The 57671-nt window shown below is 53.8% G+C and carries 44 protein-coding genes (2 of these 44 running past the window's edge); 10 read left to right on the forward strand and 34 right to left on the reverse strand.

Going from position 1 to position 57671, the window contains the following annotated elements:
- From sufD to FHT67_RS16890, 3 genes are all read right to left on the reverse strand, one after another.
- Window positions 1-1269, reverse strand: partial view of a Fe-S cluster assembly protein SufD gene (gene sufD / locus FHT67_RS16880; protein WP_132307559.1) — the 5' portion only. 39 nt of this gene lie to the left of the window's left edge; 1269 of the gene's 1308 nt are visible here — the first part of the coding sequence; the start codon lies at window positions 1267-1269; its stop codon lies beyond the left edge, outside the window.
- A gap of 25 nt (window positions 1270-1294) precedes the next feature.
- Window positions 1295-2074: a Fe-S cluster assembly ATPase SufC gene (gene sufC, locus FHT67_RS16885; protein WP_015846171.1), complete on the reverse strand. Its 780-nt coding sequence runs from the start codon at window positions 2072-2074 to the stop codon at window positions 1295-1297.
- Window positions 2075-2233: 159 nt separating this feature from the next.
- Window positions 2234-2836: a DUF1802 family protein gene (locus FHT67_RS16890; protein ID WP_167200041.1), complete on the reverse strand. Its 603-nt coding sequence runs from the start codon at window positions 2834-2836 to the stop codon at window positions 2234-2236.
- Window positions 2837-3032: 196 nt separating this feature from the next.
- Between FHT67_RS16890 and mtnK the strand changes: the two genes are divergently transcribed.
- Both mtnK and mtnA read left to right on the forward strand, forming a co-directional pair.
- A complete protein-coding gene (mtnK, locus tag FHT67_RS16895) occupies window positions 3033-4247 on the forward strand; it encodes an S-methyl-5-thioribose kinase (protein WP_167200043.1) in 1215 nt (404 codons plus the stop codon).
- Window positions 4248-4279: 32 nt separating this feature from the next.
- Window positions 4280-5338 (forward strand): S-methyl-5-thioribose-1-phosphate isomerase, encoded by a 1059-nt coding sequence (gene mtnA, locus FHT67_RS16900; protein WP_167200046.1) that lies wholly within the window; start codon window positions 4280-4282, stop codon window positions 5336-5338.
- Window positions 5339-5396: 58 nt separating this feature from the next.
- Here mtnA and FHT67_RS16905 read toward each other — a convergent pair whose 3' ends face one another.
- Window positions 5397-5702 carry a YunC family protein gene (locus FHT67_RS16905; RefSeq protein ID WP_132307567.1) on the reverse strand — a complete coding sequence of 102 codons (306 nt, stop codon included), beginning with the start codon at window positions 5700-5702 and terminating at the stop codon, window positions 5397-5399.
- Window positions 5703-5873: 171 nt separating this feature from the next.
- Between FHT67_RS16905 and FHT67_RS16910 the strand changes: the two genes are divergently transcribed.
- Window positions 5874-6374 carry a hypothetical protein gene (locus FHT67_RS16910; protein WP_167200048.1) on the forward strand — a complete coding sequence of 167 codons (501 nt, stop codon included), beginning with the start codon at window positions 5874-5876 and terminating at the stop codon, window positions 6372-6374.
- A 59-nt stretch (window positions 6375-6433) separates the two neighbouring features.
- Here the strand turns inward: FHT67_RS16910 and FHT67_RS16915 are convergent, their stop codons facing one another.
- Both FHT67_RS16915 and FHT67_RS16920 read right to left on the reverse strand, forming a co-directional pair.
- Complete coding sequence (locus FHT67_RS16915) at window positions 6434-8335, reverse strand: putative bifunctional diguanylate cyclase/phosphodiesterase (RefSeq protein WP_132307571.1); 1902 nt, start codon at window positions 8333-8335, stop codon at window positions 6434-6436.
- A gap of 308 nt (window positions 8336-8643) precedes the next feature.
- Entirely contained in the window at window positions 8644-9027 is a 384-nt protein-coding gene (locus tag FHT67_RS16920) for a DUF423 domain-containing protein (protein WP_132307573.1), read from the reverse strand.
- 74 nt (window positions 9028-9101) lie between these two features.
- On the opposite strand from FHT67_RS16920, the gene FHT67_RS16925 reads away from it, so the two are divergent.
- Window positions 9102-9620, forward strand: coding sequence for a hypothetical protein (locus tag FHT67_RS16925; protein WP_132307575.1), 519 nt, complete (start codon window positions 9102-9104; stop codon window positions 9618-9620).
- A 150-nt stretch (window positions 9621-9770) separates the two neighbouring features.
- Here the strand turns inward: FHT67_RS16925 and FHT67_RS16930 are convergent, their stop codons facing one another.
- The 3 genes from FHT67_RS16930 to FHT67_RS16940 all read right to left on the reverse strand — a co-directional run bounded on the left by FHT67_RS16930 (window position 9771) and on the right by FHT67_RS16940 (window position 15050).
- Window positions 9771-10586: a hypothetical protein gene (locus FHT67_RS16930; protein ID WP_132307577.1), complete on the reverse strand. Its 816-nt coding sequence runs from the start codon at window positions 10584-10586 to the stop codon at window positions 9771-9773.
- A gap of 205 nt (window positions 10587-10791) precedes the next feature.
- Window positions 10792-13884 carry an AAA family ATPase gene (locus FHT67_RS16935; RefSeq protein ID WP_167200051.1) on the reverse strand — a complete coding sequence of 1031 codons (3093 nt, stop codon included), beginning with the start codon at window positions 13882-13884 and terminating at the stop codon, window positions 10792-10794.
- On the reverse strand, window positions 13881-15050 hold the full coding sequence (locus FHT67_RS16940; protein ID WP_167200054.1) for an exonuclease SbcCD subunit D C-terminal domain-containing protein: 1170 nt from the start codon (window positions 15048-15050) through the stop codon (window positions 13881-13883). The genes FHT67_RS16935 and FHT67_RS16940 overlap by 4 nt, the downstream gene beginning before the upstream one ends.
- Window positions 15051-15245: 195 nt before the next feature.
- Between FHT67_RS16940 and FHT67_RS16945 the strand changes: the two genes are divergently transcribed.
- Window positions 15246-16511, forward strand: coding sequence for an MFS transporter (locus FHT67_RS16945; protein WP_167200057.1), 1266 nt, complete (start codon window positions 15246-15248; stop codon window positions 16509-16511).
- Between the two features lie 64 nt (window positions 16512-16575).
- Here the strand turns inward: FHT67_RS16945 and FHT67_RS16950 are convergent, their stop codons facing one another.
- Both FHT67_RS16950 and FHT67_RS16955 read right to left on the reverse strand, forming a co-directional pair.
- Window positions 16576-17211: an NAD(P)-dependent oxidoreductase gene (locus tag FHT67_RS16950; RefSeq protein WP_167200060.1), complete on the reverse strand. Its 636-nt coding sequence runs from the start codon at window positions 17209-17211 to the stop codon at window positions 16576-16578.
- A 27-nt stretch (window positions 17212-17238) separates the two neighbouring features.
- Entirely contained in the window at window positions 17239-17673 is a 435-nt protein-coding gene (locus tag FHT67_RS16955; RefSeq protein ID WP_167200063.1) for an Rrf2 family transcriptional regulator, read from the reverse strand.
- A 752-nt stretch (window positions 17674-18425) separates the two neighbouring features.
- Here FHT67_RS16955 and FHT67_RS16960 point away from each other — a divergent pair.
- Both FHT67_RS16960 and FHT67_RS16965 read left to right on the forward strand, forming a co-directional pair.
- The gene (locus tag FHT67_RS16960; RefSeq protein ID WP_167200066.1) at window positions 18426-19163 is read left to right on the forward strand and encodes an MBL fold metallo-hydrolase; all 738 of its coding nucleotides are present in this window, start codon (window positions 18426-18428) and stop codon (window positions 19161-19163) included.
- 197 nt (window positions 19164-19360) lie between these two features.
- A complete protein-coding gene (locus tag FHT67_RS16965) occupies window positions 19361-20272 on the forward strand; it encodes a sugar phosphate isomerase/epimerase (protein ID WP_167200070.1) in 912 nt (303 codons plus the stop codon).
- Between the two features lie 36 nt (window positions 20273-20308).
- Here FHT67_RS16965 and FHT67_RS16970 read toward each other — a convergent pair whose 3' ends face one another.
- Entirely contained in the window at window positions 20309-21952 is a 1644-nt protein-coding gene (locus tag FHT67_RS16970; RefSeq protein WP_167200072.1) for a hypothetical protein, read from the reverse strand.
- Window positions 21953-22128: 176 nt separating this feature from the next.
- Here FHT67_RS16970 and FHT67_RS16975 point away from each other — a divergent pair, with 176 nt between their 5' ends.
- Window positions 22129-22881: a DeoR/GlpR family DNA-binding transcription regulator gene (locus FHT67_RS16975; RefSeq protein ID WP_167200075.1), complete on the forward strand. Its 753-nt coding sequence runs from the start codon at window positions 22129-22131 to the stop codon at window positions 22879-22881.
- A gap of 46 nt (window positions 22882-22927) precedes the next feature.
- Here the strand turns inward: FHT67_RS16975 and FHT67_RS16980 are convergent, their stop codons facing one another.
- A complete protein-coding gene (locus FHT67_RS16980; protein WP_207918144.1) occupies window positions 22928-23668 on the reverse strand; it encodes an SDR family oxidoreductase in 741 nt (246 codons plus the stop codon).
- Between the two features lie 206 nt (window positions 23669-23874).
- Here FHT67_RS16980 and FHT67_RS16985 point away from each other — a divergent pair, with 206 nt between their 5' ends.
- Entirely contained in the window at window positions 23875-24792 is a 918-nt protein-coding gene (locus FHT67_RS16985) for an AraC family transcriptional regulator (RefSeq protein WP_167200078.1), read from the forward strand.
- 43 nt (window positions 24793-24835) lie between these two features.
- Here FHT67_RS16985 and FHT67_RS16990 read toward each other — a convergent pair whose 3' ends face one another.
- The 15 genes from FHT67_RS16990 to FHT67_RS17060 form a co-directional block, all read right to left on the reverse strand.
- Complete coding sequence (locus FHT67_RS16990) at window positions 24836-25261, reverse strand: SRPBCC family protein (RefSeq protein WP_167200081.1); 426 nt, start codon at window positions 25259-25261, stop codon at window positions 24836-24838.
- 18 nt (window positions 25262-25279) lie between these two features.
- Window positions 25280-25858, reverse strand: a complete 579-nt coding sequence (locus FHT67_RS16995; protein ID WP_347880101.1) for a TetR/AcrR family transcriptional regulator — start codon at window positions 25856-25858, stop codon at window positions 25280-25282.
- A 222-nt stretch (window positions 25859-26080) separates the two neighbouring features.
- On the reverse strand, window positions 26081-27628 hold the full coding sequence (locus tag FHT67_RS17000; protein WP_167200084.1) for an ABC transporter substrate-binding protein: 1548 nt from the start codon (window positions 27626-27628) through the stop codon (window positions 26081-26083).
- 97 nt (window positions 27629-27725) lie between these two features.
- Window positions 27726-28661, reverse strand: a complete 936-nt coding sequence (locus FHT67_RS17005) for a carbohydrate ABC transporter permease (RefSeq protein WP_132307607.1) — start codon at window positions 28659-28661, stop codon at window positions 27726-27728.
- Window positions 28662-28672: 11 nt separating this feature from the next.
- On the reverse strand, window positions 28673-29653 hold the full coding sequence (locus FHT67_RS17010) for an ABC transporter permease (protein ID WP_167200086.1): 981 nt from the start codon (window positions 29651-29653) through the stop codon (window positions 28673-28675).
- A gap of 101 nt (window positions 29654-29754) precedes the next feature.
- Entirely contained in the window at window positions 29755-31359 is a 1605-nt protein-coding gene (locus FHT67_RS17015) for a response regulator transcription factor (RefSeq protein ID WP_167200089.1), read from the reverse strand.
- A 2-nt stretch (window positions 31360-31361) separates the two neighbouring features.
- Window positions 31362-33074, reverse strand: a complete 1713-nt coding sequence (locus tag FHT67_RS17020; RefSeq protein ID WP_167200092.1) for a sensor histidine kinase — start codon at window positions 33072-33074, stop codon at window positions 31362-31364.
- A gap of 215 nt (window positions 33075-33289) precedes the next feature.
- Complete coding sequence (locus FHT67_RS17025; RefSeq protein WP_167200095.1) at window positions 33290-35299, reverse strand: GxGYxYP domain-containing protein; 2010 nt, start codon at window positions 35297-35299, stop codon at window positions 33290-33292.
- A 30-nt stretch (window positions 35300-35329) separates the two neighbouring features.
- On the reverse strand, window positions 35330-37510 hold the full coding sequence (locus FHT67_RS17030) for a DUF4350 domain-containing protein (protein ID WP_207918145.1): 2181 nt from the start codon (window positions 37508-37510) through the stop codon (window positions 35330-35332).
- Between the two features lie 91 nt (window positions 37511-37601).
- Entirely contained in the window at window positions 37602-40601 is a 3000-nt protein-coding gene (locus tag FHT67_RS17035) for an alpha-mannosidase (RefSeq protein WP_167200098.1), read from the reverse strand.
- Window positions 40602-40878: 277 nt separating this feature from the next.
- Complete coding sequence (locus tag FHT67_RS17040; RefSeq protein WP_167200101.1) at window positions 40879-42342, reverse strand: extracellular solute-binding protein; 1464 nt, start codon at window positions 42340-42342, stop codon at window positions 40879-40881.
- Between the two features lie 93 nt (window positions 42343-42435).
- On the reverse strand, window positions 42436-43359 hold the full coding sequence (locus FHT67_RS17045) for a carbohydrate ABC transporter permease (RefSeq protein ID WP_132307619.1): 924 nt from the start codon (window positions 43357-43359) through the stop codon (window positions 42436-42438).
- The gene (locus FHT67_RS17050; protein WP_167200104.1) at window positions 43356-44354 is read right to left on the reverse strand and encodes a carbohydrate ABC transporter permease; all 999 of its coding nucleotides are present in this window, start codon (window positions 44352-44354) and stop codon (window positions 43356-43358) included. The genes FHT67_RS17045 and FHT67_RS17050 overlap by 4 nt, the downstream gene beginning before the upstream one ends.
- 163 nt (window positions 44355-44517) lie before the next feature.
- Window positions 44518-45651 (reverse strand): GntR family transcriptional regulator, encoded by a 1134-nt coding sequence (locus FHT67_RS17055; RefSeq protein WP_132307623.1) that lies wholly within the window; start codon window positions 45649-45651, stop codon window positions 44518-44520.
- Window positions 45652-45814: 163 nt separating this feature from the next.
- Window positions 45815-47854 (reverse strand): glutaminase family protein, encoded by a 2040-nt coding sequence (locus tag FHT67_RS17060; RefSeq protein WP_167200106.1) that lies wholly within the window; start codon window positions 47852-47854, stop codon window positions 45815-45817.
- Between the two features lie 355 nt (window positions 47855-48209).
- Here FHT67_RS17060 and FHT67_RS30680 point away from each other — a divergent pair, with 355 nt between their 5' ends.
- Complete coding sequence (locus tag FHT67_RS30680; RefSeq protein WP_481856720.1) at window positions 48210-48293, forward strand: hypothetical protein; 84 nt, start codon at window positions 48210-48212, stop codon at window positions 48291-48293.
- Between the two features lie 380 nt (window positions 48294-48673).
- Here the strand turns inward: FHT67_RS30680 and FHT67_RS17070 are convergent, their stop codons facing one another.
- The 6 genes from FHT67_RS17070 to FHT67_RS17095 all read right to left on the reverse strand — a co-directional run.
- Entirely contained in the window at window positions 48674-49558 is an 885-nt protein-coding gene (locus tag FHT67_RS17070) for an ADP-ribosylglycohydrolase family protein (RefSeq protein WP_167200110.1), read from the reverse strand.
- A 20-nt stretch (window positions 49559-49578) separates the two neighbouring features.
- A complete protein-coding gene (locus FHT67_RS17075; protein WP_167200113.1) occupies window positions 49579-50580 on the reverse strand; it encodes an AAA family ATPase in 1002 nt (333 codons plus the stop codon).
- Window positions 50570-51244 (reverse strand): nicotinamide riboside transporter PnuC, encoded by a 675-nt coding sequence (gene pnuC / locus FHT67_RS17080; protein WP_167200116.1) that lies wholly within the window; start codon window positions 51242-51244, stop codon window positions 50570-50572. Before pnuC ends, FHT67_RS17075 begins: the two co-directional genes overlap by 11 nt.
- Window positions 51245-51326: 82 nt before the next feature.
- Entirely contained in the window at window positions 51327-52097 is a 771-nt protein-coding gene (locus tag FHT67_RS17085) for an NUDIX domain-containing protein (protein WP_167200118.1), read from the reverse strand.
- 160 nt (window positions 52098-52257) lie between these two features.
- Window positions 52258-52707 carry a GNAT family N-acetyltransferase gene (locus FHT67_RS17090; protein ID WP_167200121.1) on the reverse strand — a complete coding sequence of 150 codons (450 nt, stop codon included), beginning with the start codon at window positions 52705-52707 and terminating at the stop codon, window positions 52258-52260.
- A 149-nt stretch (window positions 52708-52856) separates the two neighbouring features.
- On the reverse strand, window positions 52857-57671 hold the 3' portion of the coding sequence (locus FHT67_RS17095) for a DUF3320 domain-containing protein (RefSeq protein WP_167200123.1). The gene runs 1062 nt beyond the window's last position; 4815 of the gene's 5877 nt are visible here — the last part of the coding sequence; the start codon falls outside the window, past its right edge; the stop codon is at window positions 52857-52859.

Below are 57671 nucleotides of genomic sequence, written 5' to 3' on the forward strand. Positions count from 1 at the left end.
CTCGCGTACCGCATCAATCGGAATCTCCGATACGACAGGCGCCAAGAATCCGTAAATAATCAAACGTTCAGCGTCTTGCTTGCTGATTCCGCGGGACATCAGGTAATACACCTGCTCCGGGTTAACCTGGCCTACGCTTGCCGCGTGGCCTGCTTTTACGTCATCCTCATCGATCAGAAGAATCGGATTGGCGTCACCACGCGCTTTCGGGCTGAGCATCAGAACCTTTTCCGTTTGCACGCCGTTCGCTTTGGTAGCGCCCTTCTCAATTTTCGTGATGCCGTTGATGATCGCCGTTGCGTTGTCTCTCATCACCGCGCGGGTTACCATGTTGGACTCCGAGCTGCGGCCGAAATGCGTCGCTTGCGTCGTAAGGCTCATCTTCATCTCGTTGCCGCCGATGCTGATTACTTTCGCATCGGAGTTCGAGCCATTGCCTTTTAGCAGCGACACGGTATCCGATACGGTATAGCCATCGTTCAGATCGCCGATAACCCATTCCATCTGACCGTCATTCTCGATAACGGCACGGCGGAGCGTCATATCCACGCCATTGTCGGCCATATGATGAATGGAACCGAAACGAACATGCGCGCCCGGCTTCACGAATACTTCAACAACCGAATGATGGACGAATGGCGCATCGATCGAACCCGGTTCGGATACGACGTAATCCACGTAAGTCACCGAGCTGTTGCTTTCCGCAACGATCAGAATGTGCGGAGCAAAGGCAGCTTCCGCTTTGTTGTTGAACAGCACCGCTTGAAGCGGAAGCTCAACTTCTACATTCTTAGGCACGTATACGAATACGCCGCCGTTCCATAGCGCCGCGTGCATGGCAGTCAGCTTGTTCTCGCCAGCGGATACCGCTTGGAACAAATATGGTTTTACGAGATCGGCATGCTCTTTGCATGCTGTCTCGAGATCCGTGAAAATTACGCCTTTAGCTGCAAGCTCTGCAGACAATTGCTTGAGAACCGCGCTCGAATTGTGCTGAACGACGATATTCTCCGTTCCTTCAGCGACCAGCTCGCGTACTACTTCCGGCAGTTCGGCAACCGAACCTACCGCTTTCCCTTGCTCGTAAGCGCCGACAGCCGTCAAATTCCAGCGGTCAATGCGCATTTTCTCCGGCTTCGGCCATTCCAATGTGCCAGCCAGCTCAGCCGCTTCACCGCGAAGATCGACGAGCCATTGCGGTTCGCCTTTGCTGCGTGCAAGCGCTTCGGCCGATTGACGGTCCGTCGGAGTCGTTAATTGTGTACTCATCCCGTTATGCTCCCTTCTCCGCCGATTAAGCTTGGCCTACTGTTTCGTCAACAATGCCGAGCTCTTCTTTAACCCAATCATAGCCTTCGTTCTCGAGACGCTCAGCAAGCTCAGGACCGCCGGATTTCACGATGCGTCCTTGCATCATAACGTGTACGAAGTCAGGCGTGATGTAGTTCAGCAAACGTTGGTAGTGAGTGATGATCAAGAATCCGCGGTCTTCGGAACGCATAGCGTTAACGCCATTGGATACGATTTTCAGTGCGTCAATGTCAAGGCCGGAGTCAATTTCGTCAAGAACAACGATTTTGGGCTCAAGCATAGCCATTTGAAGAATCTCGTTACGTTTTTTCTCGCCGCCGGAGAAGCCTTCGTTCAGGTAACGGTGAGCGAACTCAGGGTTCATTTCCAGTTCCTTCATTTTCTTTTCCATTTGACGGATGAATTTGATAAGCGAAATTTCGCTGCCTTCTTCACGGCGCGCGTTGATTGCGCTGCGCAGGAAGTCGGAGTTGGTTACGCCTGGAATCTCGCTAGGATATTGCATAGCGAGGAACAGGCCTGCGCGCGCTCTCTCGTCAACGCTCATCTCCAGCAGGTCTTCGCCGTCAATCGTAGCGGAGCCTTCCGTTACTTCGTATTTCGGGTGACCCATCAGAGCGGATGCAAGAGTACTTTTGCCCGTACCGTTAGGGCCCATGATCGCATGGATTTCTCCGCCTTTGATTTCAAGGTTAATGCCTTTCAAAATCTCTTTTCCTTCGATCTCTGCTTTCAGGCCATCGATGACAAAATGCGTTGCCATAATATACTTATCCCTCCAAGGTTGGTAATCGGTTTTTAGGCTCATCCCTATAAAAGCTTTCCAAATGGGAATATTATAGAGTGATTCTCATTGATTCTCAATAATTATTTTATTATAAGTTTTGTTATTAATCAATGCGGGAACGTCTAGCGGCCGGAATTAGGTGCCCTCCGAAATATTTCTTCCTATTAATGCTTGTTTGATTAATTTAACCTGCTCATGGAATTGTTCATCCGGAATCACCGGGGTCATGGCAGGCTGAAGCATCCCCTCATCCAGTTTTACCCAAGATTTGCATCCGTTATAAGCAGGCTGCATCGGCAGCTCTACCGGCTCCTCCAGACGGTACACTCTCAGCAAAAGCAAATGCAGCGGCTTCGTGCGCTTCCATTTGAGCCGCTCCTCGGCGAACGTATCCGTCCAAATATGGAAATCCCGGATTCGGTCCAAGGTCTCCTGGTCCGTAATTTCGATATCCTCTACGGCCTCCGCGTAAGCATCCAGCTTCATGGACGGCATGTCGGGCGACCAGCCGTGCAACGTGCCTTCAATCCGCCCCCGATAAGCCTCCTTCAGCAAATGCTCCTTCTGATGCTCGTATGCCGGCATTAAATAGAAGCCTTTGCTCACCAGCTGAAAATCCCGCGTCTCCTCGACAATGCCGCCTTTGCGCATAATAAGGATAAGATGCCCTTCTTGCAGCGCTTTTACCGTAACGGCCCATTCCTTGAGCGCAACCGGCTCCCGTTCGTTATTCGACATGACAGGACCCCCTTCGATTGAAAATGTGTTGATTCTTGCTCAGACGAGCTTCCACGCATAGCCCGTTGTCCTTAATCATGTAACATTATATCATTTGGAGGTATTCCAAGGCGAAATAATATCCGCTATACTATGTTGAGGAGTTTACTAGGCATTAAGACGCCTTTTCAAATACGAAACCGGAGGTGGACGAACCATGTCTGCTTATCATGCATTAACCGAACAAGAAGCGATTGAAATCGCAGGCGGCATCGAAGGCTTTTTCCCTGCAGGTGCAAAGCTGAACTGCCGCGAGATCGGCGACGGGAACTTGAATCTCGTCTTCCACATTACCGATCCGGCAAGCGGCAAAAGTCTCATTATGAAGCAGGCCCTTCCTTATGCGAAGGTTGTCGGCGAATCCTGGCCGCTGTCCCTCGACCGCGCCCGGATCGAGAGCGAATCCCTGATTCTCCAGAACAAGCTTGCTCCCGGCCTTGTGCCCGTCGTTTACCGGTATGACGCCGAGCTTGCGCTTACGGTCATGGAGGATCTGAGCGATCACCTGATTATGCGCCAAGGTCTTATCAAGGGTATCCGTTATCCGAAATTCGCGGAAGACATTTCGACCTTTATGGCCAATACGCTGTTCTTCACTTCGGATCTCGGCATGAACCAGCAGGACAAAAAGCAACGCGTGAAGGAGTTCATCAATCCGGATTTGTGCAAAATAACGGAAGATCTTATTTTCGACGATCCGTATACGGTGTCTTCCAACAATAATATCGAACCCGCCATCGAGGATGCTGCGGCAGCGCTCCGCGAAGATAAAGCCCTTCATCTTGAAGTTGCTTTGCTCCGCGAGAAGTTCCTGACAAGCGCGCAAGCCTTGCTGCATGGCGATCTGCATACCGGAAGCGTCTTCGCTACGCCGGAATCGACAAAAGTAATCGACCCCGAATTCGCTTATTATGGCCCTATCGGCTTCGATATCGGCGCGGTTATCGCCAATCTCCTACTGAACTACGCGGGACAAGGCCACTGGACTCCGGATGAGAAAGAGCTTGCCGATTTCCGCGGCTACCTTCTTGAGACGATCCGCGATACATGGACGAAGTTCGACCGGAAATTCCGCGCTTTGTGGAACGAGCATGGCGTGGACCGCATGGCGAACGAAACACCGGGCTACCAGGATCTGTACATGAGCCGTCTGCTTCAGGACGCGATCGGTTATGCCGGCTGCAAGGTCGTACGCCGCGTTGTCGGCCTGGCGCATGTTGCCGATATCGATACGATTCCGGATGCGGCCGCTCGCGAGCGCGCGCAGCGTCTTGCCCTAGAGATCGGTACATCCCTCATCCATCTGAACCGCCGCGCGGTATCCATCGAACAAGCCATTGACGTTGTTCTGACTGCCGAAGCTAAGCAGTAACGGCTATACTGAATCAAGAGAGGATTTACAAGATGACTACAGAAAACTACGCGGGCCTGCAATCCGTCATCTGGCATGACGATAAGCTGGATCTGCTCGACCAACGGCTGCTGCCGGAAGAAATCGTATATTTGCCGCTTGTCACGCAGGAAGACGTATGGGAAGCCATTCGCCATCTGAAGGTTAGAGGCGCACCGGCTATCGGCATTTCCGCCGCTTACGGCGTTGTGCTGGGAAGCCGGGATGCGGGTACCGCCGAAGAATGGCTCGCGGATGTACGCAAAGCAGCCGAATATCTGGCTACTTCCCGCCCTACCGCCGTTAATCTGTTCTGGGCGCTGGACCGGATGAAAGCACGCGCTGAAGCTCTTGCTTCCGAAGGCCACACGCTTGAAGCCTTGAAGCAGGCGCTGCTGAGCGAAGCCATCGCCATCCAAAGCGAGGACGAAGAAACCAACCGCCTGATCGGCGAGCATGCATTGTCCCTGTTCCGGGACGATATCGGCGTGCTTACGCATTGCAATGCAGGCGGGCTCGCTACGGCGAAATACGGTACTGCGCTTGCGCCGTTCTATCTGGCCAAGGAACGCGGCATGAACATCCGCGTATTTGCCGACGAGACGCGTCCGGTTCTGCAAGGCGCGCGCCTCACGGCGTTCGAGCTGCAGCAGGCAGGCGTTGACGTTACTCTCATTTGCGACAACATGGCCGGCCACGTCATGTCCAAAGGCTGGGTAAACGCCGTAATCGTAGGCACGGACCGCGTCGCCGCGAACGGCGACGTGGCGAACAAGATTGGCACGTACAGCGTTGCGGTATTGGCGAAAGCCCATGGCATTCCGTTCTATGTAGCCTGCCCGCTCTCGACGATCGATCTGAATACCCCAACGGGGGCTGAGATTCCGATCGAGGAGCGCAATGCGGAAGAGATTACGGAAGGCTTCGGCAAACGCACCGCTCCGCAAGGCGTGAAGGTCTATAACCCGGCATTCGATATTACGCCTAACGAATACGTAACGGCGATTATTACGGAGAAGGGCATTATCGAAGCTCCTTTTGACGTCAATCTTAAAAAGCTGTTCGAGCAATAACGCAATAAGAGGCAGTCTCCCTTGAAGGAGGCTGCCTCTTCGTTCATGCACTCGAGTGCTATATCATTAAGCGGAGCGCATCTGCGCCATTCATCCCGACAGTGATGCCAAGCGTTTCCGCAGTAGTTGTTACGGATTCAAGAGGCGCCGCAAGCAGTTCCTCCAATGTTTTTACGCCAACAGCTCTACCCGCGATTATCTCTCTGTCTTTCAGCCGATCGTTAAGCAGCCCCACGTCAAGCGCTCCGCACATGATGTAACCTTTATCCGTGGAGATGGAGAGCAGGGTTGTTTTCGGCAGCTTCACTTCGACGCCAAGCGCGACTATACCGTCCCGAAGCGGTATAGGAACCATTCTAATCATTTTGGACACCTCCTTCACTACAGGTCATGACAGGTCAGTTCGAACCGCAACAACATTATATGCAGGAGCAGCAAAGCAGTGTTGGTTACTTGCTTATTTTTAGGACTATGTGTCCCACCTTATTGATGATATATTTATATAGAGATTATTAATTATTAGTCCGGAGGAACTATGAAACCAACACAACCGGCCCGCACACACTCATACGTATTCCAGGTTGAATTGCTCGTAGAAGGGGACAGCAACGCTGCAGCCCTGGAGCAGCTTTTGAAATCGCTTAACCAAGGCGCTTATGCCGATTATCGAATCCTGAACGGCATTCAGCTCGGACAGCTTATCGATCAGCGAAAAACGGAATTGCCCGGCAGACAGCCCATTCCCGTGCCGCAGGCTGCCGCATCGAAGCCAGTTGCTCAAGCCGCTTCTGCGCCCGTACCTCCAGCCGCTTCTTCCGCTCCCGTGTCCGGCACCGGACTTGATTCGATCCGTGCTTTTATGAAGAGCAATAAATTGATTCGCCTCATCGTTAACAAAGGACTTGGCATCAAGCTCAGCATCCCTTGCCGTATTCTGAATATAGACGAAGAAGGAAATCTGATTACGGTCTATCACGTGGACGAGAAGCAGGTTTATTCGTTCAGGCTTAATGAAATCGAAGATTTCCAAGATTAACGAAAGAAGCTGCCCTCTCGCAATAGACGAAAGGACAGCTTCTTTGTTCGTTACAAGCATTATTGTATAAAGGCCGCTCCCAGCATTTGCTCTATGTCGGTGCTTGACACCGGAGGACTCCAGAAGTAGCCCTGCATCTCATCGCAGTTATGCTTCCTCAAAAACTCCATCTGCTCTTCGTTCTCGACGCCTTCGGCAATCACCTGAATATTCAAGTTATGCGCCATCGCGATAATAGCCGCTACAATCTCCGCGTCGCTAGGGTCCTGTTGAATATCCCTTACGAAGGAACGATCGATCTTCAGACGGTCAATCGGGAAGTTCTTCAAGTAATGGAAGGAGCTGTAGCCCGTTCCGAAATCGTCCACGCTAATGCCGATTCCCATGTCCGTAAGCTCAAGCAGGCAACGGGATACGTGGCCGGTATCCATCGTCATCGATTCGGTGATTTCCAGGTCTAGATATTCCGGCTTTAACCCTGTCTTCTCCAGCACTGAAGCTACTTTGCTCGCCAAATCCTGCTGCACGAACTGCCGGATCGAGAGATTCACCGATACCGGCATCGGCGGAAGGCCCGCATCCTGCCATGCTTTGTTCTGCCTGCAGGCTTCCTCAAGCACCCAATCGCCGATCTGGACGATCATTCCGCTCTCTTCCGCGATCGGAATAAAATCGCCCGGCGGAATCATCCCTTTGACCGGATGTCTCCAGCGGACCAGCGCTTCGACGCCTACCATCATGCCGGACACCAAATCGTATTGCGGCTGGTAGAGAAGAATGAATTCTTTGCGCTGGATGGCGCGGTACATCTCATGCTGGAGCGTCAGCCGCTCGAAGGAAGAGTTGCTCCAGCTTTCAGAGTAGAGCATGCAGTCGTTCTTGCCGCTTTCCTTCACCTTGACCAGGGCAATGTCGGCTTTCTTCAGCAGCGAGTAGCCGTCATCCTCTTTGACAAGGCTGGTTACCGCTCCGAGACTGCCGGTAATATGCAGCGGGAAGCCCTTCAGCTCAAACGGCTCGTCAATGGCGTGCAGCAAGCCGCGGGATAATCCGATCAGCTGCTCTTCCGACTCGATATCCTGGAGCAGGAAGGCGAATTCATCGCCTTCCATCCGGGCTACGATTCCTTGCTCTCCGATCGCTGTCGTCAGACGCTCGGCCACCTGCAGAAGCAGCATATCGCCGAATTCGCGTCCAAACGAGGCGTTAACCAGCTTAAAACGGTCCAGATCCAAATAACAAAGGCCTATCATCCGGCCGTGCTCTCTGGCAAAAGCAAGGGTTTCATTCATCCGGATATGGAATAAGGTACGGTTAGGCAGTCCCGTCATATCGTCGTAATAAGCCATATAACGGATCCGCTCGATATTCCGCTTCCGGTCGCTTAAATCCTGGCTGACGATGACGGTTCCAATCACTTCGTCGTCCTTCAGCATCGGAGAGCTGATGAGTTGAAGCTCAAGCGGAAATCCGGAACGATGCGTAATATTGATATTGCGCTGCTCCGATTTTCCTTGAAGCGCATGTTCAAGCATCTCCTGCAGGCTGTTGCGGCTGCCCGGCTCCAGCAGCGGAGCAAGCGGCTTGCCCAGCAGGTCCTGGCGTATGTATCCCAGCGTATTGCTGGATGCAACGTTCATCTCCATGATGACGCCATCCCGGTCCAATATCGCCAAAGGAACGGCTTCCGACTGAAGCAGTGTCTCAACTATCGGCGTATGGAAATTCCGGAAACCGATCATTTGCCCGTTCCTGGCAAACAAGATTGCCGCTAATGCTGCCGCCAATACGGCAATCATCGACGAAGTCCATTCCAACACGGGGTCGGCATTCCTATACAAGGCTGCTGCACAGAATAGCGCAGCCACAATGGCAATCGCAAGAGCGGCTGTCCGCAGCATGACTTGCAGCTGCGAGGCCCTATACCGTCTATTAGGCGAACCGTCCATCCGTTTCGTCACGCACAACTTCCTTCCTCTTGTCAGGTCAAGCAAGGTTAGATTCATTATAAACGAAATGGTCTTTGCGGTATAGAAATATTTACTAAAACAATAAATAATTCTTGTAGAATTAAGGCGTTTTATGTCGAAAAACAAGGCATTTCGCCATTATCTGCAGAAATCATGTAGCTTTACAGTCCTATATTTGACAAGTTTCATTCATACTTCGGCGCAAGGCGCAACGGTTCTCGCGTCCTTGGCGGAGCGCGGGAATATCGCAAAAAAGCCGCTCCAAGTCATCCGGGAGCGGCCATACCTATTATATTCGGTTATGCTTTTTTCCCTGCACGCAGCGCCGCGGCCGCAATGCAGCCCCAGCCCGCCAGGAAGGCTACCCCGCCGAGAGGGGTGATCGCGCCTAATATCTTAAGATCGCTTAACGCCAGCACATACAAGCTGCCGCTGAACAGAATGACCCCTGCGATAAGGAGTCGCGCTCCTACTCTCACAAGCTTGGCCTCGCCGATCCGGTCAGCCAGAAGAGCCACCAGCATTAAGCCGATAGCGTGATACATATGATAGCGAACGCCGGTTTCAAAGACCTCCAGCATATCCTCCGACAACGTATCCTTCAGGCCGTGAGCGCCAAATGCCCCGAGAGCAACCGCTAATGCAGCGCCAATGGCTCCGTAAGCGAAATATTTATTAGCCATCTTGTTTTCATCCCTTTCTTGTTTGTGTATAATCTTACAAGTAAATCCACTTATTACAAAGGAGTCGAATATTCTTGGAAGAACCGCGCAATCCGTCACAGCCAGATCCGCAAACCGGCTCATCCGCAAATCCCGAGCAGCCCTATGATAACCCATACGCATCAAGGCCTTCCACTCCGTTTGCTCCGGTCAGGGAGAACGGTCCGGCGAAGCAATCGGGACTTGGCATCGCTTCCTTCATACTGGCACTTGTTACGTTATTACTTGTCGTTGGTTGCGTGATCAGCGCTACCGTGTTTGTCAGCAATGTAACCGGCGACGCTCAAGGGTTTCTGAATGAAGTAGAGAACATGGAGAGCGAAGGCACGCTTCCGTCCGACCTGGTACCGATCATGATCGCCGGATTATGCATTATCGCATCGATCGGCGTTGCCATTATTGGCCTGATCCTCGGTATTGTTGGCGCCGTTCAGAAAAACCGCCGCAAAGTGTTTGCGATTATCGGCATCGTGCTGAACGGCCTGATCGTGCTCGGAACAGCCGGCCTTGTCATTATAGGCCTTGTCTCCGCCGCCGCGCAATCGACAATTTAGCAACAAAGGAGCAGCCTTGGGGTGAGAAAACCTCATTTGAGGCCTATCGAAGATAATCGACCGCGTTTACAGGCAGGTTTTATCGCTAAGCTTTATGTTGGTAAAGAAGAGGCTGTTCCGCGGGGAACAGCCTCTTCTTGTATATCCGGCTTAATTCAATTGGGATGAAACGGTCTTGTTAATGTCGGCTATCTTCTTCTCGCAGCTCTCTATCTTCACCTGTTGGTCCGTAATTTGCTTCACGACCGTAGTCAGCGTAGTAAGCGAGCGAATGGCGGTTTTGCCGTCATAGCTTCGAAGCGCGTACAGCAAATCGCTCCATTCCGCCGATTTTTGCTTGTTCAGTTGACTGATCGCGGACTTCGCTACGGCGATTTTCCGTTCCTCTTCGTTAATGGCGTCAAGCTGGCCGCGCAGCCGCTTCATTTTGTCGTTCGCGGATGCTTTGGCCGCGCTTAACGCGCTCTGAGCCGCTCTAATCTCCTCTTTGGCGCTTTTCACGGAAATCTCCAGCAGGTCAACCTTCAGCTGTACGGCCGCCGTCAGCTCCTTGATGCCGAACTTACGCGCTGCCGTCAGCTCCGCCCGGGCAGCATCGTACTGAGTAAACAAAGGCTGATAATAATTCTTTAATTGCGTAACCTTCTTGTCCAGCGCGTCCAGCTTCGCTTTGTCGATCAGCCTGATTTTCTGCCGAAGCTCAGACTCCTTGTCATCATTCGCTTGGGCAGAGGTCTTGAGCCGCGCATCCTTGTCTCCAATAACATTCTGCTGCTGGACGAAGCTTTGATAAAGCGATTGAAGCTTCGCCGCGTCGGTTGAGGGCAGCCCGGCTTTGGTCTTGTCGAACTGCTTCTGCGCCGTTGCGGACAAGGAATGAACGGCCGCCTCCGCAACCGCCGCCGGGAGAATGGCAGACAGCAGCAGGGCTAGCAGCAAGGCCGCGGCCGGCATTCGAAATGTCATGCGTGTAAATCCTCCTTGTAGAATATTCATAGCGGCAGCCGAAAACACAAAAAAGCACCCTTCAAACCAAGCCCAAAGGGCCGGTTCGAAGGGTGCTTCCCGTTCGAATAGAAAATGGCGTTGCCGAATATGTCCTTTCACTATACGGCTTTGCCGGCAAAAGTGTCAACCCATTATTTTACATCGACCAGCAAAAGCCGGCGGCTCACCTTACTGCAATGGATGTCCGGCTGTAGCCTTCCTTCGTCTTGTACACTTCTAGCGTAGCCGGGAAGGCTGCTTTAAGCTCCTGCACGTGGGAGATGACGCCTATCATCCGGCCCGAACGCTGCAGATCCACCAGCGCCTCGATAGCCTTGTTAAGAGAATCCTCATCCAGCGAGCCAAAGCCTTCGTCAATAAACATCATCTCGATGGAGACGCCGCCTTGGTAGGATTGAATGACGTCGGTCATGCCAAGCGCAAGGCAAAGCGAAGCATTAAACTTCTCGCCGCCCGACATCGTCTTCACATCCCGGTTCTGCCCGGTATAGGCATCGTAGACGTCAAGGCCAAGCCCGCTTTGCTTGCCCCGCGTCTCGAGCCGGTCGCTCCGCTGCAGTACGAACTGGCCGCCGGACAACTGACGAAGCCGGACGTTTGCGGCATGCAGAATCTGTTCCAGGTATTCGATAAGAATATAACGTTCGAATGAAATTTTGAGTGCATTGTCGCCTTTGAGCATCTGGTACAAATCCAGCACCTGCTCAAGCTTCGCTTCCAGCTCCTTCACCCTCGCCGCTGCCTGGTCAATAGACGTCTTCAGCTTGCTTGCGTCCTCGGCGAACCGGGAAGCAACCTGCAGGGCATTCGCCGCCGCGTCAATCCGATCCTTCAATTCGGCAATAGCTGCCTTCAGCGCTCCTATATCCGCCTGCTGCTTGCCCGACAGCTCCTGCTCCAGCTCTTCAATTCGTTTCCCGGCGGCTGCTACGGCCGTCTTATGCGCCTCGAGCTGCTCCTTCAGAATCCGGCTCTCCTGATCCGGCAGATGAGCCTCGCGGAAAGCTTCAACGGAGCTAAACTCCGCCTTCGCAAGCTCCTCCCCGAACCGTGCGGCAGCAAGTGCCGCATTGTCTCGGGCTTCAACAAACTGCCGCTCGGTCTGCTCCGCATGAGCCTGCTCTTCGGCAAACTTCGCGCGCATCCGCAGCAGCCCGTCCTGCGCCTCCTTCCAGGCTGCGGCCAGCGACTCCGCCAGGCTGCGCTGCTGTCTCAGCCGCAGCTCCATCTGCTTCGGAGAACGGAGCTCCTCCGGAATACGCTCGAGCTCCTTCTCGAGCGCCGATTGCTTGGCGCCGCGCTCGACCGCAATCCGCTGCTGCTCTGCCTGCAGCTTATCCTTCGCTTGTTGAAGCTGCTCCAGATTTTGCTCGATCTCTTCCGCCCGCTGCTTCAGCTGCTTTCCTTGCTCGACCTGCGCGCCAAGCCGTTCCGCTTCGTCGTTCAGCTGTTTCCAACGTTTCCGAAGCTCGGCTTGCTGCTCGGCAAGCCCGGAAGCTTCCGCCCCGTATTCCGCAAGCTCCGCCGCGCTTCCTTCCCAGCTCGAACGCGTCGCCGCCGCCTGCAGCTTCGCTTCGTTCAGCTCGCGTTCGTAACGGGACAGCTGCTCCTTCGCCTGCTGGAGCTGCTCCCTGGACGGTACGTCCTCCGCCGCAACCGCTTTGCCCGGATGCTCCTGGCTGCCGCAGACCGGGCAAGGCTGACCGTCATGAAGATGGGCGGCCAAGAGGCTTGCCTGCCCTTCAATCCAATTGCGTTCCAGCCGGTCGTGCTCCTCGCGGATTTGGGCAAACAATAATGCCCGCTCTTCTATCACGGATGCATGGGAAACAAGTTCTTTCTCCAGCTCGATTAGCTTGGAAATATATTTGCCTGTCTGAAGAACCTGGTTTCTTTGTTCAACTACGCCAGGCAGCGCTTCGACCGCGCCTTCAATCTGCTTAAGCTGCGCGGCGAGCGTAAGCTTGGCTTCCTTCGCTTCGGCGATCAATGCCTCCGCCGAAGCCAGCTTCGCCGCGCCGCTTTTCTCCGCAGCGGCAAGCTGCTCGACCGCTACGCGCTGCGCGTCCAGCGTCTGCACCGCCGGCTCCAGCTCCGCGAGGCGGTGCAGCTCGCGCTCCGCCGCCTGCCGCTCCGCGCCGCGCTCCTCCTCGCGGCGATGCCGCTCCTCGGCTGCCGCGAGCGCCTGCTTCGCGGCCTCCGCCGCCTGGCGCCGCATATCGCGGGCCTGCTGCTTCGCCGCGGCATCCCGCTCGGCGCGGGCCGCCTGCTCCGCGTACGGCGCCAGCTGCGCCGCGCGCTCCGCGAGCAGCAGCCGGCGCTCCCGCTCCGCATGCTCGCCGCTTTGCGCCGCGAGCCGCTCCTGCTTCGCCCGCTCGCTTGCCAGCTCCGCAAACCGCGCGTGCAGCGCCAGCTCGCCTTGCAGCGCTTGCTCTTGCTCGCCAAGCTGCAGCTGCAGCTCGCGCTTGCCCGATTCGCCTTCCGCCACGAGCTGGCGGTAATAGCCAATCTCCCGCTCCAGCGCCTCCGACAGCTGGGCCGCGCTGTAATGCTCCTGGGCCAGCGTCAGCGCAAGCTGGCTGTCTTCCCTGCGCGGCAAGTTATCCGCCGCCTGCTTCATGAAATGCTCCACGCGGATCTTCGCTTCCTTCAGCTGGTCGCCAAGCTCCCGGTTCTGCTGCTGGAAGCGCGTCTCGAGCAGCTGATACAGCTCCGTCCGGAATATCCGGCGCAAAATCTCTTCTTTATTATCCGTATCCGAAGTGAGCAGCTTGCGGAATTCGCCCTGCGGCAGCATCACGATCTGGTTGAACTGCTCCTTCGTCAGGCCAATGATCGTCTCCAGCTTGGCGTTGACGTCGCTGACCATAAACCGGTCCACCGCCGGAACGGCCTCGCCGCCCGTCAGCTCGTACAGCTCGGCTTTGCCGCCCGTCTCGCTTTTGTTCGCGCCCTTCCGGTGAGGAAGCTGACGGAATACCCGGTACATCCGGCGTCCCACGGCAAAATCCAGCTCGACGGCCGTATGCTTCTCGTCATCGGCGAAATGGCTCCGCAGCATGCGGGGCTCCGAACGGTCCTCGCCGCTTGCGGTTCCGTAAAGAGCAAAGCAGATCGCATCAAAAATCGTTGTTTTGCCGGCACCGGTACTGCCCGATATCACAAACAGGCGATGCTCCCCAAGTCCGCTAAAATCCACGGTCTCCGCATCGCGGTACGGGCCAAAGGCCGTCATCGTAATTTTAAGAGGTCTCATCGCGCGACTCCCTCCTCACGCAGTAAGCCGTCAAACGTCTCCGCGAACAGCCGTTTTTTCGGTTCATCCAGCGCTACGCCCTTCACTTCGAGATAAAAGGCTTCGAACAGGCTGACCGGGTCGGCTTCGCTCCTCCGCACCGTCTCCCCGGGGACATAGCCTTCCTCGCCAATGGCGCGAACAGCCGTCACCCTGCGCTCCACATGAAGGGCATTCGGGTAAACCGCCCGGACCTTCTCCATCGGGAACAAGACGGGGTTATCGTTCAGCAGCGTAACGAAGACATAATCCTCGTTCACCGGATGGGTCTCGATCTCCTCAATCGGACCGGCAATACGCCGCATATCGCGCAGCGGCTTCAGCTCTCTTTTCTCAATCGCCACATTCCCGTCCGCGTCCATCTCCACCACGAGGTAGCCTTTGTTGTGATGCTCCTCGGAGATCGAATATTTGAGCGGAGAACCGGCGTAACGGATTTTTTCGCTTCCGACAAAATGCGCCTGATGCAGATGCCCAAGAGCGGTATAATGAAACGGGGCAAAATAATCCGCCCGCACATGCTCGGCTCCGCCTATCGACAGCGGGCGTTCCGAGTCGCTTGTATTGGGCTCCGCCGCGCCTGTTGCCGTGACGAAAGCATGCCCGACCACGATATGTCTCGCAGCCGGGTCCATCTGCGCAGCAATCCGTTCCGTGATCGCGCGCATGGCTTCATCATGCGTCCGGATATTCTCGTCCTCGAACGTTATCCGCACTTGGGCCGGGTCGGCATAAGGCACCAGATGCACGTGCACCTCGCCAAACGCGTCCTTGAGCACAACCGGCTTATGCTCCTTCCTTAGCCTTCCGGCGATATGGAGCCCGCGGCTTTCCATCATGGCCGTTCCGAAGTCGATCCGGTCCGGACTGTCATGATTGCCCGAGATCGCCAGCACCGGCGTATCCAGCCCAACGACAATACGCTCCAGCAGCTCGTCCAGCAGATCCACCGCTTCCGTCGGCGGGATCGCCCGATCATACAAATCGCCCGCGATAATAACGGCATCCGGCCGTTCCAGCTCTACCGCGCTTACAAATTGCTCCAGCACGTACCGCTGGTCTTCCGTCATATATACACCCTGCACAAGCTTGCCTAAATGCCAGTCTGCAGTATGAAAAAATTTCACCCTATGAACATTCCCTTCCGCTACTTATGTATCCGATCGTTTCCGATACCCGTAACCGTACATATATTCGCTTTTTTCTCCCGATTTCCTTCCTGAAAATATTTCCCCAAGGCCCTATCAATGGTACAGTAAGAGACGATAGACGGACTTCACCGATTTAGAAAACTTAATTAGACGCATACCCAGGAGGATAACATGCAAACCGAACTAGAAGCCCGGCCGAAACGGTCCTTGTTCAGCAACTACACGCTGCTACTCGCCGTCGTATTTGGCGGCTTTCTCCTATTTGGCTTTTCGGAAAATATTAAAGGTCCCGCCATCCCGCGCATGCAGGCCGACTTCTCGCTGAACGAAGCGCAGATCGGCATGCTGCTTGCCCTAAATTCGCTCGGCTATTTGATCGCTTGCAGCTTTACGGGCTGGCTGGTGAAAAAAATCGGCATCAAGCTGACGACTCTAATCGCCTTTGGCTCGATGGTTGTATCCGGCTTCTGCCTGTACTTCTCTATGAGCTATTCCACGATGGTATTGTCCTACTTCTTCATGTATATCGGCAACGGATTGCTAGAGATCGCCCTTGCGATTCTGGCCGCGCAGATCTTTACCCGGAATACCGGCACGATGATGAATCTGGCCCATTTCTTCTATGGGCTAAGCTCCATTGTCGCCCCGCTTCTGGCTGCCAATCTGATGGGGATTCATTGGTTTGGTGCAAGCTCCGAGCTTGGCTGGAGGGGGATGTATTGCCTGGTGCTCTCGCTGACATTGCTGCCGATGATTCCCACGATCTTCGCCAAAGCACCCATGCAAGAAGCGAAGCAGGGCGAGCGTCTCTCGCTGCGGGAATATGTGCGGGATAAAGCCGCATGGCTTCTGGTGGGCGTCCTGTCCCTCGGCGTCGTATCCGAGATGTCGATCGGAAGCTGGCTCGTCAACTTTCTGGAGAAGGCCTATGACTGGAGCAGCGATACGTCCGCGGCGATGCTGTCCGCCTTTTTCCTCTGTTTCACCTTTGCGCGGCTTGTTCTTGGACCGGTCACCGATAAAATCGGTTATACGATGTCTCTCATCGTGCTGTCGGCCTTCTCCGGTCTTTGCTCGATTGCCGCCGTTATTCTCGGGGAGCCCGGAGCTTTCCTGTTTGCTGCAGCGGGCATCGGCATTGCGCCGATCTACCCGACGGTGATGGCCCTGATTGCCAGGCGTTATTCGAAGGAAAGCGATACGGCCATTACGTTTACGGTTACTTTGATGGGCATTGCTACGGTTGCGGGGAATTATGTGATCGGGCTCATTATCGAGCTGTTCAAGGACGGGTTTGCGGAAGAGGCTCATCCGAAGGCGGGTCTCATTGCCGGCCTGCAAGCGGGTTATATTTTCATCGGGGCATGCGCCCTGTTGTGCTCGGTCATGTCGATTGCGCTTTACCGTCATTTGAAAAAACGCGGTGCCCTGCTGTGAGGAACGATAGGGTTAGACAAAAAAGAGGCTGCTCCCTTCTCCGGAGCAGCCTCTTCTTTGTTGCTTACTTTTCGGAAGCCACGGTAAAACGTTCTTTGACATGAGCAGCATTCTCGGCCTCATCCACAATGGCGATCGCAAAGTCCGCGTAGCTGACATAGCTATGGCCTTTCGAATTCACAAGCAGATGGTCTTTGCCTTGTATATAGGAGCCGGTACGTTGGCCTGCCGGATCAAAGAAAGCGGACGGGCTGACAAAGGTCCATTTCAGATCTGTCGATTGCTTCAGATCTTCAAGGTTTTGACCTTGATTCTTTGCCGTAGCGAGGAACATCTCGGGGAAATCAGGCGTGTTAAAGAGCTGAACCGTTTTGGCTTCGTCCACGTACAAGCTGCCTGCCCCGCCAATTACGATCAGGCGCGTATCCGTTCCGGACAAGGCATCGATCAACGCTTTGCCCGCCGTTACGTGCAGATGCTCATGGCCAAGCGGCGCGCCAAAAGCGTTCACGACGACGTCAAAGCCTTGCAAGTCCGCCGCTGTCAGGTCAAAAACTTCCTTCTCGATCACTTGAACGCCTTCCTCCGTTACCTTGGCGCGGTTCCGTACAACGGCCGTTACTTCATGTCCGCGGCTAAGCGCTTCTTTCACGATAAACTGACCTGCTTTGCCAGTAGCTCCTACAACTGCCATTTTCATATGAATAACCTCCTGAATTAAATGAACTTATTTGTTTTGATTCTTCCTGATCAGATCCGCGACCAGTTCCTCTAGGGTAATCTCCGAGAGAACGCTCTCCATGGCATGCTGCGCCTTCTTCAGCACAAGCTCCAGCACAACCTGTATGCTCGCTCCTACCGGACATTCGGGATTAGGCTCTTCATGAATATGAAAAAGCTGTCCCTCCTCAACGACGTCTACCGCCCGGAAAATATCCAGCAACGTAATCTCGCTCATTTCCTTGGTCAGAAAGGCACCGCCGGTTCCGGCCCGAACCTGTACGAGGCCAGTCTTTTTCAACTGTCCAAGCAGCCGGCGGATAATAACCGGGTTCGTGTTGACGCTGCCGGCAATCCATTCGGAAGTGTTATGGGCGTCCTTGGAAATCTCCAGCAGGGATAAAATATGGACCGCTATGGAGAAGCGGCTGCTGATTTTCATGTTTGTCACCTTCTTGGGGCTCCGGTTGATGCTCAGGTTGTTTCGGTCCACTCGAAACAACACTCCGCTGGCCGTTTTAGAAAACAAGGCCCAGCACAAAACCGAACACAAAGCCAATATTGTTGTGACAATTGTAGTTACAACTGGGGTAGAAGTCAAGGACGCTCCGGTTGGGGCTCCGGTTGGGGCTCCGGTTGTTTCGGTTGATTGCTCCATGTCGTTTGTTCCTCGGATTAAATTTTCAAGGGCTGGAACAAACCTACAAAGTCACACTCAACTCGAAACAACACTCCGCTGGCCGGGTTAGAATCATTGATCGTTGTAACAATAATAGTTACAACGAAAAGAAAAGTCAAGTGCCACCCACGGCAAGTGGTTGAATGATCTACGCTGTATTCAGTCCAATGAAATCAGGAAATCAAGCTTAATTGGTTGCTTACGCTGGATTCTATCCAGTAAAAATGACTATTTTGTCCTTCCGATCGCTTATTTGGCCGATTATATTGTATGCCATCCAATGTAGCGCCTCTATCTGCCCACAACGATTCGTTTTTACTGCATCAACTCCAATGTGTATCTCTAACGATATAGCCTCATTAAATCCATATATCGAACCAGAATGAGTATTGACAAAAATATTTTTATGTGTTATAATATTATATTTTACTATTTACACATATCCCAGGAGTCTGTAATATAGTCACATGACCTCGGCCGGGTCCCCTTCATTTTGTACGAGGAGTGTGACCTTCATGCAAGCCCAACTTGCCATGTTGTCCATAAGCGCCCCCGTCATGGGCGCAATCGACACCGTTCATCCGGTTCTTATATGGAACGATCTGCATCAAATTTTGCTGGATACCGGTTATCCCGCCCAGCTCCCTCAACTCCATGCCGCGATTGAAGCTGCTGGCGGCAGCCCAGGTAAGCTTACTCATATTATTGTTACCCACCAAGATATCGATCATATCGGCAACTTGCCGGAATTAACCTCCGGGGCCGGACTAGAAGTGTCGGCGCATCCGCTCGAGAAACCGTACATCCAAGGCGACAAAAGGCTTATCCGATTCACGGACGAGGCTATTGCCAGTATCGACAGGATGCCGGACTCCGTGCCCGAATCGTTCCGAAACGGTCTAAAACGCCTGATGCTGAATCCGCCAAGGGCAGCTGTTGACCGGGAAGTGAATGGCGGCGAGCTTCTTCCTCTAGTCGGAGGAATCACCGTTATTGATACCCCGGGCCACACGCCGGGACATATCAGTCTTTATCACGAGCCCTCCCGCACTCTAATTGCCGGTGATGCTCTTATGGTAAGAGACGGCGAGTTATATGGAGCCGACCCTGCTACCACACTAGATCCGTCGACCGCCCAAGCTTCCCTCGCCGGACTGCTGGACTTTGATATTCAGACCGTCATCTGTTACCATGGCGGGTTATACAACCGGCGGGTTATGGAGCGCCTTGCCGAGCTTGCGGCGCAAAAATAAGGATGAAACATGGCTGACCGTCACAGGTCAGTCTTTTTTTTCACTCCTCAAAAGGATCTGTATCGTTTAATGGAGAATAATTCCAGAAACAAAAAGAAAGGATGTCCCGAAATGTCATATAAACCTTCGTTTCTGGAGATGCTTTTGTCGCTCCTCCTTCTCATACTCGGTTTCGGCAGATAAAGGGCAATACGCTTATGAATCCTCGTTTCCTTATCGGACAGTATGGGCAATTCGACTACAACAAATATAACCGGGATTTTCGGGACGATTTTTACGGCATTGAAGCTTGCCTGTTCCGGAGCGAGCAAGATATTGAGAATCTGATCCGGGAATCTCATGCAACAGGCTTCAGGATTGGGATTCATTTTCCGCTTCGTGCGGGGATATCCCCTCTCAGGGATGCGCTGTTTATCGCGAAGGAGAATAACGCAAGATCGGATGCTTACTCCATAGCCGAGCAAGAGCTTGCTTATATCCATTCGCGAATGCAGCCGGACTATGTTCTCTTTCATTACCCAAAGCCCGTTATTCTTGATGATCGAACGGATTGGACGAGCTGGCGATTCGACAACCGGACGGAATACGAATTCGAAAGCGCTTATGCCTTTGACGAATTTCGAACATATAGCGATGCTTTGTTTGAATGGTTGTCCCTAATGCGCGCCAAGTACGGTTTTACGCCTGTCTTAGAGCTTGATGCCCTGAACCGTTACGTCTATGAGGACGACTATTTGCAGCGCAAGCTGGAGGAGTATCGCGGCATCAAGCTTTGTCTCGATACGGCAAGGCTGTACATCCAGGATCGGGTCGATCCGCGTTTCAATTCCGAGACCGTCCTTCGCCGATATGCCGGATATGCCGCAACCGTTCATTTGTCCAACGTACAGATCGTCGGAGGGCGAATAATCCAGAGCCGTATTCCGGTTCATCCAAGTCAGCGGCCAAGCGAAGGCTGGGCACCTATTGAACGGTATTTACGGATTATTTCCGGCAAGAATCCGGATTTCAAAATCATGTTCGAGCATCGCTCGGAGCATGCATCCGACGAGCAGCTCAAGGAGTGCTACCGCTGGGTAAGCCAGCTGATCCAGAAAAGAGGCGAGTGAAGCTCCGTGAGGAGTCCACTCGCCTCTAAATATTTATTAGCGGAAATCATTCATCTCTTCCCGGTTTAGTCTCGCGACCGATTGACCCGGGCCAGCGACTATCAGCTCAAGCAGATCCTGCTGGCTGATACCGGTGTACGTAAGCTTGCCGCCAAGCCGGGAGGCTTGCCGCAAAGTAAAGTCTACCCCGCCCATCCGTTCCGCGAAAGCGGGCAGGCTGTCGATTGCGAGCTTTTCCGCTTCTTGCCGCCCCAATATTTCTACCGCTACCGCAGCGGGCTCTCCTTGCAAACGAACCACATTGTATTCCTCAAGCTCCTCGAAGGTATAACGCCCATGCAGCAAAATGGAAACAAAGCCGTTTTGCACCTGGCCGAACAAGCCGGTTTCCTTCGTTATCCAAGCACCTTTCGGAAGAACGCCGATGATCTCCTGCTGTTCGGCCTGCTCCGGGATAGGGAATAACGTCAGAATCCGGTTCTTGTCATACAATACCTCCGCGTATTCGCTCTGGTGCCGGGGATCGCCCTCTCTCCAGCCATCTCCCGGATGGAAGAAGTAAAGCTGGTTTACGCTAGCCTCACCCGTAACCGGGAACGAGACCATCCAACGGATCTGCTCGTTATCAAACTCTTTTACCCGCTCCCACATGCCGCCGGCCGCATAGTCCTTCGTCACATACGCATAGGAATGAAGCGGAATTTCTTCCCCCGTATCCATCTTGATCATTTGTTTTGCGACCACCTCGGGCTGGCTGCGCTCCAGCGCTCTCCGCAAAGCATCCTCCGGAGCCGGATAACAGAGAAAGCCTGCATACTCTGTACGAGGCATACGATCCCCGCGCGGAAAATCTCCAAATTGCACATAATCATGCAAGACGTTGCGGTCAGCGGGCGCATCGTGCGGCCATCCCCGGGAATGGGCGCCAACCCAGGCACCCTTCAGGTAAAATAACGCTCTCTCCCGCCATAGGTAATCAAGAAGCTCGGCAAGCTGCTGCTTTAACGCCGGCTCCGCCGTCAGCTCCCACGCGCAGGTAAACGCCTGAACCCAATGCCAGAACCATGGCAAAGCCCCATATTCGGGCATCCCTTGGGTTGTTACCCGCTCGATGGTACGCTTCAGGGAAGCGATACCGTCTTCCAGCAGCTCTTGATCCTCATACCATTGTCCAAAAATCAACTTAGCCGCCGTATATTTTGCCTCATGGTGATTAAACAGCTGCAGGGGCTTTCTATAGAAGCCTCCTTCATAAATATGACGGAGCGCACGCTCGAAGCCATCGCTTAATTCCGCACCCATATGTTGTCCGTATCGGGTATAGAAATAAACCATCAAGCTGCCCATCAGCTCAACCGGGAGCTCGTGGGCTTTCGCCTCCTCCGGCGAAGGGTTCAAATTCAGCGGAAAATGGCCATAGAGCGGCGCTGCCGGGTCCTGCTGCTGAAGCTGAAGCACCCGGGCGAGCACGCCTTCCGCTTTCTTTTTCGCATCGGACGAATTGTCCAATAAGGGCTGAATCTCTTCGTCCAACGCTGCCGCAAATAAGTAGGAGGCATAATAGAAATTATCCCGAATATCGTGATGGAACCATAATCCTCCGGCAAGCATAGGCAAGCTCTGCGCAGTTAAGGCTACGGCCCGAATTATCTCTTTTTGGCGCTGCTGTTGTCCGTTCATTGTTTTACTCCTCCCATCTGCCTGCAAAGTTCATTTATGTTTATTTTAGTTCATTTATTAGAAATAATCATTAATAAAATTGTATATGAACCTATTTAAACATTGCGCCGCTATGGACGGGAAGACAGGCTACGTTTAAAATAATGACAATACCAATAAGAACGGATGAACAGAAAATGAACCATTTACGCCGATACGAGAGTATTATGGAGGTTCTGCTGACGCAGAGGGAAGTAACGGTTGCGGAGCTCAGCGAGCGGCTGAGCGTAACAGGCAAGACGATCCGGGAGGATCTGACGAAGCTGGAGGAGCAGGGGCTGGTCAAACGGGTTCACGGCGGCGCCGTGCTGGCAAACTGCGATCAATTCGGCATTCTGCCCGTAAAGGAGCCGATTGCGAAGCATGCCGACGAGAAAACCGACATCGCGGATACGGCGATGAGGTTCATCTCGGGCAATGACATCATTGCGCTGGACGGCGGCAGCACAACCCTTGAAATCGCGAAGCGGCTGAGCGATTTTCCGGTAACCGTCATTACCAACGATGTGTATATCATCAGCGAGCTGGCGGGAAAAGAAAACGTCCGACTCGTCGTCCCCGGCGGGTACCGGGTCCGCAACGTTCTTGCAGGTCCGGAGGCGGTCGCTTACGTCCGCAGCCTTAACATTAATAAAGCGTTTATTTCCGCCACCGGCGTACATCTCGAGCATGGATTGTCCGTATATACCGGCGACTTGATTGACTTCAAGCAGGCGCTAATGTCGACCGCCCGCGAATGCTACGGGGTCGCCGACCATCATAAATTCGGCCACAGCGCGCTCCGCACGTTTGCGAGGTTATCCGAGCTGACGGCTCTCCTAACCGATAAAGGCCTCCCTGAAGATACGGCTGCCGCATTCCGCGCGGCGGGGGTCCGGTTGGAAAATTAAAAAATCGCCAGCAGCCTGATCCAAGCAGGCGCTGGCGATTTTGCTACTAGTTGAAGCCGCCGTTCACGCGAAGCGTTTGCCCGGTAATCCAGCGGGCTTTGTCGCTGACGAGGAGTTCAACGGCATTGGCGATATCGTTAGGCTCTCCAAGACGCCCGAACGCGTTCATGCGGCGGAACGAATCCACTAGCTCCTCGGATTTACCGTTCAGGAACAGCTCCGTCGATACCTGACCGGGTGCGATGCAGTTAATAATAATATCTTTTGGCCCGAATTCCTTCGCCAGTTGACGGGTTAACTGCTCGACAGCCCCTTTGGTAGCGGCGTAGACGCTGTAAGTCGGAAGCATCGCGCCGGATACGGAGGTTGAGAAATTAATAATCGTCCCGCCGCCTGCCATATGCTTCATCGCTTGCTGACAGGCGAAGTACGTCCCTTTCACATTAATCATGAATTGCCGGTCGAACATTTCCTCCGTTACGCTCGCAATCGGCGCGAGGTCCATAATCCCTCCGTTATTCACGAGAATATCCACGCGTCCGAACCGTTCAAGCGTCTCCGAGAACAATCCCTCCACATCGCTGACCTTACCGATATCTCCGCGGATGGCAGCAGCTTCACCGCCCGCTTGCTCGATTAATTGAACAACCTCCATTGCTTTCTCTTGGTTAGAGGAGTAATTGACAACAACCTTCGCGCCGGCTTCGCCGAGCTGAATGGCGATTTGACGTCCTATTCCTCTTGAAGAACCGGTGACAATAGCGACTTTTCCTTGAAGACTCATCATTCATTCGCTCCTTTATGTTTTGGATATTTAATGGTGTGGCTACAACATTGATTATAGGGAATACAAGGGGAAAACCGTTAGAACAGAACCGTTCGTTCCTTGCCTATTTCTCTTCGCGGTTGAAAGATAAGCTTAGTATAGTGAAACTCGCGCAATTATATTTTAAAATAAACATAACCACTATCTCGGAAAGGAATGCATAAGCCATGGACGAAACCTTGCGAATGGAGCACGCTTTGCGGCAGCTAGCGGATTTGATCCTGCGCCATGCTCCGTCAAGCGGTACGTTTTCTACACCCGTCCCCAACCTGTCATTGATGAATGCCGCGCATTTGTCGGAGCCTTTGGAATCCGTATATAAGCCCTCCCTCTGTCTTGTGGCGCAAGGCGCGAAGACGGCCACTTTGGGAGACGAGACTTACCGGTACGACCCGATGACTTTTGTCGTTATTGCCGCGGAACTGCCGATTATAAGCAAAATCGTGGAAGCTTCGCCCGGGGTTCCGTATTTAAGCCTGAAGCTAAGCTTCGACCCCGACGTCATTCTCGATATCGTAAAAGAAAGCAGCCGCGTCTCCGACGCCCCCGCGGAAGCCTCACCCGGCATAACGATGAACCGCACGTCGCCGGGCTTGCTCGAAGCGGCCGTCAGGCTTGTTCAGCTGCTGGATGCGCCGGAGGACATTCCGGTTCTCGCTCCGCTTATCGTACGCGAGATCCTGTACCGCGTGCTCCAAAGCGAGCATGGCTCGCTGATCCGCTCCTTTGCCATGGCTGGCAGCCATTCGCATAACATTGCGCAAGCGATTCGGATGATTAACCGGCAATACGCGGAGCCGCTTGTCATCGATCAGCTGGCTAGGGAAGCAAGCCTTAGCACTTCGGCTTTTCATAAGCATTTCAAGCGCGTAACGTCGATGAGCCCGCTGCAATACCAGAAAACGCTGCGCCTGCAGGAAGCGAGACGCTTAATGCTGACGGAAACGGTGCATGCTTCCGAAGCCGCCTTCCGCGTAGGCTACGAAAGCCCATCCCAATTCAGCCGCGAATACGCCCGGATGTATGGGCGGCCGCCGATGCTTGATATACAAGAGCAACGTGCTTCAGCAATAACAGGGCCATGACGATCGATCGTCATGACCCTGTTATTTTTGGGGATAATAGTATTTAGTGTGCTCTCGTTTGCTTCAGCATCTCGCTCAGCACTTCTTCCCAATGCAGCTTCATTTGCTCCCGCGTAGCCGCATGGTCCAGGTTTTCCTGATGGAAGCTGACCGTCGTTTTCTCCGGATGGCTGGAGATGAGCCGGATTTGCAAGGTCGAAGGCTTCTCCCAGCCTGGCTTTGCCCACTTCAGGCGCAGCTGCTGCCGAGGCTTCACAACTCTAAACTCTCCCCGGATCCCTTCGGCGCTATGAAACGTCTCGCCTGCCGCAATCGTTAAATTGTCAACGCTGCCGATCCACAGCCTCAAGCCTTCGGCCGAAGCAAGAAAGGACCAGGCTCGCTCAAGAGAGATAGGCAGCGTCCTACGAACCCCGATCTGAAAACCGGCCGAAGCCGTCCGGCCAACGATTTTTTCGGAATGTCCCATTCCTCATCCTCCTCGAATTTATCGGCTTAAAGCGCGTACGAACAGATCAACGCTGGATTCCGCGAATTGCTCTCTCGTAACTTTAGTAACAGCCTCGGCTGTATATAAGCTTGAGATAAAAGCCCCATAATGCATCCACATAAACATGATGGCTTGCGTTTCCGCATCCGTGTCGATCATTTTGTGTTGTCTTTGCATTTCCTTGAAATAATCCGTCAGAAGCTCGAGCAAAATCCGGGGATGCTTCTGCGCTTCCTGCCTGATGCCAGCCAAATCATTGTCCGCCAGAACAATAAGAAACAGCTTGCGGTTGCGTTCCATCACCTTATGATACATTTCGCTTATAAGCAGCAGGTCTGCCCGCATATCCCATACCACTTCTTCTTGAAAAATACGGGTCATTTCCATCGAATAATGAAAATGCTCAACAGCCTTTTCGAGCAGATTCAGCTTATTGGCGAAGTTCCGGAACAACGTCATCTCGCTAACGCCCGCCGCCGCCGCAATTTCCTTGGTGGATACGCCTTTATACCCTTTCTCCGCCATCAAATCAATTGCGGCCTGCATGAGTTTTACCTTATTGTCCAAACCAATCACCCTTACCCGACTGTATGTTAGTACTCACTAACAATTGTGATAAGAATAATCTCTTTGGAAAGAGATGTCAACATTAGGTCCGGCGATCGCCGCAAAAAAAGCCGTTGCTCCTACCGCTCGAGGCAGCAAGGGCAACGGTTTTTTTGTGCTTGCAATGCGTACACACCGGATAAGCTTCGGCGGACTGGGCTGCGCGTCCGCTGCCCGGGGTGATTTGCGTTCTTATTTGCCCTTCGCAGCCAGAAAGGCGTCGAACTGCTTCTGCTTCTCGGCGATGACCTTCTCGACGCCGGCGGATTTCAGCGCCGCGATATATTCGGGCAAGACCTTGTCGGTGTCTACCGAGCCGGTCTCCAGCGCTTTCTGGTACTGCTTGATGACGTTCGCGAGCGCGCCGACCTCCGCCTTTACGGAATCGCTGTTGAAGACAAAACCGAGACCAGGCGAAGGTTTGGCTCCCTCGTTGAACGCCTTGAACTGCTCCCACTTGTCGGGTGCTTCGGTGTTCCACACATGGTTGAGGAACTGGTTGCCGAGTTCCCAAGCGACGCCTGGGGCGTATTGGCCGGATTTATCGGTAGGCGTCATGACGTCGCCGCTGAGCGTATAGTGAACGCCTTCGATGCCGAAGTTCAGCAGGTTAACGATATCCTTGTCGGTGTGAAGCAGATTAATGAACATCATGGCCCGTTCAGGGTTCTTGGACGTCGTCGAGATCGCCAGCATGGCACCCGCCGTCTCGGAGGTAGAGACCGTTTTACCGGTCAAATAGATTTGGTCCAGCTTCCCTCCGATACCGGCTGCATTGGCGATTTCCGCCGCTTTGCCGGGCTTGAGCGGCTCGATCGTCGAGAAGACGTTGCCGCCCTTATAGGCGTCGCCGCTCGAGAGCTGCGTGGTCGCGGCGTCCTTGTTGATATAACCTTTCTGGAAGAAGTCGCGGGCGAGCTTCAGATAACGCTTGTAAATATCGAAGTCCTCCATCATCTTGACCGTCGTGTCGCTGTCTTCCTTAGAGATGACGCCGGGAATCGTGCCGTCGCCTAAGGAGTCGAATTCGGTCAGCTGCCCGAACGAACCGCCTTGCATATAGAGAGGAGTCATATCCGGCTTCTTTTCCTTCACCACCTTGTAGATGGCGTCCAGATCCTCTGCCGTCTTCACCGTGCTCAGGTCAAGGCCAAGCTCATCGGCAATATCCTTGCGGTAGACGACTCCGCCTGCGAACGCGAGCTCCTTGTTCGTCGGTATGCCGTAGTTTTTACCGTTGATTTTGGAGCCCTCGAGGAACGATGGATCAAGCGAGCTGACAATCCCTTGGCCGTATTTGCTCAGCAGATCGCCGAGCTCCTTATAGGCGCCCTTGGCGACATTCTTCGAATAGCCGTTCCACTGCGCCGTGAATAGAATGTCTACCGGCTCGCGGGAGGCAATCATCAGGTTCACCTTGTCGTCCCATGCCCCCCAGTCGATCGGAGCGATGTCGATGGTGGCGTTGATTTTCTCCGTCAAAATTTTGTTCAGAGCATCCTCCACCATCGCCTCGTCCGCCTGCGGCGGCCCTTCGTACACGAGCTTCAGCTTGTAGGGCTTTAGATCGGCCGGCGCGTCCGCGCCGTCATTCGCCGCCGCGCTGGCTCCGGCGTTGCTGGCAGACGCTTCATTGCCGCCGGAAGCGGATGGCTGGTTTTTGCTGCAGGCGGACATGAAGAGGGTGATAACGAGCAGGAGCAGGACTACCAGCGAAATTGTTTTTTTCGTCTGCTTCATAAACAGATGGACCTCCCAATAGTCGATTGTATGCTTAACCGGATTGCCGGTTACAGCCTAATGCAAGGCAGATGTTCCGGTCGGTGCGGTGAATGGATCAGCCCTTCACCGCACCGACCGTCAGGCCGCGGACGAAATATTTCTGAAAGAACGGGTAAGCGAACACGATCGGGCCGATACCAACCACGACGAGGGCCATCCGCACGGTTTCGCTGGGAAAGTTGAACATGCCGCCCGCCCTGGCAATCTCGGCCGCAGCCGTCGGATTGCTGGAGAGGTACTGAATATTCGCAAGCATTTTATAGAGCAGATATTGAACCGAGATGTTGTGGTCGTTGGTGATGAAGACGAGGCTTAGAAACCAGTCGTTCCAATACGTCAGCGTCTGGAAGAGCGCCACCGTCGCAAGCACCGGCATGGAGAGCGGAAGGACGATGCGGATGAAGATCCGCAGCTCGCCGGCTCCATCGATCTTCGCCGACTCCAGTACCGCCGCGGGAATGGTCTCCTTGAAAAATGTCCTTACGATCAGAACCCAGAAGGAGGACACCAGAAGCGGCATAATAAGCGCCCAGAGCGTATCCTTCAGGTTCAGCATCTGCACGTAGACGAGATACCAGGGAACAAGCCCCCCGGAGAAGAGCATCGTAAAGAAGACGAAGAAGGTGAAAAATCGGGCATGGGGAAATTGGCTGCGCGATATCGGGTAAGCGTAAAGCGCGATGATCAGCATGCTGAGCACCGTGCCGACGATCGTAACCGTAATCGAGATTCCGTAGGAATACGCGATCTGTCCTATGTCCTTGTACAGGAAGGCATAGGCGGCCAGATTGAACTTCTCCGGGATGAACCGGTAGCCGTGCGTCAGGACGGACCTCTCGTCGGAAAACGATACCGAAAGCAGCAGCAGCAGCGGGATGACGCATAGGGCGGAATAGAGGATGAAGAAGATATTGATGCCGCTTGAAGCTGCGGCGGACAACCGGTTTTTCGGATTTGAGCCCGCAGTGTTTTTGTCGGAGATGGCAGCCATCCGGTTCCCTCCTAGAATAGGGCGTTGTCGCTGTTGATGCGGCGAACGACCCAGTTGGATAGAAAGACGAGCGTGAAGCCTACAACGGATTGGAACAGCCCGGCGGCAGACGAGAGGCCGATGTCGCCGACGGTGAGAAACGTACGGTAGACGTAGGTGTCGATGACGTTAGTCACGGGGAACAAAGTGCCGGATTCCCGCGGAACCTGGAAGAACAGTCCGAAGTCGGCGTTGAATATCCGGCCGATTTGCAGCAGGGTCATGATGGTGATAACCGGCATAATGAGAGGGATCGTGATACTCGTCATCTGCTGCCATTTGCCGGCTCCGTCGATCGTCGCCGCCTCGTAATATTCGTCGTCGATGCCGATAATCGCCGCCATGTAAACGACCGTATAGTAGCCCATGCTCTTCCATGTATTGATGAGCGGCAGGACGAAAGGCCATACCTCTTTCGTGAAGTACCAGCGGACCGAGTCGAGACCGAGGGCGGGCAGAAGCGTGCCGTTCAGATAGCCGTGCTCATCGCTCATGAAGCCGTATACCAGGTAAGCGATGACCGTCATCGAGAGGAAGTACGGCAGGAACATGATCGTCTGATGCAGCTTGGACAGAAAACGGTTCTTCATCTCGTTCAACATAAGGGCGAAAGCCAGCGGGAAAATCAGATTAAGCACGATGAACGCTGAATTGTACAGCAGCGTGTTGCGGATGATGATGTACGAGTCGCTGGATTGAAACAGAAATTTGAAGTTGGTAAGGCCCGCCCAGGGGCTGTTCAGAATACCGATATCGAACCGGACCGACTTGAATGCGATTACAATACCCAGCATAGGGATGTAATTGTTGAAAATGAGCAGCAGCACCCCGGGAAGCAGCATCAAATAGAACATCCAATAGTTTCGGATCAGGTAGGTGAGCGTCCTTTTCCGCGTCCCTTTCCGCGTCTTGGCTCCCTTCGCTTGCAGCGGGGCCGCTTCCGCATTGGCCATGTTAGGTCCTCCTTGTCTATCGTCTATGGCTATAATCGTACACAAAAAAAGACGCCGCACTCTAGCGGCGTCGTTACCACCTTGTTGCTCCGGTGACATTTTTACCGAATATTCTGGTATTTCTTGCGGTAATCTTGCGGCGTCATTCCTGTCGTTCGCTTGAACTGCTTGGAGAAGTGGGAGAAGCTCGCATATCCGACGGATATCGCGATATCGCTGATTTTATGGTTCGTCAGCTTGAGCTCGGATATGGATCTTAGCATGCGCCGATCAACCATGTAGTCGGTGAGCGACTTTCCCGTCTCTTTGCGGAACAGCCGTGACAGATAGGCGGGGTTCAAATAGACATGCCTCGCGATCTCCTCCCGGTTCAGGTCGTGCTGCAGATTCTCTTCGATGTACGTCTGCACCTTGGCGATCGTATTCGACACATCCTTTCCCAGTTGAACCAGGCAGTCCGATGCTTTGGCGGCAAACTGGATCGTCCATGCCTTCATGGCGCCGAGCGACTTCATCGCGTTCTCGCCGCTGTGCCATTCCTCTTCCGCATACACCGTTTCCACGGGTACGGAGCGCCGCTGCAGCACCTGAAAGACCGTGTGGACAAGCCCGAAATAGTAGCTGACCATATAGGCATGGCCGACCTGGTCGAGCTGGAGACGGTCGAACAGATCCTCGATGTGGCGCTTCAGCTCGCCCGTCTTGCCCTGCTCGATGAGGGCCGACCATTCCTGCAAATTAGGCTGGGCGGTAATTGATTTCTTCTCCCGCTTAAAGTCTGATAGACGGAATACCCGGCCGGTCTGGCAGACGTTGGAGCGCTCCAGCTCTCCGAGGCTTTGAGCCCCGAGGCGCAGCGAAGCGACGGGAGCTGCCTCGCCAATGTAGCAGGAGACGACGGCGTACAGGTATTCCGAGCATTTGCGGATATATTCCGTGCACCGCTCCTCAAGGGTACTCTCGTCTTCCTCCGAAGGCTCGTAGAGGAGGGCGAAGAGTATGCCGCCTGCGTCTTGAATTACATGGCCGGAGCGGTCTCTCAGCAAGATGTCCGCCGCGGCGTTCTTCAGCGCGTAGGTCATAATCTCTTCGTCGCGCGCGTTCCATTCCTGCGTCCACTGCTCCACGCTGATCAGTAGCGGCTGTACGCGCTTGCCGATATCAAGCGGAATGCCATACAGCTCGAACAGCGGCTCGAGCTTGTCCGCGGCGGCCGGGATGCGCAGTCCCAGCACGTCTTGCCACAGGCGCTCGACGAGCAGCGGAAGCTGGCGGTTCCACTGGTCGAAATAGTAGGCGTACGTCTTGAGATACGCCTCTTCCTGCTCGCGCCGGCGGACCGCTTCGATGGCTTTCTCCACGCAGCTCTTCAGCACGTCATGATCAACCGGCTTGAGCAGATAATCGAAGCTGCCGAGCTGGACGGCCTGCTGGGCGAAATTGAAGTTGGCGTGGCCGGTAAGGAAAATAGTCTCTGTTTGAGGCGAAGTCTCGTTAACCCAGGTGAGCAGATGGATGCCATTCTCCTGCGGGATGTCGATGTCGGAGATCAGGACGTGAATGGGGTACCCCCTGAACACCTGCCGCGCCTCCTCGGCATCGTAAGCGGTAAAAATATTCGCCAAGGGGAGGGACGACCAGTCGATCCCCTCGACAATACCTCGGATGGCTATATCCTCGTCGTCCACTACAAGCAGATTGTACATCGTCATTCTCCTTTCGGTTCCGGAAGCTCGGGCGGCTCTGTCGAAACCGGCAGTCTGATCGTGACGGCCGCTCCGCCTTCGTCTGTATTTCGGAAATCGATACGCGCGGCACCGTCGTACCGCAGCTTGAGCCGTTGGATGACGTTGGCAATGCCGAGCCGACTCGAATCCGCGGAAGGGAGTCCTTGTCCCTCGTTCAGCCGCTGCAGCACCTCCTCGGGAAAACCGCCGCCGTTGTCCTCCACGGTAATCTGCATAAAAGGCCCGTCCTCCTTCTCGAGCAGCTCGCCGCGGACCCTGATCTCAAAAGGCTTGCGGTGATTGGCGAAGCCGTGGATGATCGCATTTTCCACGAACGGCTGGATCGACAGGGCAGGCATCGGACTGCCCTTCATGTTGTCAGGAATTTCATAGACGCAGCCAAGCTTGTGCGGGAAACGGAACTTCTGAATCTCAAGATAGTTCGCGATATGCTTCAGCTCCTCCTCAAGAGTAATCAGCTCCCGGTTGGTCCGCATGATGAAGCGGAAATAATCGCCTAGATGGAGCGCCATCTTTTTCACCGAATCGGTATCCTTGAGTGCCGCGAAATTATAAATGATGTTCAGGCTGTTCATATAAAAATGCGGGTTGATCTGCGCCTGCAGCTGCTTCAGCTCGATCTTCTGAGCCCTTAGCTGCTCCTCGTACATCCCGATTCGCAGGCTCTTGATCTGCTCCGCCATATTATTGAAGGTGTTCGCGAGAAAGACGAACTCCAGCGTGTTGTTTGTCCGAAGCCGAACGTCGAGCATGCCGAGCGAAATTTTCTTCATGCCGCCGATCAGCTGCTGCAGGGGTTTGAACAGCGTGCGCCGGATGAAGAAGAGGTAGAGAGAGAAGATGAAGATGACGCCAACCGCCATCGCATACGTCAACAATTGGAAATAGGGAAGACCTTGCAAAATATAACTCTCGGGAATAAGGATGCTGGTCGTCATGTCGGCCACCTCGCTGGGCCGGTTCATCATCAGGTACCGCTTGCCGGTCTCCTGGTCCTTCACGAACCGGTACGGCGCGTTCTCGCGAATCAGGTCTGTCCGATTCAATTGCACATGGCTGTCCGCTCCCTGCCCACCCAGACGGGTGCCGTCCGAGCGGTAGATGGCGGCTTCTCCGATATCGCCGTGCGACCATTGGATCGACAGCTGGTTGGCGATCTCCGACATGCGGATAATCGCGCCGACGTACAGTCCGGTATCAGGGACCTCGCTTACCTGCACGAGAAAATTGCCGCCCTCGATTCTCGGGTCGTACCACAGCAGCCAGCGGCCCGGCGTACTCTCGTCCACGATACGCCGGACGTTATCATTTAAGACGTTCTGGAGGATGCCGTACTGGTTCTGGGAGCTGGTGCTCAGGATGAGTTCGTTGGAGTTAAAGAGAAAAATGGTGTCAATCACATTGTATAAGCCGATGTCGCGGTTGATTTTAAGCTGGATGCGAACCTTGGTCAGAACGTAGTTGTCGCTGCCCGGAGGGAAGGAATTGAGCACGCCTACGTCGGTATCGTAGACGCCAAGCTTGTTTAAATAGTTCGTAATGTCGTTCAGCGTCCGGTCCGTATGGTCGGCGAAGATGTCCAGCGTGTTCCGGTAGGTCTCGGTAACCTTGTCGCGGACGACGTTTTTCGCGTATAGATTATTGCCGACGAAGAACAGCACACCGGGGATCATAACGACGAAAAAGCTGATGATCAGCTGGGTCTTAATCGATAGCTTCAGTAAGCCTCTCCTCCTGCCCGGAAAGATATGTTCAGTCTATCAAGCGAAAGCGTTTTCAGCAAGGTGGCATTAGGCCTGTACCTACTCGCCCTTAGACCCTCCTTAACATCCTTATAAAAAAGACAGCCAAGCACCCCAAAGGTGCATGGCTGTCTCTATGGATTTTTTCAAGGCGTCACCGGAAGACCCTTGCTCTCCCTCATCAGCTCGAAGTACACATCCGGGCGGACGAATACAACGTCAGGGTTATCCTTGTATAGATTCATTGCATTCACGAAGTTCTGATAGCTCACCTGCCAAGGATTGGCCTGAATGGAGACAAAAGAAGGCGACTTGCCGTCCCATTTCTTGAGACCGTCGGCAATGCCGTTAGTTAAGTCGCTCTCGGCGCTGCCGTAGGCGACGTTTAACTCCTGCCCCGGCAGCGAGTTACCGTAGACTCCGATGATACCAGTGCCGAATTGCGAAGTGAAACCGAGCAGCGACGGGGCATGCTTGGCGAGTTTTTCCCCAACCTCCGGCTTAATCTCGCCCTTTACGTAGTTCCACACCGTCAGAACGTTTAGTCCCGCCTGCTTCATGTAATCGTTCGTACGTTCGATAAAGCGGTCGAGTCCGTCTTCCTTCTCCCAGAAGTTCGGGTACGTGTAACCCACGCCGGACGGGCCGGAAACAAAAGCATCGTTAGGCGTAGCGTTTTTGTACAAATAATCGAGCAGGCCCGGCATCGTATCGACCATCAGCGGCGAGATCGTCCATCCTAGCGGCACTTCCCCGCGGTTTGGCGTATTCCACACGTTCCAGAAGGCATGCTCCATGTACTGCAGGTTGTCCCCGTCACTCAAAATAAACGAGACATACACTTTGTTCTCGAGCTTCGGCTTCTCCGGCGCCTTCGGCATCGCAATCTTCCGCGAGGTACCGCTAAGCACGCTAAGGTTCGAGGAGAAGTCACTGGCCACCGTCGCAAGTCCGTAATCCGACGTCTTCTTGACGCCCATCCCTTCATCCGGCCACCAGCCGAGATAGAGCCCCGTCCCGTAAGGCATATCCTGCAGAAACTTATCCAGCAGCGATGACTCGCCCTCATCCGCCGGGTTCAGCCACACCACCGCGGCATCCATTCCCATTGCATAATCGCGAAGATAGGATTGGATCCCTGGATCCAGACCCACAATCGCTTTATGCGTGGTCTGCTCCCAATAGCGGTCGTACAAATAACCGTAGACCTCCAGCTTGGAGCCGAATTTGCCGCGCAGGTCCTCTAGGATCGGCAGATTATACGGTTCGCTTGTCAGCTTATCCACGAGGGATGGCGGAGCAACAATGGCGTTTTTTAACCCTGCAATCGTGGTTGCCAGATTGATCGTATCCGGCTGCTGGTCATCGTAGACGACGAGCCCCTTCAGTTCGGACCGGTATTTGTTCAGCAGCTCCCAGTTATCCTTCACCTCGGCATATTTCAGCCCCAAGTCATCCAGCAGGGCGGTACCGGTAGAGCCCCGGACATTGTCCGTATACGAATAGATGCGAGGCTTCGTCTGATTCACGATGCCTTTCAAAGAGGTGAACAATAAATTCTCGTCTTTGCGGAGAGGCCAGAATACGCCAACATCAAACAGCTTCAGCGTGGATTTGCCGGTCCATAACACCTTGAATTCCAGCTCATGCCCTTCTCCCGGCGCGTTAAAAGAAAGCTCAAAGCTTTGCGACGCGTTCGGCAGCCGGAAATCCCAGTTGCGGACTTCCATCGAAGTGAGAACGGCATCCGCCGTCTGGTCCCGAACCTCAAGCGTAGCGACAACGCCGTCCTCATCGGCAAAATTGTCGACCTGCATATTAAACGCAGCTTTTATTTCTCCCGCCGGTATTTCCTTGCGTCCCGTCACGTCCAACATCGCCTTGTCCGCAGCGTCACTTCCCGCTTCCGCCACCCAGCCGTCTCCATCCGCTTTGCCGGTCTCATGCCCAAACGCTTCGTTCTCCGCCTGATAGTAATAGCTGTCCGTCGTATAAATGAGATCCAGTGTTTTGGCCGGGGTCTGGAACGTCGGCAAAGCCTGCTTGCTTGGCCAACTGACCCCTTCCTTCTTCTCCGGCCATGCCAGATACGAGGCTACGGCAGCGACGAGGATAACGGCCAGGGAAATGCTAATGATTTTACCTTTGCCCTTCACTCGATCTTCCTCCCTCTTATAAATAGCCCGTTACCAAATCACCTTCACCGACACGCCGGCCGGGTCATTCTCGTAACGGAAAAGCACCGTCGAGCTGCCTTCATCCCACTTGAACTCCAGCGGCATCCGGATTGATGTACCTGCCGCGCTGAACGCTACGGTCTTCGGCTTGCGCGGGCATTGAAATCTGGCGGACGCTTGAATGCCTTCAGGACCGTAAGCCGTAAAGCCAAAGCCGTCATCGTTTTCTTCCACACGGTCGATACGGGAAGCGGCCGCGATCAGCTGTACGCCGTCCCCCGCTTTGCTTATGTCATAGAGCAGCGCTTGCTCGCCTGCCTTAACCGTGACCTCATCGACTACGGGAAGATTAGCATCCAGCAGATCGACCAGCTTGCCGTTGATTCGGTAAGGCTCGTCGCTCACGGACTCATCCAGCACGGCCGCAATAAGGTAAGGGCCTCTGCGCAGCGCCATGCCGTTCTTTTTCTCCCAGCGGATAGAGTCCTCAGCTTTTGTAATCGCGGAGGCCACTGTCTGTCTCAGCTGCTCGCCCGCTTCCGGAAGGGTCGCGCATTGCGACGGATGAAGAGCCAAGTAAGCCAGGCAGCCTTTGCCCACCGCATATTCTCCCGGCGCCAGAGAGGTCGCAAGGCCAAGGCTTGCAAATAGATGCTCCATCGGATTAGCGAATTTCTTGCTGCCCTGATTCCACCATTCGCGGACGGCGTGGAAGTCGTCGCTGCCGTCGCCGACATAGATCAACGTGCCGCCTTCCTTCACCCATTCCGCCAGCGCATTGTGCAGACCGGACGATTCCGGCTTCATATATTCATAGCTGAGCACCAGGACGCGGTAATCGTCCAGGTAGCCCGGGAATCTTCCGGCATTGTCGAGCTGAACCGGCCGGACGGCTGCGCCATGCTTGAGGAGCGGTAGCGCAAGGCCGTAAAACGGCGACCAGTCCAGCAGCTCCATAAACGCGCTGCCAAGCGCCGACGCAACCTCCGTGCCATCGTATTTGAAGGAAGTAGCTTCCTCGCTCCAATCCGGGTGATTACGCTGATACATCGCCGAATCGGCGAGCAGCAGACCTACCTGCAGGCTGTCCGTCAGCCATTCCGCATCCAGCCCATCCATGGTGCCAAGCACGTTTAACACCGTTTGCAGCTCCGTTGCGTAAGCGGCCGGAATTCTCTCCTTGCCGTTCCCGCCTTCTCTTGGGTATTGCCCCAGATAGATCCTTCTCGGCCAAGGGCATACCTCGTATCGGCTTACATGCGGATGCAGCAGGGATGCGACCAGCGTGCGGATATAATTGCTGCGGTAGTCCTTCCACGTATGCTTCGGATCGTCGGCAATCGGGTCATGCAGGAACCACATTCTGCGGTCGGTGCCGCGGACAAGCTCCTGCATAATGCCGTATTCCAGGTAGGCCGTCTCAAACGTACGCTCCTTGCGGACACCGTTGTAGACGTTTGGCGTTTGCGCCGTTCCCGTCCATACCTGCGCGATATAGCCGTCCACTCCCGGCAGCTCAAGCAGCTTGGATTCCGGGCTGACGATCCGCCATTGCGTATAGTTGATAAGGCTATGCGTCGGCACGTAAAAGCGAATCCGGCGGCCGTACTTCTGCATCGCATATTCCTTGAGGGTGCTGCAAATCCGGTCAAGCGTGCGGGTATACAGATAAGCCTTCAGCTTCGAAGCGCGATACTGCGCGTCTACCGAAGCATGCGGAGCCTGCCAGGGCTCTCGGTAATAGATCTCCCATTCGCGCTTGAACGCATCGGAATAACCGCCCTCCACCCAGAACTCCGGCTCCTCCAGGTGAATCGCCTCTACACCGGCGTCTACGGCGATCCGGATCCGTTCGGTCAGAAAATCGGCGTAAGCGATCGTAGGAACCATATAAGGGATATCCACGGAGGTGCCGTGAATGATATTTTCGTATTTTCGGTTTTTCTGCGCTTCGTCCCAATGCGGCCGGCCGTCGACCTTGCCGTTCAGATAGTCCTGATAACCGCCCCAGGATACGCCCGTCATGAGATGAACCACATAGCCTTTTTCCTTCCATGTCCGGATCCGTTCCTGAAAATCCCCGTGAATGCCATAGACCATTACAAAGTCTGTCTGCAAATCATAGGACGGATGATAGGGTCCACCCTCCTGAAAGCCCGTTAACTCTTCCTGCCGATTCTTTCTGATCATGACTGCAACATCCTCCTCTATCCATCAGCTAATGGCATAAAATAAAACAGGAGGGGGCCTTTACGCCTTCCCCCCTGATCACCTATTCCTATTAAAGCTTCACGCGAAGCGTCTTGATCTCGAACGGTTGGAACGTCAGCTTCGCTCCAGCCTCTCCTATCGTGTTTTCCATCAGATCCACTTCCTCGACGAGCGAGACCGGAATCCCGAAACCAACCGCTGCTTCCGCAAAAGTACCGGACGTTTCGTACAGACGGATGATCAGATCGTCCGAGTCCTCGGCTTTCTTCACCGCTTCGATCATGACATGCGGATGATTCAACTGAACCAGAGAGGCAAACGGAGCCGTACGTCCTGCGGCCGAAGGCGCCCCGGAAGGCTCGGCCACCGTCAGCGGCGTATTCAGCTCATACCCTTTGCGGTATACCTCCGCCTGGATAAAATCACCGCGGTGCGGATAAACCGCATAAACGAATTGATGTTCCGCGCGGTCGGCCATCGGATCCGGATAGCTTGGGCTGCGAAGCAGATTGATGTCCAGCACGTTCCGTTCCGCGCTGTAGCCGTATTTGCTGTCGCTGAGAAGGGCTACGCCATAGTCCGGCTGCGACAGGTCGATATATTGATGCGCGCATATTTCGTCGCGGACGAATTCGATCATCGTGTTTCTTGTTGTCGGACGCTTCAGATAGCCAAATTGAATCTCGCAGTTCACATGGTCGGACATGACCCGAACCGGGAAGGAGACGCGAAGCATCTTCTCCGATTCCTTCCAATCCGCCTTCGATTCGAACCTTACGGTCGTTGCTTCTTCATCCAGCACAATCCGCTGTACCAGCGTGGATTCGCCAAAGCCGTAATGCTGCTCCAGCACCGCCTGGCCCTTCTCAACCGAGAAGGAGCTTTCTTCAAGCCTCATGAAGCCGGCCACCGTCTCCCGGTAATCCCGAGGGAAATCCCAGGCATCGCCTCTGTCGTGATACACGGTCAGCACGTTGGCCTTCTGGCCAGGCATAATCGCTTCTCTGCCTGCAGATTTATCGTAAATGGACTCGATACTTCCGTCCTGTCCAAAGCGAATGCGCAGATTCTTGTTCTCAAGAAGCTGCTCGCCTGCGCTCAGCCCGGATTGTTCCGTCTGCTCCTGACGAAGCTCCGCCTCTGCAAGAGACGCAAAGCCCATTGCCGGCACTTTAACGGCATAACGGCTGCCCTTATGCTCGACAACCTCCTCGCGTTCCCACGGCAAAGAGTTAAAGACAACGGCCTGACTATCACGGGCTCCCGCGAGCTCCGCCACTCTGGCATAGGTTTGCGCAATGAGCTCCAGCGTGCGGCCGTGCATCGCGGCATAACGCTCCAGCGATTCTTCAAAGACGCGAGTAATCGAAGAGCCCGGCAAAATATCATGGAACTGGTAGAGCAGCGTTTCCTTCCAAATGGCTTCAAGCTCCTCGGACGGGTAAGCATTCTCTCCCATTGCGAGCAATAGGGAGGCCGCAAATTCAAGCTCGCGGAGCGATTTCTCCATCTTGCGGTTATACCATTTGTTACGGGCCTGAGAGGTCAGCGTCCCCTGGTGCTTCTCCAGGTACAGCTCTCCGCGGTACGTCTGGAAGCGTGATCTCTCCTCCTCAAGCTTACGGAAGAAAGACAAGGAAGACTCTTGAACAACCGGCGGCAGTCCAAGCAGATTATGTTCGCGCGATAACCGTTCCAGATGCTCCTCGCCCGGTCCCCCGCCGCCGTCGCCGATCCCGAACAGCATCAAGGCATGCTCGGATACGTTGCGGTCGAGATAGCTGTTCTCGATCTTGGCGAGCGATCTTGGCGCGCCCGGGCTGTTGTACGTATCCTCCGGCGGAAGATGCGCCAGCACCTTGCTTCCGTCAATACCCTCCCATTCAAAGCTATGATGCGGATGCGTGTTGTACACGTTCCAAGACAATTTCTGGGTCATCATATAATCGACGCCCGACTTTCTTAGCAGCTGAGGCAAGCTGGCTGCATAGCCAAATACGTCCGGCAGCCACAGCACCTTCATCTCCTGGCCGAATTCCTGCTGGAAGAACCGTTTGCCGTACAGGATCTGACGAACCAATGCCTCGCCGCCGGAAATATTCGTATCCGGCTCAACCCACATCGCTCCCTGCACTTCCCAGCGTCCTTCCTCAATACGCTGCTTGATCCGGTCGTAGAGCTTCGGATAATACTCTTTCATCCATTGATAGAGCTGGGGCTGGCTTGCGCCAAATACGTAATCCGGGTATTTCTCCATATTCGTAAGAACGGTAGAGAAAGTCCGTGCGCCTTTGCGGATCGTTTCGCGGATTGGCCACAGCCACGCAAGGTCGATATGCGCATGCCCAATCGCACTGACCGTCACAACGGGATCGCCGCCTTTTTTGGCTAGCTCCTTGGCCAGAATTTCTCTCGCCTCCTGAGCCGTCTCTTCATTAATCACTTGCAGCTTATGCGCCGCGTCATAGAGGCTTTGAATCAAGCGTTCTCTTCTGGCACCGTTCTCCGGCGTATGCTCGGCGAGCTCGAGAAGCACTTCGTAATCGAAATACAGCTGCCGGATTTCCTCGTGACAGATCGCGATATCGGCTTCCTTCAAGGTGCCGCTTCGGTATTTGCCAAACAAGTCATTGCAGCCGGCATCCGCCCACAGATCAATCCGCTCGCCCGCGGCTTCGTACCCGAGATCAACGACGCGTTTGCCCGGCAGTCCAAGGCTGAAATCGAATTCGGAGTTGATGTTAGTCAGCCCTTGCATCGGCGAGCCTTCCTTATCGACAAGGCACAACTCACCGTTGACGTCGATTAACATTACGGCCTTTTTCCCGCTAAGAGACTCAGGCACAACTCCTTCAAACCGGAACCAGGCGCAATCCCACAGGTTGCCCCATTTCGCGCCGGGCGTAAGCTCGACAAGCTCTCCGGAGGTCCGCTCCGCGTAAGACACCGGCTCCTTCGTTACCCAGGCTGTTACTTTCAGCGCGGAGACAGGTTGGTAGATGGCTTCGCGTATGCGAGGAAGGAGCTCCTTCGCTTTCTGCAGCTTGATTCGTTTCGTTTCGTATGGCATAAAGTCACTCCTGTGAAAAAAAGAGGACTGATTAACAGTCCTGTGGCCGGAAGGATTGGATTAACTGGCTATGAGCACTAGGGGAAAAGGGTATCCTCTTCCGGCCGCTGTTGCCTGAGGGAAAAATGGAATTAGATTTGTTATATGAATTTTCCCTCAGGCAAAGGCGAACGCTTACGCTCCTCCAGAGCATACACCTTCTCCTCCTAGAGCTCAGCCACGTTATCAACACTCCCGGCCGTACAGGACGCGTTAAGAAAGTCCTCTTTTTTGATTTTTATTGTTTGGTGATTTGTTCGGCTTTCTTTTGGGCGTCGTCCAGAATGGCTTTTACGTCGCCTTTGGTCATCAGCGATTTCACCACCGCGTCGCCCCATACTTGCCATACCTTGGAGTTGTCTTTCGCAAAGGTAGGAAGACCTTGGACATTGCCGTTCATCGCTTGGTAATGCAGGTACATTTCCGGATGCTTTTGCTGGTAATCAGGCGCCTCAGCGATTTCCTTCAGAATCGGGGAACGAACGTTGGAGTCCGCAATGAGCTGCTGAATTTCCTTGCTGTACATCGCTTTGATGTACTCGAATGCCGCGTCTTTGTTCTTCGCGTCTTTCGGTACCGAGTGGAAAGCCGCGCCGATCGTTACGTTAGCCGCGCTGCCGTTAGGCGACAGAGGAATCGGCGACATGCCGCATTCCAGCTTGTTGTCTTTGCATTGCTGCACCTGCCAAGGACCATCGATCAGATAAGCAATCTGGCCTTTGTTCCAAGCGTCGAAATACGTGCCTTCCGTATTGTTGACCATCAGCCCCGCCGGATGATCCGCGTTAAGCTCGCGGAGCAAGTTAACCGTTTCTACGTTGGCGTCGGAGTTGAAGGTCGGCTGACCGTTCGCATCGGCATAAGAACCGCCGTTAATTCCGATCAGAGCGCCGTAGCGCAGGTATCCGCCGAAGTTAGGACCGGCGTAAACGCCGCCGCCATAAAACTTGCCTTTGCCCGCTTCCGTTACTTTCTTCGCGTTATCGGCCAGCTCTTGCCAGGAAGTAATCGGCTTCTCCGGGTCGATGCCGGCTTCTTTCACCAGCTTCTTATTCCAATACAGGCTGCTTACCCCAGGCTGCGAAGCAAGACCGTAAATTTTGCCGTCATATTCCATTGGCTTCCATGCCGCAGGCGATACATTCTCTCGGATATCCGCAGCCATATCGTCCGGGAACGGCTCAAGCAGCCCTTGCTGCGCAAAGCCAGGCATTTGAGTCTCGCCTACGATAATATCCGGAACGTTTTTAGCGAGGAAGCCTGCCGTTTCTTTCTGGATCAGCGGCTCGCCCCAGCCCCAGTCTTCGGTTTTAACGCTGATGTTTTTCTCGTGCAGCTTGCCTGCGATAATTTTCTGGTAATGAAGCGGGAATGCCGCTACCGGATTGCCCGGCGTATACGTAACGTCAATGCCGTTGCCCTTCAATTCCTTCTCTTTCGGCGCGAACAGATCGTCCAGCTTGCCAACGCCGATGCCAACGGCCCCTTCGTTCAGAACCGTAATCGTTACCGGATTGCCCGCCCCGGTGTCCGTGCTTTCCGACGGAGACGGTGAAGCAGAAGCGGATTCAGTCGGTGTCGCCGAATTTTGCGGCGAGTTGGTGGCTGCCGAATTATTACCGTTATTGTTACCGCCGCAAGCTGATAATGAGACCGTTAATAGTGCAGTTACAAGCAAGGATGTGATCTTTGTCCTTTTCACATGGAACCCCTCCAGATTAGGATAACTGACTTCTTGCGATTAATATATCATGACTATTTGTTATATTCAATATGTTATAACAAATAATTTCACTTAACCTTTTATACCTGTATTGGCGAGACCCTGCACGATGTATTTCTGGAAGAAGAAGAAAATAAGCAGAGCAGGAACCGTCATGCCAAGACCAAGCGTAATGATAAGCGGCCAGTTCGGAATAGCTCCCGGGCTCACGGCAGCCGAGGACAGCCTTGTGATCGCGGCAGGCAGCGTCTGCAGCTTATCCGAAGAGGTATAGAAGAACGGCGTGGCAAAGTCATTCCAGGTAGCCAGCGCTGTCGTAATCGCGATAAACGCCATAATCGGGAGCTGCAGCGGCAGCATGATTTGGAAGATAATGCGCATGGTGCCCGCACCGTCCACTTTTGCCGCTTCATCGAGCTCGAACGGTATTTTTTCAATGGACTGCTTAACGAGGAATGCCCCCATAATATTCAAGCTTGGTCCGCCGATGAAGTACACCCACCACGTGTCGAGAATCCCGGAGCCCCCGGTAAAAATGTGGTTGCCCCCGGCAAACGGAAAGCGCGCGAATTCCAAGTAGGTCGGAATGAGGGCAATGGTTCCCGGAATCATTTGCGTACCGAGCAGAACGAGGAACAGCTGGTCTTTCCCTTTGAAACGCAGCCTTGCGAACACATAACCGGCCAGCAAAGAAGTCAGAAGCGCCCAGAAGGTGTTGTAAATCGTGCGGTAACCGGAATTAATGAAATATTTCTGTATGCCTGCATCGGTGGAGCCGTAAAACAGGACCGTAAAGTTATGAAGGGTTGGCGCTTTCGCAATCGGGAGTAGTCCGATGATGGAGCTTGTGAACTCGTCTTTCGTGAAGAAGCCGGCCAGAATCATAAAGACCAAAGGGTATAACAGGACAAGTCCGACACCAAGCAGAACCAGGTGAGCGAACAGATTGCCCGGCTTTAGTTGGAACGCGAGCTTTTTGGAAAAGGCTTCTTTCATGCTTTAGGACCTCCTTTTACTCCTTTGATCTTGATCGTTGTGCTTCTGTCCGAATTGGTCGACCAGCGGTAGTACGCAATGGTGACAATAAAGACGATAACGGCCATAATAAGCGAAGATGCGCCAGCCATGCCGAGGTTGAAGTCCCAGAACGCATCGCGGTAAATTCGGAATACCAGCACTTCCGTTTTTCCGTAAGGACCGCCGCCCGTCATGAACAGCACCTGCTCATAGATCTGAATCGCGCCGATCAAGCTCGTAATGACAATGTAGGTCGCAATCGGCTTCAAGCCTGGCAGCGTTACGTTCCACAGCTTGCCCCAGCGTCCCGCTCCGTCGATTTCCGCCGCTTCGTACAAGGAAACGTCAACGGACTGCAGGCCTGCGAGCCAGATCAGCGCCGCGCCGCCCACGCCCTTCCATACGGAGTAAACGACGATCCAGAACACGCCCCAGAAGACGGAATATTGCCATACGATCGGTTCCTTGCCGATTGATTTCAGAAAGTTATTAATAACGCCGTTGTTGGTATCGAGGAGGAGATTAAAAATCTGCGTAGTCGCAACCGTTGACGTAACCGCCGGAATGTACCAGATGGACCGGTAGATCCCTTTGCCAAACAGCGGCATATTCATGAGCAGAGCTGCCCCAAAGCCGGCAATCAGGGTAATCGCTGTGACAAGTCCCCCAAGCCAGATCGATCTCCATAAGGCTTCGTAGTACAGCGGATCGTGGAAAAATCGAACGTAGTTGTCAAACCAGACAAACTTCGGATTAGCCGCTATGCCGATCCAGTCGAAAAATCCAAGGAAAAAGCCAAATAGCGTCGGGAACCCCGACAAGACAAGCCACCACAGAATCATCGGACTCAAGATGGCCGTCGCGATTAATGCATCTTTGTGTCTGACCGCAAACTTTTTGAGAGAGGACTTTGTTGATGCGTTTTGGACTGGCAGATGCAAAGATGCGTTTTCTACAACTTTCCTGTCGTTCATAATCATCTTCCTCCTTGCTTGTTTTAGACTTTCTCAAATGCTATAAACACCCTATTCATTAATTATATTTGTTATATTAAATTAGTCAAATAAAAAAAGAAAACCCGACGCCCCAAAATTGCAAGGGTATCGGGTTTCTCGTATGCTTTTGCCGGGATGGCGCTTAGGCTTTCGCTTTTGCCGTTGTTTTGCGGACAATGAGGGTAGGCTTCAGGATTTTCTTCTCGAATTTAGGCTGCTTGCCTTTGTTCTCGATGACCTGAAGGAGCAGCTGCACCGCTTCGGCCCCCATTTGGTATTCCGACTGGTCGATATGCGTCAGCAGGCTGAATTCCTCGAGCAGCGGCGTCGGATTATCGAACGTCACGATGGAGATATCCTCCGGAACGCGAAGGCCAACCTCCTTGGCAATCGATAAAATCTGGACGCCAAGCGAGCAGTTGAGCGCGATATAGGCGGTTGCCATTTGATTTTTCACGAAGCGGTAGAACGGATGCTCGGCACTCATGCCGCCTCCGTTAATATGAATGTCATTCAGAATAAGCGACGGATTAATCAACGCTTCCTTCTGTTTCATGGCTTCCTGGTAGCCCTGGATCCGTTCGTCCACGGAGACGGTCATCAGCGGGGAATCCGAGCAGATCGCAATATTGCGGTGCCCAAGCTCCCACAGATGATCAACCGCCAGCATCGTGGCAAGCGCGCTGTCCGAAGCAACAACGTTTGTCTCCACGCCCGGCAGGTACCGGTCAATCAGGACAAACGGGTAGTTCTGCATTTTGAGCGCGATAATCTCTTCGTTGTACACCTCGGCGTCGACCGGGAAAATAATAAGCCCGTCAACGGTGTTCTTCATCTCCCGGATAACTTCCTTCTCTTTCTCCTTGGAGTTGTTGGTCAGCATAATCACAAGCGAGTATCCTTTGGCCTTAAGGCCGTCCGTTATCCCCGCTATCAGGCGAATGGCGAAATAGTCGCCAAGCACGGGAAACACGAGGCCAATCTTCACCTTTGGTCCTGCCTGCTCCCCGCCACGGGCGTCGCTGATCGGGCTGACTGCCATTTGCTTCTCCGGGATGCCTTTGACGAAGCTTCCTCTTCCCGGAATCCGGTAAATCCACCCGTCCTTCGCTAGCTCCGCAAGTGCATTCACGACCGTAATCCGACTGACGTCGAATTCGTCCATCAGATCTTTTTCCGTCGGGATTTTATCATCCTCTACGAGCTCCCTGGAAATGATCAGATCTTTGAAATGATTCTGTATTTTGATATACAGAGGCTCTCTATCTTGACTCACAAATAATCCTCCTATCCGGACCGCAATTCATTGGTTATAACAAATATACCATGATCGGGTTTGTTAACAAAGCAGTTATTTAAACAATTGTCTATTTTCCCGTGTAGAGCAAAAACAAGGGCGCACTTCACATGCGCCCCTGTCCGTCTCAGGTTAATGAATTTTACTTTCCTCCGTTGACGGAAGAAACCGCTTGGAAAGCCCTCATAATGCCCTTGTCCTTCAGCACCTTCATGAAGATGCCGCCGACGACCGTCCGGTGCTGGAAGCCGATTTGGCGGGCCGTAACCGTATCCGTCCAGTCGGAGAACTGTACGCGGTCATCGGTCTCGTTCAGCATATCCCAGATCGGGCTTACCAGCTCTTCGAAATCGTTCTGGTTATCCGACAGCGCGGCCGACCAGACAAGCCAGTCGTTCTTCGTATAGTTGGCACGGTTGTCGAGCGGCGTGCCGTAGTCGTTTTTCATCTTCTTATACCAGCTGATTTCGTTGTTAATCATCTCTTTGGAGAACAGCTCCGTGCCAAACAGCACATCCCAGATCAGATTGTACTTGAGGCTCCACGTGCCCTCCGAGCCGAAAGCCAGCTTCGTATGGTCGCCATCCGACGCAAGCTGCTCCCATTGCACGGCCATTTCCTTCGCCTTGGCCATGTAACGGCCAGCCGTTTCTTCATCGCCCTGCAGCTTCTTCAGGATGGAATAGCTCGCTACGCCCATAACCGCCTTCACGGACAGGTTCGCATTGCGCGCAAGGTGGCCGGCAAAGTCGTCCGTGCACAGCTGGTTCTCCGGATCGAGGCCGAATTCGGTCAAGTAATCCGCCCATTCGCCAAGAATATCGATATGGCTGAATAGATAGTCGCGGTTGCCGCCTGCAAGAGCGACGGATGCCGCCATGCAAAGCATGTTGCCGCATTCCTCGACAGGCATTTGTCCTTCGCGCTGGTTCTCGCTGTATACCTGGCCGTTGCCGATCGGGTACTGACCGATATCATGCGGCGCGAATTCGAAGGTCCACGCGTCGCTCTCCGCATATTTCAGAATCGGGCGAATCATCCCTTCAACCAGCTCCGGTGCGTACAGCAGGAACATCGGAACGGATGGGTAGCTGACGTCAACCGTAGCCATGCAGCCGTTGCTGTAGCATTCCTTGGACAGGAACAGGATCTCGCCCTTCGTATCAAGCACCAGCTTATGCGCGGCGATAGCCTGACGGTAGGATAACGCCAGCAGATCCGCATAACGGCCTCCGCCGGATTGCTCGCCTTCGGCAATGATTTGCTTATCAAAAGCAGCGCAGCGCTCGAGCAGACTCTCGTATTCCGAGAATGCGGCCGCGATCATGTCCTGCGTGCTTTGTCCGTTTCGTTTCCAATAAGCCTGCAGCTTCTCGCCGAAATATTCAATCGCGATCACATCGTCGTAAGCGAGCACGGCCAGGCGTTTCTCCGTTACGGCGCCTACGCTGCCGATATTGTAGACGAGCGCCATAACCGGTTGAACGTCGGCAACCACCTGGGCCTCCGTCTGCGCTGGAGATTCGGCTAATTTCTCGCTTCGAACAAAGTTTTTGCGGATATGCGCAGGCGCAATGTAGCCGCTCACTTGATCGGATTTCTCCGCGTTCAGATAGAAGTAGCCCCAGTCAATGCGATGATCGTCGCCGGAACGGTTCACGGGCTCTTGCGTCTCATGAGCGATCTGCAGCGAGATCAGGCCGTCAGTTTCCTGCTTCTTGCTGATCACGGCTTGCTTCGATTGGTCCACGCACCATTCGCCGGTAACGTCGAAGTAGATCTGAACGTCATGCTCCTCGCCATCGGTCGAGCGCACTTCGAACGCCACGTAAGAAGCCGGTCTCGACAGCACGTCCAGGTCATTCAGAAGCAGCGGGGACGTAAAGCGGACGGTCAATTCGATTCCTGCCGATTGGAACACGTAGACCGTGCTGAGCGGTGATACGGATACGCTCTTTTGCTCCATCGCCTGCGGTTCCGTGTAGTACCGCTCCGCATTAGGCTCCACCAGCCCCGCAAACCGCTCGATCATTCCGTCAATCCGGATCAGGCCGGTCATGGCATGCCGTTGTCCCGTCCAATGGCGGGTAAAGTCATCCGTAAGACGGTCTGCTTGGGACCATACACTGAAATAAGGATCTACCGTTACGAGAGGGACTGCAGGGGGACGAATTGCGCTCATGAAAACAACTCCTTTATCATATTAACATTTGTTATAATGGATATATTATAATGCTATATTAAATTTTATGTCAATGATAAAAAAGGCTGGCGCGTTTATCCTATTAAACTATGAGTTTTGCGCTGAGTTTTGCGCTCGGGTGGTCGTATACACAATCCATTTTCATGCTAGGTTCATATTCTTACCTTAACGCTAAGAATGCAAAGGACTGTGTTTATGCGCAATCTAGCAGCGGAGATGTATTTGGAATTATTGAAAAAAAACGATTCTATTCGAAATCTGGCTGGAGCATGAACCGGGCGCCACGAAGGAAAACCGCCTTCAAGGTCTCGATTGGCCCCTGATTGCACATAGCATGATTGGGCGGATCCGGATGAATAACCTTCATATGCCGATGAATGATGTCATTGCCAACAACGTTACTGGCGCGTATCGTTAAGCGGCTGGATTCGGGCTCTAGCCGATGGCTTAACGATGTGGCACATCGTTAAGCCTTCCACAGCAACTCCGCCCACGTTGGATGCACGCCAGCGTATAGATCAATGTTACCCGGGTTTGCGTTCCTACGTTGAACTGCGTACAGCAAAATGAGCTTAATCCCACGCAGATGACCTTAAACTCAGTCATAATCGTGGACGGAATCCAACGTATGGTGGACTAGCATCAGAATAGCGTAAATTTACTCGAGGATATCCATTCTGATGAGCGTTTTCCCCTTACTACCTGCTGCAAGCAGCTGCCCTAATTAAACGAAAAGAAGCTCCCAAGATCATCTATGATGACCTATTGGAAGCCCCTAATCATGCAATTACCTATCGCCTATAGCTTCTTACTTTCTCGCAATGCGAGAAGTGCGTCTCCCAACTCCGCGAGTTCCTGTCTCAGCAGGATTTTCTCCGTATACTTGGACGGAATCCCGTCGTATCCCCAGCAGATACCGGCAAGTCCGCCTGCGATGGCGCCAATCGTATCCGAGTCGCCGCCTTTGTTCGCCGCACGCTGCACCACATCCCCGAAGCTCTCCGCCGCAAGCAGATGATGGACAACCCATTCCATCGTGTGGACAACAAACCCGTCCGGCGGAGATACCGGTGCTGCACCGTTTAACAGCCGTTCATAACGGGTTCCGGTTGTTTCGGCTCGGATAGCCGAAGCCAGCTGTTCCCCTTTCAGCAGTCGAGCGGCAATCCGGTTATAAATGAGACAAGCCTCCGCAGCCAACGGATCCTCATGCGTCATCTCCGACTGGCGGCGGGTTACCTCTTCCATTAACGCCGCATCCTTATACGCTAGGGCAATTGGCAAACAACGCATCAACGTGCCGTTCCCCGCCGTTTTTCCGTTCAGCAGCACGCCCGCCTTTCGGGCCGCCTCCGGCCAGCTTCCGGCATAGAGACCCAACACCGTTCGGATGATATTCCCGATATCTTTCGGATGGGTAGCCTTCCAAGCCATAAAATACTCCCCGATCGCCTCAATCGGATCAAGCGGATTGCGCAAAATACCTCTCGCTACCGCGATGGTCATCGCCGTATCGTCCGTAATCTCTCCGGCCTCAAGCCCCCAGACGCCTCCGCCAACGATTTCCTCCAGCCAGCCATGCTTGCGCCGGATTTCCGTTTCGCTCATAAACTCGGTTGTTCCGCCCAGCGCATCGCCAACCGCAACCCCAAACAAACCGCCAAGAATTCGATTTCGCATCATCGCAACACCCCCATCCATTCCTATGGATTTCTGTATTTCTCATAGCGCCCTAGAACGGCTTTTACCTGCCGCACCCTCTCCTCCAAGCTGCCGCGAAGCGGGATAAAAGGAATTTTACGCTCAATCAGATCCGCCACAATCTGCTTCTGAAAAATAGCCCTGTTCACCTCACCCGAGCGGTCCGGCGTATCGTCATACGGAATATCATCCTCGCATAGGAAGACGAGATCATACCGCGAGGCGCAGCGGACCGCCATCTCCTCCAGCTTGGGATGAGCCTTGCCATGATAATAGAGCGAGAACATGTAAGTCGTAATCGCATTGGTATCTACGAATAGCACATCCTTTGCCTCGGGCAGCAAGCGCTCCTCCCGCTCCAGATGCCCCTCCGCAATCTCGACTAGCTGCTCCAGCGTCAAACGGCGCTCGATCTGATGCTCCTCCCAATATTCCCGGCCGTACTCGGGCATCCAGACCGTCTGCAGCTCTTCGGCCATCCGGGCGGCCAGCGTTGTTTTACCGGTAGACGGGGCTCCGAGGAAAACGGCATTTGTGATGAGATCCCGATAAACGACCGGAGCTACCAGGCTTTTATTTTCGAACAAAGCCTCTCTAACCTTGGTCCCGGATACGGGAAACGTCTCCCGGAGCGGATCGACCTGACGATTAACCGCCCCAAGCGCTTCGCTCATATGCTCGCCGTAGAATTCGCTGGAGTAGAAATGAGTTACCTTCCGGCCGCCAAGAAGGCCCAAAATATAATTCTCCTGTATACGCTTGATCTCGGGCGTATCCCCGCTGTCCGACGGACCGTCCCAAGCTTCCAGCACTTCAACGGCGGGATACAGCTCGCGAATCCAGCGTGCCCGAACCGATAACGGCACCGGGGTCACCTCGGGGCTGTCGTAAATAACGACAATCAGATGGTCGACTTCACGCAGCGCCGTCTCCACCACATGCTGGTGTCCGCGGTGAAACGGGGCAAACTTGCCCAGCGTCAGCCCGACTTTTTCAGCCGACATACGTGTTCACCTCATCCTGCTGCGACTGTACAGCTGTAGTTCTCCGCGCATATTCCCGCTTCCACTCCACAAGCCCCATAATCGCAATGCCGAGAAAAATAACATACAAGAACGAAGTCGCGTACAGCTCCTTGTAGAAATACATGCCAATCGATAGAACGTCAACTACAATCCAGAAGTACCAGCTTTGCAGAATTTTGTACGAGAGCAGGAATTGGGCGACAAGGCTTAATGTAGCGATAAAAGCATCTAGATAAGGAATAGACGCATCGGTATAACGCTCAAGAACGTAGCCCCACACCACTGTGAAAACAATCAGGAACCCAATTAGCAGCGCAGCCATCCGTGTAGTCCAGGTGCGAGTTGGCCGAACGGCCGCCCCTTCGCGTTTGGTCATCCATACGACCCAGCCATAGATGCTAAGCACGAAAAAGAACACCTGCAGCGTCATATCCGCATACAGCTTCACATCTAGGAACATATAGAAGAAGCAAGCTACGTTGACCAGACTAATCGGCCAAGTCCACAGCTTCTCCTTCGCGGTCAGCCATACAGCGGCCAGCCCGGTAGTTGTAGCCGCAATCTCAATGGCACTCGACGATGTAAAATAAGCGACCGCCAGGATCGCCGCAAGCAATCCCAGCATCGATAGATTTTGCTTCATAAGAATCTCCTCCTAAAATGAATTGTCACCTAAATGGCCATATTCTGGCCGCTTGTGATGATTCATACTTCGTAAGCATTCATTAACTATAAATCGAAAGCTCCGGCACAAAGCCGGTAAAACGGTACAGCTGCGCCGCACGCTGCGAATACTGATTAGACTGCTTCAGACTTCCGTCCGCGTGGCGGACTTCCTCAATGAGACCCTTGCGGCTTTGCGTAGACGTCACCTTGCGGATAAAGTTCTTCTCCTCGAACGCTGGCACAACCGTCTGAATGATCTGATACAGCTCTCCGATCGTAAATTCCTCCGGCAAAAACTCCTTGGCGATTGGCTCGGTCACCATCTGCTGCTGTATCCGCCGGTAAGCGTCACGGATAATATCGTGATGGTCAAAAGCCAGATCCATCTCGAGCGCTTCGCTTAGCGAGAATAGCTGCACATCCTCCGCATCGTCCGATGCCCGCCGGTCTCGCAGGTAACGTTCATTGACGAGCGCGCAAAATGCATGGCTGATCATCCAGCCCCGAGGGTCGCGACCGGGCTTGCTGTACACCTTCAGAAGCTCCATGCGCACACGCTCGACACCGGCTTCCTCCTTCAGCTCCCGGATTGCGCATTCCTCCACCGTCTCCGTCTCCCGGGTAAACCCGCCCGGCAACGCCCACTGGCCTGCAAATGGCCACACTTTCCGCCGAATGAGCAATACCTGAAGCTCCCTGTTAGGGAGTGTTTTTTTTGCCGTCTCTTTCTCTTGAGAGGTTATCGTAAAAATAACAATATCCGTAGGCGCACCGTCCGGAGTCCGATAGTTGCTGGCGGAATAATTCGTTTCGTTTTCGTTTAAGTTCAAGAGCGCTGAACCTCCCTCGGTATTTCATATTATCATTTTGATAATATCAATATGACATAATAAAAAGAAATGTTCAAGTACTTTCTTGGAAAGCGATCATGTTGGTTTCTCGACAAAATAAAACCGCCTTTACGTAGGCGGTTCATTTACGAACATAAGTTTAGTCGTTGAATTTTTTTATATAATTTTTTTGATCCTTTGTAAACCTATAGCCACGTCTCTCATAGAACCTGTGAGCGTGTATTCGACTTGGGTGGGATAATAGCTTAATCCCGGAAAATCCATTGTCCTGCCCCCACTGTTCAAGGCGATCAATCAAGGTGCTTCCTATCCCCTGATTCCTATAACCTTCCTTAACAACAAGTCCCAGAATGTTTACTAAAGAGTCGGAAAAAAGTAATTCATATGGACTTCCGTGAATATATCCGATTACCTCGGCGTCTTGTTCATAAACAAATATGATATCTTTCGTGTTCTTTATTATGATTTCAATCTTAGCTCTTACTTTCTCTTCAGAAAATGCACGTAGATTGGAGTTGAAGTCTTGATTTAGCAAATAAATATCTTGGTAATCAGATACCCTAATTTCCCTGACATACATTTCTTCCATACTTGGATGCCTCAATTCTTTGAGATTATTACAACCATCACCAATTCGATGCCGTATTCCCGTATTCCTTGCTATTTAGAACTATCGTACATCATCCAAAAAAGAAATGACCGCCATACGAGAGCCGTATGCGGTCATTTCCTTACGCCTTATTTCAGAACAATCCGTTCCTGTTCATCGGACTGCACGTAATCGAGCTCAATGGCTTTCTGTATGCCACTCCGGATTACCCGGTCAAGAGCATTGCCTGATCTTGCGTAGCCGAGTTGCTTCACAACCTGCTTGATCAAATCCTCTTGCGGCAGACTGATTTGCGCAGCAAGCACTGCCTTCACCGCGGCTGCGACTTCCTCCGCAGGCAGCTCCTCCGCCGCCCGCCTTGCTTCTTCCGTCGCAACCCGGTACCGGTCGTAGCCGGAAGGCTCGCTGCCTTCCGGCCAGTAGAAGACAGCCCCGTCCGAGACCGTCTCCACAGGCTTAAGCCGTACAATCAGATCGGCGAGGCGCTGATCAAGCTTAGCTCCAAGACGGGTTATGCCCCAAGCCTGCAGCACCCGCTTCGCCAGCAAACTGCGGCTGATTGGCCCTTCCTCGCGGATAACCTGCCTGATCTGTCCAAGGATCAGCTCCGTCGATGCGGGAGAATAGAAAAGGTCTGTTCCAAGCGAGACCGGCTCAAGCTGGCACGGTATATACGAAAGCGACGAATCCTGCTTACCTGTCTCCTCAATCGCTGCGGGTTCTTCCGAAGCTTCCGGAACCTCTGCAGCATCCACAGGAGCCGGCTCGGAATGAATCGTCACGACAGGTTTAGAAAAAGAAAGCCTTTCCGCCACAAGCGTTTGTTCCTTGGCTTGCTCAATCGCACCGACCACCTGTCGAATTACGTTATCCTTGTTCTCCCACCACTCCGGACTCCATACCCGGACTAGCTTCCAGCCAAGCTGCTCCAGCACCTGCTCGCGTAAAATATCCCTGTCGCGGGCGGCCTCCGCATCCCGGTACATCGGTCCGTCCAGCAAAATACCAAGCACATATTGCCCTTTATTCACCGGATCAAGCACCCCGAGATCAATCCGGTAGCCCGACGCGCCTACATGCTGCTCCGTTTCATAACCAAGAGCCTTCAGTTCGTCAGCCAGGCTGCGGTGTAGATTGGACACCAGCGAGATTTGCTCGGAGGCCGCGCTCGCCGGAAGCGCGCGCTGGCCTTTTTCCGCGTAATCCAGGAAGGCTTTGAGGCCAAGCACCCCTTGCGCGCTGATCCGGCTTGCATTCAAATGATGAGACATTAACGTCGAGTAGACCAGCATCTCGTATCTCGCACGGGATACGGCAACGTTCAGACGGCGCCAGCCGCCCTGTCGGTTCAGCGGTCCAAAGTTCAGATTGACCTTGCCGGAAGCATCCGGACCGTAGCCAACGGAGAACAGAATGACATCCCGTTCATCCCCCTGCACGTTCTCCAGGTTTTTCACAAAGACGGGCTCCGGCAGCTGCGCAAATAACAGATCGAGCTCCTGATCCTGCTTCATCGCTTCCTCGAGCAAATCCTCGATCAAGGTCTGCTGCACGGAGCTGAACGTCACCACGCCAATACTGCGCTGGCGCAAGACCGGATCCTTCACTCTGCGGATCATTTCCGCTACAACCGCTTCGCCCTCCGCCCGGTTCTGCTTCGAACGTCCGCGGTCATAATAGCCTTCGATCGGTATAAGAGTCACGCTGGAGACCGGCTCATCCGGAGACGGGAAGGTCATCAGCTTGTTCTCGTAATAATGAGCGTTGCTGAAGGCAATCAGGCTCTCATGCCGGCTTCGGTAATGCCAGGTGAGATGCCGCTCCGGCATGCCAAGCGCCAGACAGTCATCCAGAATGCTTTCCATGTCCTGCAGCGCTTCTTCCTCGTCCGTTTCGTTCGAATTTTTCGAGAAGAAGCTTGTCGGAGGCAGCTGCTTCGGATCGCCTACGATAACGGCTTGATGCCCTCTCGCGAGCGCTCCAACCGCCTGGGCCGTCGGTACCTGGGATGCTTCGTCAAAAATAACCAGATCAAACTTGGCGCCATTCGGATCCAAATACTGCGCGACCGAAATCGGACTCATCAGCATGCAGGGCGTCAGTCTTGGCAGCAGATTCGGGATGGACTCGAACAGCTTGCGAATCGAAAGATTCCGTCCGCCGCTGCGAATGGCCCTCTGCAAAATCCCTGCCTCGGAGCTTTGCGCGGCTTCCACCGTCATTTGCGGGATTTTGGCGGATAAACGTGCCGCAATCTCCTGCTGGGTTAAGCTCAAATACTGCTGATCCGCGGCTCTGAACCGCTCGATCGTATCCTCGAATAATTTGCCCGAGAAGGCTTGCAGGCTTTGATCCCTTGCAATCATGTAGTTGGCAATCGATTTGTACAGCCCTCTCTCATAAGCGGCAATCAGCTGGGCATTAGAAACCTGCCCTTCCTCATACGGCGTAATAAGAGACGACAACCCGGCTTCCACCGCTTCCGTGCGCACTCTGCGCCATGTGCTCCATTCGCGCAGCCGGTCGATATGGGCGGACCATAGCTTCGCTTTGTCCGCGATATAGACCAGCCACTCCCCTGCGGTCTCCGATGTCCGCAGCTTCTCGAACGGAATGCTCAGCAGTCTGCCTAGCTCTAGCTCATCCGCCTTGATCCGTTGATCAAGGATTCCGATTCCTTGCAGGAGGGTGAACAGAGCCTGATCATGACGGCCATCCAGAAGGACATCCGCCATTTGCTGTCTCGGGGAATGAGCCGCGGTCCGGCTGCCGGACCATTGAACAAGCGTTGCTTGCAGCTTTTCTACCCAATCGCAGGCACTAGCAAGCTCCTCCCATTTGCCATCCTCCGCATCCGCCCATGCCTGACCGAGATATGGAACTACGGTCGCTTTCATCGCCTTCAGCCTCTGCTCTTCTTCCTGCCAGGCAGTTAATTCCACGAGAGCGGGTTTGACCTGATCCTTAGAGAAGGAAGAGGCGTTAGCCGTAAGACCCTTCAGCTTTTTAAAAATACGCTTTTGCCCCGACCATTTCGGCAGGAACCATTGCAGCTCCGTTCGGTCCCATTCCGCTAGAACCGACTTTGCGTCCAGCGCGGCAACCTCCGTGGTGAAACTGGCGAATACCTTCGCCCGGAGCTGGTCCCTGCGCTTGCCTTGCTCGGCCGTTGCCCTCACCTGCGCCCCAGCCTCTTCGATATCCTTAGCCTGTAGGAAGGCCGGCTTCATCTCGGGAACCCGGCTCGCCAGCTCGCAGAGCTGCATTAAAAGCTGAAGCTGCTGGTAGCTGAGACTTTCCGTATTCACATTCAGCTTCAGACGTCCCGCAGCCTGACTCACGGCTTCACGCAGCTGAGCCAGCATCGGAATATATCGCTTCAGCACCTGATCGGCTTCCGATTTGATCGCTTGCGAGTAGGTAGTAAGCTCGGCATCTCTTAATGGATGAAGATGCGGCTCTCCGCAATCCGCTCCCGCAATTTGCAGGCGTGCCGCGAGATCCTTCCAGAGGATGAGCTTTGCCGGGGTTAAGGCTTCTATGGAAGCATCGTCGAAACGCACGACAGCCGGAGCTTCTCCCGCCTGCTCGTACCCGGCTATCGCTTCGAATAAAGTCAGGCCGAAGGGATACTTGCGGTGAAGGGCCGATACATAACCGTTCAGCTCGTTCCTGAGCTGGAACAGACGGTCCGCCTGGCTGCTCCAGGAATCGGGTGCCGGAATTTTTTTCGCCTCAATAGCGGCAGCTAATTGATCCAGGACGGATTTTTTCGTGCTTTTATTCGAATGCAATTCCAGGCAAAACGGACCAAGCCCAATCTGCTCCAAACGGCGCTGCACGACGGACAAAGCCGCCATTTTCTCCGCGACGAACAAGACCCGTTTCCCTTGCGCCAGCGCATTGGCAATCATATTGGTAATGGTCTGGGATTTACCGGTTCCCGGAGGACCATGCAGGACAAAGCTTTGGCCGCCTGCCGCCGCGCGCACCGCCGTTAGCTGCGAGGAATCCGCGCTGATCGGAATGGATAACCGGGTAGGGTGATCCAGATCCAGCGGAGTCGTCTCCTCCGGCTGCTCCTCCCACTTCAACCGGCCTTCCATCAGACTGGCTACGATTTTATTGCGGGCAAGCTTATCGGCATGCGTACGGATATCGTTCCACATGACGAATTGACCAAAGGAGAACAAGCCCAGATAGGCGGTCTCCTCCACATCCCACCTTGGCACCTGAATCAGCGCATGCCGGAACACATGGAATACCTGCTTCAGGGCAATGCCTTTCTCGTCGCGAGGCAAAGGATCCAGCCCGTCAATGCCGATGCCGTAATCCTGCTTCAGCATTTCCAGCAGCGTAATGTTCATCTGCGGCTCTTCGTCTCTTGCCCGGATGACATAGCCTTGACGCGAGGACTTCCGGATAATATCGACCGGAATCAAAGCGATTGGCGCGTAACGCGGCAGCTCGCTGACCGGCGTCTCATACCATTTCAACAGGCCAAGTGCCAGATACAGGGTATTGGCCCCATTTTCCTCAAGGGAGACTCGGGCCGAACGGTACAGATGCACCATCCGTCTCTCCAGCTCCACCGCATCCAGATCGACGCGCAGACGCTTCCGGTTAAATTCCTCTCTCAGAAGCTGAGCCAGCGGGTGGTCGCTGTTAATGCTCTGGTACAAATCCGCATTCCGGCCGTTGTTCTGCCAGTCATTCGGCTTCGCTAGCAGCTGGAATTCCTCGCCGTCAGCGAGTGCGTCCTCCAAATCTCCTAACTGAGCCGTAATGACCGGAATACTCGACTTGGACAAACGGAAGTTCAGAAGCGAATTCCGGAGCGTCAGATCGAGCAGCCTGCGTTCCCATAACTTCTGGCGAGGAGATTGCGACAATGCATCCACTTCGAGCGGTTTATCAAAAACGTCAACCAGCTCAGGCGCCGC

The sequence above is a fragment of the Paenibacillus sp. BK720 genome (genome assembly GCF_011761545.1).
GTDB lineage: Bacteria > Bacillota > Bacilli > Paenibacillales > Paenibacillaceae > Pristimantibacillus.

Bases quoted from the DNA above. Each gene is read 5' to 3' on its own strand.
- FHT67_RS17020 (WP_167200092.1), bottom strand. From the start codon at position 33,074: ATGATCCCCGGTGTGCTGTTCTTCGTCGGCAATAATCTATACGCGAAA.
- FHT67_RS17070 (WP_167200110.1), bottom strand. From the start codon at position 49,558: ATGATGCGAAATCGAATTCTTGGCGGTTTGTTTGGGGTTGCGGTTGGC.
- pnuC (WP_167200116.1), bottom strand. From the start codon at position 51,244: ATGAAGCAAAATCTATCGATGCTGGGATTGCTTGCGGCGATCCTGGCG.
- FHT67_RS17000 (WP_167200084.1), bottom strand. From the start codon at position 27,628: ATGAAGCAGACGAAAAAAACAATTTCGCTGGTAGTCCTGCTCCTGCTC.
- FHT67_RS16990 (WP_167200081.1), bottom strand. From the start codon at position 25,261: ATGGGACATTCCGAAAAAATCGTTGGCCGGACGGCTTCGGCCGGTTTT.
- FHT67_RS30680 (WP_481856720.1), top strand. From the start codon at position 48,210: ATGATTGGGCGGATCCGGATGAATAACCTTCATATGCCGATGAATGAT.
- FHT67_RS16910 (WP_167200048.1), top strand. From the start codon at position 5,874: ATGAAACCAACACAACCGGCCCGCACACACTCATACGTATTCCAGGTT.
- FHT67_RS17015 (WP_167200089.1), bottom strand. From the start codon at position 31,359: ATGTACAATCTGCTTGTAGTGGACGACGAGGATATAGCCATCCGAGGT.
- FHT67_RS16905 (WP_132307567.1), bottom strand. From the start codon at position 5,702: ATGATTAGAATGGTTCCTATACCGCTTCGGGACGGTATAGTCGCGCTT.
- mtnA (WP_167200046.1), top strand. From the start codon at position 4,280: ATGACTACAGAAAACTACGCGGGCCTGCAATCCGTCATCTGGCATGAC.
- FHT67_RS16930 (WP_132307577.1), bottom strand. From the start codon at position 10,586: ATGACATTTCGAATGCCGGCCGCGGCCTTGCTGCTAGCCCTGCTGCTG.
- FHT67_RS17090 (WP_167200121.1), bottom strand. From the start codon at position 52,707: ATGGAAGAAATGTATGTCAGGGAAATTAGGGTATCTGATTACCAAGAT.
- FHT67_RS16945 (WP_167200057.1), top strand. From the start codon at position 15,246: ATGCAAACCGAACTAGAAGCCCGGCCGAAACGGTCCTTGTTCAGCAAC.
- FHT67_RS16950 (WP_167200060.1), bottom strand. From the start codon at position 17,211: ATGAAAATGGCAGTTGTAGGAGCTACTGGCAAAGCAGGTCAGTTTATC.
- FHT67_RS16985 (WP_167200078.1), top strand. From the start codon at position 23,875: ATGGACGAAACCTTGCGAATGGAGCACGCTTTGCGGCAGCTAGCGGAT.
- FHT67_RS17005 (WP_132307607.1), bottom strand. From the start codon at position 28,661: ATGGCTGCCATCTCCGACAAAAACACTGCGGGCTCAAATCCGAAAAAC.
- FHT67_RS17045 (WP_132307619.1), bottom strand. From the start codon at position 43,359: ATGAAAGAAGCCTTTTCCAAAAAGCTCGCGTTCCAACTAAAGCCGGGC.
- FHT67_RS17060 (WP_167200106.1), bottom strand. From the start codon at position 47,854: ATGAGCGCAATTCGTCCCCCTGCAGTCCCTCTCGTAACGGTAGATCCT.
- FHT67_RS16955 (WP_167200063.1), bottom strand. From the start codon at position 17,673: ATGAAAATCAGCAGCCGCTTCTCCATAGCGGTCCATATTTTATCCCTG.
- sufC (WP_015846171.1), bottom strand. From the start codon at position 2,074: ATGGCAACGCATTTTGTCATCGATGGCCTGAAAGCAGAGATCGAAGGA.
- mtnK (WP_167200043.1), top strand. From the start codon at position 3,033: ATGTCTGCTTATCATGCATTAACCGAACAAGAAGCGATTGAAATCGCA.
- FHT67_RS17010 (WP_167200086.1), bottom strand. From the start codon at position 29,653: ATGGCCAATGCGGAAGCGGCCCCGCTGCAAGCGAAGGGAGCCAAGACG.
- FHT67_RS17035 (WP_167200098.1), bottom strand. From the start codon at position 40,601: ATGCCATACGAAACGAAACGAATCAAGCTGCAGAAAGCGAAGGAGCTC.
- FHT67_RS16960 (WP_167200066.1), top strand. From the start codon at position 18,426: ATGCAAGCCCAACTTGCCATGTTGTCCATAAGCGCCCCCGTCATGGGC.
- FHT67_RS17075 (WP_167200113.1), bottom strand. From the start codon at position 50,580: ATGTCGGCTGAAAAAGTCGGGCTGACGCTGGGCAAGTTTGCCCCGTTT.
- FHT67_RS16965 (WP_167200070.1), top strand. From the start codon at position 19,361: ATGAATCCTCGTTTCCTTATCGGACAGTATGGGCAATTCGACTACAAC.
- FHT67_RS16935 (WP_167200051.1), bottom strand. From the start codon at position 13,884: ATGAGACCTCTTAAAATTACGATGACGGCCTTTGGCCCGTACCGCGAT.
- FHT67_RS16890 (WP_167200041.1), bottom strand. From the start codon at position 2,836: ATGTCGAATAACGAACGGGAGCCGGTTGCGCTCAAGGAATGGGCCGTT.
- FHT67_RS16975 (WP_167200075.1), top strand. From the start codon at position 22,129: ATGAACCATTTACGCCGATACGAGAGTATTATGGAGGTTCTGCTGACG.
- FHT67_RS16980 (WP_207918144.1), bottom strand. From the start codon at position 23,668: ATGATGAGTCTTCAAGGAAAAGTCGCTATTGTCACCGGTTCTTCAAGA.
- FHT67_RS16920 (WP_132307573.1), bottom strand. From the start codon at position 9,027: ATGGCTAATAAATATTTCGCTTACGGAGCCATTGGCGCTGCATTAGCG.
- FHT67_RS17050 (WP_167200104.1), bottom strand. From the start codon at position 44,354: ATGAACGACAGGAAAGTTGTAGAAAACGCATCTTTGCATCTGCCAGTC.
- FHT67_RS16970 (WP_167200072.1), bottom strand. From the start codon at position 21,952: ATGAACGGACAACAGCAGCGCCAAAAAGAGATAATTCGGGCCGTAGCC.
- FHT67_RS17030 (WP_207918145.1), bottom strand. From the start codon at position 37,510: ATGATCAGAAAGAATCGGCAGGAAGAGTTAACGGGCTTTCAGGAGGGT.